The sequence below is a fragment of the Photobacterium sp. DNB22_13_2 genome, assembly GCF_052873915.1.
This window is the reverse complement of the sequence record NZ_JBNNXU010000024.1, coordinates 1-57671: the sequence shown is the minus strand read 5'-3', so window position 1 is coordinate 57671 and position 57671 is coordinate 1. Positions and strand designations below refer to the sequence as shown.

Sequence of the window (57671 nt, the reverse complement as noted above, 5' to 3'; positions counted from 1 at the left end):
CTTAATGTAATGCAACTTTTTGGCACACGGAATTATCCCGACATATATAGTCAGGAGAAGTCATTGAAAATATGAGATGCAAAGCTTGGTTCAGGATTTGAACCGAAAAGAAAGGTTACAATAGGTATTTAATGTCTCCGCCCCATCCTAGGGCGAAGACAGAGAACAAATACGGATTCCCGACGTATTTGCTCATTCCGGTGGTGACGTCAATCCCAACATCCCAACCGGATTCATGTCTCTTCTTGCTACAGAGCAGACCAAGACAGGAAAGTCTGCCTTCTAATAATAGTCATTGAGGCGACTTGGTAATAGAGGTAAAAGCGTTATGCAGCGATGCAAAAATGGTATGAAGTTAGATGACCTGCGCACCCTGATTGCGATTGCCCAACATGGAAGTTTCAGAGCAGCCGCCAGAGCATTAGATATTCCACCCACCACCCTTAGCCGGAGGCTGCAGCGGTTGGAAGATACCCTCGGTAGCCAGCTGGTGATCCGGGATAGCCGTAATGTTTCCCTGACTCCGCTAGGTAGGAACTATTTCGAACGTTGTCAGCCATTGCTGACCCAACTGGAAACAGCAACCGCTGAGCTACACGACAGCAGCCACAGCGAACCACGGGGAGCATTGCGAATTTCTGCCCCGGTTGGCCTACTGACTTACCGGTTAATGCCGTTGTTTAATCAGTTTCTAGCGCTATACCCAGAGATCAGCCTGTCGTTGACTCACCTGTCCAACCAGCACCATGACTACAGCCCCGAGCAGTATGACGTGGTCTTTCGTGTTGGCCAGCAGCCTGACTCCAGCTTTGCCGCTGCCAATATCGGTGCATCTCAGCGGGTATTGGTTGCTAGTCCTGACTACCTCACAGGCCATGGCTCGCCCATTCATCCCGACGAAATCAACGAACATGCCCGCCTGGCCAGTGTTCCTGAATTTGAGTGGGCACTAACTAACAAAATGGATAGCCAAGAGACTATCTGGATTAACTCACCGGTAAAAATGGCCATTGCTGATCTCAATAGCATCAAGCAGGCCGCCATCGAAGGATTGGGGATCGCCTGTCTGCCGAATTATGTGGTGGCTGATGCTCTTGCCACCGGTCAGCTCTCGGCCATGATGGACTGCTGGTACTCACCGCCACGACCAATATATATGCTCTACCAACGTTTAGGGTACGTGCCTGCCCATATCCAGATCTTCACTGATTTCATGCGTAATGCGCTCGACAATGGCAACCAAACAATAAAAGCTAAGTGAAACCAAACACTGATTAACTCGGTCTGACAGAGTATAGTTATACCAATTGCACTAAATATTTAATGTAATTGGTATTAGTCAATGGCGCACGGTTTTGCTGCGCCATACTTGCTGTCCTTTCCCTGCCAACCTGTTCTGGCGGGGCAACTCATAGACGAGCCAGATTCATGACATTATTAAAACGCATTCAGTGCGCAGCAGGACAAAGACTTTCCCTGTTCGCCATACTCAGCCTGCTGGTGATCAGCCTTCCCGCCTCCGCTTTGAAGCTACCGGGATTTGATAGCTCTCCCAACAGCTTCGTAGCGGTCGATGAAGCTTTCAGTTTTAACTTCACCCAGCAGGACGATCAGGTCTACCTCGACTGGCAGATCAAGCCCGGCTATTACCTCTACCAACACCAACTCTCGGTCAGTTCGGAATCTGCGACCCTAGGCAAGGTAGACATTCCTGTCGGTAAACCCTACCAAGACGAGTTCTTCGGTCAGGTCAATATCTATACCGAACCACTAACCCTAAGCGTTCCCATACACCAAGCCAGCAACAGCGACATGCTGACAGTACGCTACCAGGGCTGCGCCGAGGCCGGTTTCTGCTACCCACCGGAAATCCGTCAAGTCCCACTCAGTGTGGTTATGGCTGCCGCCAATGCCGCGCCATCTGCGACAGACAGCCAACCACTGCAGCCAATAGAGGATAAAAGCAATGTGAGTGCACACTCACAATCCATACCGGCACCCAATGTTCCTGCCTCTAAACAAGACAAACTGGCGAGTGAGCTGGCCGATCAGTGGTGGACCCCACTGGTCTTCCTCGTGCTGGGGATCGGCCTCGCCTTCACCCCTTGTGTGCTACCGATGTATCCTATCCTGAGCGGTATTGTGCTGGGCAACGGTCAACTCAGCCATGGCCGCGCTTTCCGTCTTGCCTTTATCTATGTACAGGGAATGGCCCTGACCTATACCCTACTCGGTTTAGTCGTCGCTTCCGCCGGGATGCAGTTCCAGGCAGCCCTTCAGCACCCTTATATTCTCATCGGCCTGAGTGTCCTATTTATCGCGTTGGCATTGTCGATGTTCGGGGCCTATACCCTGCAATTGCCAAGTGGCTTCCAGACCTGGCTCAGTGGCCTGAGTAACAAACAACAGGGCGGGAGCAGTGGTGGGGTGTTTGCCATGGGGGCGATATCCGGGCTGGTTTGCTCACCGTGTACCACAGCCCCCTTGTCCGGAGCGCTGATCTATGTCGCCCAAAGCGGTGACTTACTGACCGGTGCCGTAGCACTCTACGCGTTGGCAATCGGAATGGGGATCCCGCTGATTTTAGCGGCTATGTTCGGCAATAAACTGCTACCCAAAGCGGGAAACTGGATGAACCACGTCAAAGCTATGTTCGGCTTCGTCCTGTTGGCCGTGCCGCTGTTCTTGCTTGAGCGCATCTTGCCTGTATATCTGATGCCTTACCTGTGGTCACTGCTCGGTATTGCTGCCTTTGGTTGGCTTTACCATGTCAAAAATACCCTTACGGTGTCATGGCGTAGCAGTACCTTGGCCGTGGTGGCAATTGTCGGACTGTTTATCTCGGTTCAACCACTCTATCCGCTGTTGACCGGCTCCACCGCCCAACACGCTACCGAGCAAGCAATCAGTGTCGAGTTCAAGCGCGTCAGAAGTATCGATGATCTGACTCTAGCTCTAGAGGAAGCCAAGGCACTGCAATTGCCAGTGATGCTGGATTTCTACGCCGACTGGTGCGTGGCCTGCAAGGAGTTCGAAAAATATACCTTCCACGATCCAGCTGTCGCCAAGCAACTCGGCAACTTCGTTCTGTTGCAGGCTGATGTTACCCAAAGTTCACCGGCCGATATCGAGCTCTTACAGTCAATGGACGTACTCGGCCTACCAACTTTGGATTTCTGGGATCGTAGTGGCAACCGGATGGAAGGAGCCCGCCTGACCGGCTTTATGAAAGCCGAGCCATTCCTTGCCCATTTGGCTAACCACCAACTGACCCGCTAAGCATTCTCTGAATGCAGCTCTGCGCGCGACCAAACCTGGTTCGCGCGCTATGCCTCCTTCCTTGCTGGCCTTTTACTTCGCTATTTCTCACTGTTTTGATACTTTTTGATCGCGCTATTACGCAGCAGATCGCACAATAGAAACACACAGGTCTGATCCAGTTCAGATCTTGAGTGTTAACAAATTGATCTAGTATTAAGGCAGTGATAGCGTTATTAAAAACAACAATATGTGATTGCCATGGACGCTCAGTACACAATAGTGATTGCCGATGACCACCCGCTGTTCCGTAATGCACTGTTTCAATCCGTGCATATGGCAATCAGCGGAGCGAATTTGCTTGAAGCCGATTCGCTAGATAGCCTACTCACCCTGCTCGACAAAGAAGACGATGTCGATCTACTCCTGCTCGATCTGAAAATGCCTGGGGCCAACGGCATGTCCGGGTTAATTCAGCTCCGCAGGCAATACCCCGATCTACCGATCGTCGTCATTTCCGCCAGCGAAGAAGACAGCGTGATCCGCCAAGTACGCAGCCACGGGGCGTTTGGTTTTATTCCCAAGTCCAGCGATATGCGGGCGCTGATCAGCTCGCTCAACCAGGTACTTGACGGCGAGCCGGTGTACCCGGAAGGGTTGGGGGAAGGCAGTGATGAGATCACAGAGTTAACCGATAAGATTGCCGCTCTCACCCCCCAGCAATACAAGGTCTTGGGTATGCTGTCAGACGGCCTGCTCAACAAGCAGATTGCCTACGAGCTCAATGTCTCAGAGGCAACTATCAAGGCGCATATGACCGCTATTTTCCGCAAGCTGGAGGTCAAGAACCGTACCCAGGCGGTCATCCTGCTCCAGCAGATGGATATCAACCCGTAATTTTTTATTTTCCCGTTAGACTTTCGGCTAACGTAACATTTTCACAACATCCTCAATTTCCACCCGACTTCACAAAATCGCTGCTAAGCCAGCGATTTTGTCGATTATTCCTCGACTAAAGTTGCACTGTTTCCTTAACCATTCATTGCTATTGTCATTGCGTAACATTTTATTAACGCGATTTATGACAACGTGAAAGGAGATAACAATGGCGTTTGAATCCAAGGAAATGGCGCAAGCCTACTGGAAAGAGAACCTCGCAACGATGGGTTCCTTATTAGCCATCTGGTTTGCGGTGTCTTATGGCGCAGGCATCCTATTTGTAGAAGCACTAAATACGTTTCAGTTAGGTGGCTTTAAGCTAGGGTTTTGGTTCGCTCAACAAGGGTCGATATACACCTTTGTCGCCTTAATCTTTGTTTACGTTGCGCGCATGAATGCGCTCGACAAAAAATATAACGTACAGGAAGACTAGAGGTTTAGAGCATGGAAATTCAAACGTGGACGTTTATTCTCGTCGGTATCACATTCGCACTGTATATCGGCATCGCTATCTGGGCTCGAGCTGGGTCAACCAGTGAATTCTATGTCGCCGGTGGTGGTGTTCACCCGGTCGCCAATGGTATGGCGACAGCCGCAGACTGGATGTCAGCTGCATCATTTATCTCTATGGCAGGTATCATCTCATTCGTGGGTTATGACGGTGCGGTTTACCTGATGGGGTGGACCGGGGGCTATGTATTACTTGCGCTCTGTCTAGCACCTTACCTACGTAAGTTCGGTCAGTTTACCGTGCCTGATTTTATCGGTGAGCGTTACTATTCCAAAACCGCACGTATGGTCGCGGTATTCTGTGCCATCTTCGTCTCATTCACCTATGTTGCCGGTCAGATGCGTGGGGTAGGCGTCGTTTTCTCACGTTTCTTGGAAGTCGATATTAATCTCGGTATCATCATTGGTATGGGTATTGTGTTCTTCTACGCAGTGCTTGGTGGCATGAAAGGCATCACTTATACGCAGGTTGCTCAGTTCTGTGTCCTCATCTTCGCCTTCCTTGTTCCAGCGATCTTCACTTCTATCATGATGACAGGTAACCCGCTGCCACAAATTGGTATGGGTTCGACTATCTCAGGCACTGACGTTTACCTGTTAGATAAATTGGACGGGTTAACCGAAGAGCTCGGGTTTACCGCCTATACCGAAGGTAACAAGAGCATGGTGGATGTCTTCTTCATCTGTGCAGCTCTAATGGTCGGTACTGCGGGCCTGCCACACGTCATCATTCGTTTCTTCACGGTACCAAAAGTACGTGATGCGCGTATCTCCGCCGGTTGGGCACTACTGTTCATCTCATTGCTATACACAACAGCACCAGGCGTTGCAGCATTCGCTCGTGTAAACATGATCGAAACGATTAACGGCCCAGACATGCAAGGTGTCGCAGCAGCTGACGCCCCAAGCTGGTACAAAAACTGGGAAAGCACAGGTCTTGTCGGTTGGGAAGATAAGAATGGTGATGGCAAAATGTTCTACTCGGGCGATGAGCGCAACGAGATGAAGATTAACCGTGACATCATTGTACTGGCGTCTCCTGAGCTTGCAAAACTACCAAACTGGGTGGTAGCACTACTGGCCGCTGGTGGCCTCGCAGCCGCACTATCAACAGCCGCTGGTCTACTATTGGTAATCTCAACGTCGATCTCACATGACTTGTTGAAGAAAGGCTTCAGACCAAACATGACTGACAAGCAGGAGCTATTGGCCGCTCGTCTGGCAGCCATGGTCGCGATTGTTGGTGCTGGTTACTTAGGTATTAACCCACCGGGCTTCGTAGCACAGGTCGTCGCGTTTGCCTTCGGCCTAGCCGCAGCATCCTTCTTCCCAGCGATTATCCTAGGTATTTTCTACAAAAAGATGAACAAGGAAGGCGCGATTGCAGGTATGTTGACAGGTATTGCCTTTACAGCAACTTACATCATCTACTTCAAGTTCATTAACCCAGCAGCAAGCACACCTGAAAACTGGTGGTTTGGTATCAGCCCAGAAGGCATAGGTACACTCGGTATGTGTCTAAACTTCGTGGTATCGATTGTCGTAAACAAGTTCACGGCTGAAGTACCAAAAGATGTACAAGACATGGTTGAATCCATCCGTTATCCGAAAGGTGCGGGTGAAGCCCACGACCACTAACAGAGCCTCATCACTAAACTAAGAAACGGAGCCTATCAGGCTCCGTTTCTATTGGGCTAACCGCCCTTTACTCTAGGATCTCATTTACTCAGCTGCTCGCGATCACCTTCTGATGCTGGTTGAGCAACGCCCTCAGCTTAAGTGGCTTGACCGGCTTGCTGATAAAACTGAAGCCATGCCCTTCAATCATCTTCTTGGTCTCTTCCGTTCTGTCGGCACTGATCACCGCACCACGAAAGCACTTGCCGAGTTTCAGGGTGCATTGTTGCAACACCTGCAACCCAGTTTCACCATTGGTAAGGTGGTAATCACTCAAGATAAAATCAGGCTGCCAGCCATCGTCGAGCTGCTTCATCGCTGCGGTGACCGTTTCAGCTAACCGAGTTTCACACCCCCAGCGAGTCAGCAAGGTCTCCATTCCCAGCAAGATATCGGGCTCGTTATCGACACACAGCACTTTCAGATTAGCCAGTGGAGCTGGCGGCTTGTCAGCAGACGCCGGTTTCTCAGCCGTCTCCAGTAAAATGCCCCGCCGCACTCCAAAGGCAAATACCGTACCTTTGCCCGGCCAGGAGCGTAGTGACAGGGAATGATCCAGTACTCTACTGATCCCCCGTGCAATCGCCAGTCCCAAACCGAGACCATGATCGACACCGCTGCGTTCAATACGAGTGAACTCGTCGAAAATATGGGCCTGCTTCTCCTCGGGGATCCCGGGGCCGTTATCCCACACCTCAATCTGTAACTCACTGCCACGACGACGCACACCCAGTACCACCTTGCCCTGTGGGTTGTAGCGAAAGGCATTGGTCAGGAAGTTTTGTAATGCCCGGCGCAACAATTTGGGATCAGACTTTATCACCGCTTGGCAAGGTACCACTTCAAAGGTAATACCCTGCTGTCGGGCCAAGGCACCGAACTCGGCACCTAAGGTATCGAGTACCTCGCTGATCCGGAATGCATGGACATTGATCTGCAGCTTGCCAGATTCAAGCCGTGATACATCCAATAAATCACCGATCAAATCTTCCGCTGCCCCCAACGCACTTTCTATATGACGGGCCAATTTGGCGGTTTCGGCCTCTTTGGCCTCTTTGGCCACTTCTGCCAGCGATGACGAAAACAGCCGCGCAGCATTGAGCGGCTGCATCAAGTCATGGCTGACAGCCGCCAAGAAACGCCCTTTTGAATGAGCCTGTAATTCGGCTTGCTGGGTGGCAGTGACCAACTGGCGGTTGAGGCGCTCCAGCTCGCTGGTCCGTTGCCGGACCCGCTCTTCCAAGGTTTCATTCGCTTCTTTCAGTGCCTGTTCGGCATTACGAAATTCGGTGATATCGGTAAAACTCATCACAAACCCACCGCCAGGCATCGGGTTGCCCTGCACTTCTATCACCTGGCCGTCAGGACGGATCCGCGAGGAGGTATGTGCCGTCCCCCGCTGTAGATGCTCAACTCGCTTGGCGACATGACTCTCAGGATCACCCGGGCCACATAGCCCCAGCTCGGCGTTATGACGGATCACATCGGCAATCGGCCTGCCGACCTGGATCAGGCCGGGCGGAAAGATGAACATTTCGGTGTAGCGCTGGTTCCAGGCCACCAGCCGCAATTGTTTATCGACCACCGCAATGCCCTGACTGATATGCTCGATCGCTCCCTGCAACAAGCCGCGGCTGAAATCAAACAACTCCGACGCCTCATCGACAATCGTGGCCACTTCTTCCAGCTGCATCTTGCGTCCTTGCAAGGCTGACGTCAGTACCAGACGAGCAGAAGACGCCCCGAATACCCCGGCTAGCACCCGCTCGGTATGACGGATCAGCGTAGAGGGAGCCTGTTGCTGAGGTAGTAGGGATTCATGCCGCTGCTCGCCAAACTGACGGAAAGCATGGCGGATCCGCTTGCGGCCAACAAACCGTGCCGCCAGCATTTCCAGCTCGGCCACTGTCACCCTCGTCTGATACAAACTGCTATCTCCACTTTCCGGTAACGGGGCACCAACAAATGACGCAGCCTGAAGGCGCTCTGTTAGGGTGGAACGTGTCAGTAAGGACACACTGGCATAAAGACCAATGTTGACCAATAAACTCAGTAACATCCCCCAGTCGACACTGGATAGCTTGCTAAGCAGCGGCCAGTTAGGCGGGGTAAGCAACCACAGCAACACATTGGTCTGAGCCGTACCTGCCAGCATATTGGTTTGTCCCATCATGGTGACACCCCACACCGCGATCCCGCCCAGCAAACCAGCATAGACACCATTGCGGTTGCCTTCCCGCCAGTAGATCCCGCCTAATAAGGCGGGGGCAAACTGGGCAATTGCCGCGAATGACAACAAGCCGATCGCAGAGAGCGATGGGATTTCACCAAGTGCTTGATAGAACCCCCACGATGCCAGCAACAGAAGTAAAATCAAACCACGGCGTATATTCAGCAACATCCCCGAAAAAGCATGATAGTTACGACCTGAAATACGCAAACGCCGCAGCAACATCGGTAACACCAAATCATTAGAGACCATGATGGCCAGCGCAATGGTCGACACAATCACCATCCCGCTTGCCGCCGAGGTACCGCCAAGGAAAGCCAACAGAGCAATACCTTCCGCACCATGCAAAAGCGGCAAATTAATCACGTAGGTATCGGCGGTAATATGGGGAAGCCACACCTGACCGGCCAGCGCCAGCGGGATAACAAATATCCCCATCAACACCAGATAGCCCGGGAACACCCAGCGGGCCCGATGCAGATCTTGCGCCCGTTCATTTTCAACCACCGTAGTATGGAATTGGCGCGGCAGACAGATGATCGCCGCCATGGTAAACAGGGTATGGATCAGCAGGCTGCCAATATGTGGAGTGGCGGGTTGGAGCAATTCGCGACTGGCCGCTTGCAAGTCAGGAACATCGAACAGCATGGCCACAGCGAACACACCAACCACCAAAAACGCCACCAGCTTGATGATCGACTCGAATGCCACTGCCATCATCATACCGCGATGATGCTCAGTACTGTCGATATGGCGGGTACCGAACAACACGGTAAAGATAGCCAGCGCCAACGTCACTACCCAGGCGGTATCGGTGGAACTCTTCCCGCCGAGACTCGCCATATCTTGGCCCAACCCCGGCGCGACCAGCTCCAGCCCCATGGTGATCCCACGTAGTTGAAGGGCGATATACGGCAAAATCCCGACCACAGCAATCAAGGTAACCAATACCGCTAGTCCCTGTGATTTGCCATAACGGGCAGCAATAAAGTCAGCAATAGAAGTGATGTGTTCGCGTTTAGCGATCAAAATCAGTCTGGCCAGTACCCGCCAGCAAAACGTAAACACCAAGATCGGGGCAATATAGATAGGAAGAAAGGACCAGATATTCTGGCTGGCTTGACCCACAGTGCCGTAGAAGGTCCAAGAGGTGCAGTACACGGCAATCGACAGGCAATATATCCATGGCCGCCAGCGTGCCATCCACTGTTTTTTTCGGTCTCCATACCAGGCTATCCAGAATAACAGCCCTAGGTAGGCCAATGTGACCGGCACGACAATCCATCCCTGTGCCATGTGTTATCTCCAACTGACTGATTATACCCAAATGATTTGAATATATTGTGAGCACCAGTGTAACCAAACCACTGGCACTCACCAATCAGCAGGATCACAGTTCTTCGCTGTAGCGTGCTACAACCAAGACCGTGGTCATGTTATTTGTTATCAGCTACCTCTTCCTGTTGAGCAAACTGACGGCGGGCCTTTGGCTCAACCTTCATCAGCAGCGCCGGGATCCCCATCGCCGCCATCAACCAAAATATATTGGCGCCCCACAGACCATACAGCCAACCGCTCAAGGCGGTCATAAGAGCCATGAAAGCCCCCATTGGCAAGGCATTATAAAGTGCCTGCAAAGCGACCATCTGGTTGCTCTGGGCCTTTTGGATATAACGGATGGTCGCTAGGTGGCAAGCCGCGAACGTCACACCATGCAAGGCTTGGGAAGCAACCAGCAAAGGTAGCTCGGTCATGCTGGCGGTGATCCCCCAGCGGATCATGACACCGACCGCAGCCAGACGGAACATCCCCATCACTGACCACCCAGCAAACAGGCGCTTACTCAGGGCGAACACCGCCACTTCCGCCACCACCGAGAAGCTCCACAGGTAACCAATCACATCTTCGCTGTAGCCGACGTCCTTCCAGTAAATCGCACTGAAACTGTAATAAGCTGCATGGCTCCCCTGTAGCAGGGCGATAATAGTCAAAAAGCGGACCACTTCCGAATCGCGCATTAACTGCATAAGCGCTGGGCGAGGCTGATCATAGCTGCCCGGCTCGGATACCGGCAAAATGGTTGGCTGACGCATCGCCAGCAACAGTGCACCGACCAAACCAGCCGCCGCCACCCAGGGGATCACATCCGGGCTATATCTGGCCGCCAGCAAACCCACCACCGTCGAACCGGCAATAAAAGCAATCGAGCCCCACAGGCGAGTTCGACCATAATCGAGAAGCCCTTCCTTGGCATAGTGGTTAGCCACCGCATCGGACAACGGCACAATCGGCCCAACCATCATATTATAAATTACCGTCATGATAGTTAGTGCCCACAAACTTCCACCGCAATAGATATAGGCGATACAGCTAATCAACGCCGCTAAAGCGAAACCACGCAGGGCTGGGATGAGATGCTCAACTTTGTGAATGCGGGGGGTGATAAACAAATTGGCCAGACAACGGACACCAAAACCTAAGCCCAGCAACAAGCCGATATTGGAAGCACTGACACCCAAATGCGCTAACCACAACGCCCAGAACGGAAGATAAACACCATAATTAAAGAAAAAACCCAGCAGGTACTGCGAGGTCCAACCGTAAGGGCTACTACGAAACATGCCTTGTCCTATCGTACTGAAAAAACCAGGCGCTATTATGCCCCCAATGGAACATAGCCCCAATGAAATTATCGGCCCTTTTTCCTTCCCCTATTTCCCATCCCATCCGACCAACATTCCCTCCCCCCTTAAGCAGAGTCACGGATCAACGATTGTAGACTAAAGTCGTCTGGAGCTTTTGCGCCATCAGGCAGACACTGCATACAGTGCCAATCGATCCGGAGAGCCGCTATGTCCAACAGCTTTGATACCTCCCTTCCCCCCTTTGACCGCCTCAGTGGCGAGCAACAGCGACGTTTGGTCGACTCTCTGGATGTCGCCTATTACCGCCATGGGGATGTCCTGATCGAAGCCGGCAAGTCTTGCGAGCAACTGCACATCATTATCAAAGGCAGTGTCGAGGAAAGTGCCGCCAATAGCAGTGAGATCTATGCCTATTACACCAGCGACGATCTGTTCGATGTCAGATCACAGCTCGAACCTACCTGCCGGCACTGCTACACCGCGCTGGAAGACACCCTGTGCTACCTGGTTCCCAAGCCGCTTTTTCTTGACCTCTACCATAGCAATAGCCAGTTTGCGGCTTACTTCGACTCCAGCCTGGCTCGCCGTCAGCAGTTGTTGGAAGAAGCCCAGCGCCAGCAGAACCTCGCAGAGTTCATTCTCACCCGGGTCGATGACAGCAATATCCAACCCTGCCAAATCCTGCCCCGGAGCTGTGATTTGCACGCGGCTACCGTGAAATTGCAGCAGCAAGGCATGGATGCGGCCTTGGTCGAGGCCAGTGACAACCAGCCCTATGGCATTATTACCCGTACCAACCTGCTCCATGCGGTGATGCTCGATAACCTGCCCGCTTCAACGCCAGTCGGCGAGGTCGCCACCAGTCCGGTGATCAGCGTCAGCAAGGGGGACTACCTGTTCAATGCCATGTTGTCGATGACCCGTCACAAGGTCAAACGGGTGTCGGTCACCGACGGTACGCAGCTAGTCGGAATGCTGGATCTTACCCAAGTGCTGAGCCTATTCTCCACCCATTCCCATGTGCTGACCCTGCGTATTGCCCGCGCCACCACGGTTGAAGAATTATCACTGGCCGCCAGCAGCCAATCCCGGCTAGTGGCGACGCTGTTCAACAACGGTATCCACACCCGCTTCGTGATGGAACTCATCGCAGCAGTCAATGAACAAATTATCGAGAAAGCCTTCCGCTTGATTGTCCCCCAAGCGATGCAGAACCACTGCTGCTTCGTGGTGATGGGATCGGAGGGCCGCGGCGAACAAATTCTCAAGACCGATCAGGACAACGCCCTGATCATTGAAGACGGTGTCGACTGGCCGGGACTGAGCGAGACCATGGAAGCCCTAACTCACACCCTGCACCAGCTGGGTTATCCACTGTGCCCGGGTAAAGTTATGGTTAATAACCCTAAATGGGTCAAGCACCAAAGTGAGTGGTTACATACCCTGAAAGACTTCGCTCGCAAGGGGACAGAAAATGAAATGATGGATCTGGCGATCCTCACCGACAGTCATGCGGTAGCAGGAAACCCCGAACTGCTCGCCCCTATCAAACAACAGCTCCACCAACAAATGGCCGAGCAGGAATTATTATTAACTACCTTTACCCGGCCAGCCCTGCGCTTTAGCGTTCCCTTGTCATTGTTCGGAAAATTGAAAGCTGGCAAGGACGGTCTTGATATCAAGCGCGGAGGAGTATTCCCCATCGTTCATGGTGTACGGGCACTGGCTCTGGAACACGGGATCGAGGACAACAACACCTTTACCCGCCTAGAACAATTGGCCCTGCGCAAAGTACTGGAATCCGATACCGCGTCCAACCTCAGCGAAGCGCTGAAACTGTTCATTAAATTGCGGCTGCGCCAACAGTTGGATCTCCCGGCCGGCGGTTTGCAGCAACACCTCAATGTCGAACGGCTCAGCCGCACCGACCGCGATCTGCTGCGCCACAGTTTACACGTGGTGAAAAAATTCAAGGAATGGCTCGGGTATCACTACCAGATCCGTGATTAAGGCCAGCCAAGGAGCAACCCGATGATCAATACCCTAAAACGCTGGTGGTACCGCCATAAATTCAGGGACAGCGAGTTTCACGACTTGTTCTCCCGCTACCGAGGTACGGAGCTAGTATCGCTCGACTGCGAGACCACCAGTCTAGATCCGCACAGTGCCGAGCTGGTCACCATTGCCGCTACCCGTATCCAGGACAACCGCATCCTGACCAGCCAATCGATCCACCTGACATTGCGCGCACCAGCCAGTCTCGATGCCGGCTCGGTCGCTATCCACCGTATCCGTCACCAAGATCTCAACCAAGGGTTGGAGGAAATTCAGGCGCTGGAAAAACTACTGGCCTTCATCGGTAACCGACCATTGGTCGGTTACCACATCCGCTATGACAAAACGATCCTCGATCGTTATTTTCGTCGCCACTACGGCTTTCCGCTGCCGAACCAAACTGTTGAGGTCAGCCATCTCTACCACGAGCAGCTTGAACGCCAGCTGCCCAATGCCTATTTCGATCTCAGCCTCGAAGCGATCAGCCGCCACCTCGATCTTCCAGTACCACCGCGCCATGATGCCCTGCAAGATGCCATTGCCGCAGCGATGATCTACGTTCGGCTAAAGCATGGCGATCTGCCTCACCCGGTTGCTCGCTAGATACCAAAAAAAACAGAAGAAAATAGATTATTCAAAACCTTACACCCTTTCACGATTGCGTTTTATTAACGATAAAGCGCAAATTTTTGACTGTAACAGCACTGCAAAACCGGCTATTTGCCCGCATATCCCCCACTCTCATCCTAAAGTCTAATTGAGACCAGCTGCGATCTGTCGGAAGTTAGTACTACGCAAGCAAAATAAACCTGCATACAGAATAGTCCGGTCCAGTAAGGACAAAAACGGAACATCAAGGAGAATAGGATGAGCGAAGTTCACGTGTATCCAGTAAATCAGGACATTGCCGCTAACGCACACATTACTGATGAGCAATACCGCGAGATGTATCAGCAATCAGTCATTAATCCTGAGGGATTCTGGCGTGAGCACGGCCAGATTGTCGATTGGATCACCCCTTTTTCCAAAGTAAAGAGCACATCTTTCGATACTGGCCATGTCAGCATTAACTGGTTTGAAGACGGTGAACTTAATGTCTCAGCAAACTGCCTTGACCGTCACCTTGCAACACGAGGCGATCAACCTGCGATTATTTGGGAAGGCGACGACCCAACTGACGATGCCACACTGACCTACAACGAGCTTCATGAAGAGGTCTGTAAATTTGCCAATGCACTAAAGAGCCAAGGGATACGTAAAGGTGATGTTGTTTGCCTGTACATGCCAATGGTTGCTGAAGCTGCAGTCGCCATGCTGGCCTGTACCCGCATCGGTGCCGTTCACACCATCGTCTTCGGTGGCTTCTCTCCGGAGGCACTGGCAGGTCGTATTATTGACTCTAACGCCAAAGTGGTTGTCACCGCGGACGAAGGCGTGCGTGCTGGTCGCTCAGTACCTTTGAAAAAGAACGTGGATGATGCCCTTGCAAACCCTGCCGTCACCTGCGTTGAAAAGGTTCTGGTACTAAAACGTACCGGTGGCAATGTTGAATGGGACAGTGAACGTGATGTCTGGTGGCACGATGCGACCGCTGTTGCTTCAAGCCGTTGTGAACCAGAAGCGATGAATGCAGAAGATCCTCTGTTTATCCTCTATACCTCAGGCTCAACAGGAAAACCTAAAGGTGTGCTGCATACTACAGGTGGTTATTTAGTCTATGCGACCATGACATTCAAACATGTTTTTGACTACCAAGAAGGTGAGGTGTACTGGTGTACCGCCGATGTTGGCTGGATCACAGGCCACAGCTACTTAGTTTATGGACCACTAGCAAACGGTGCCACTACCCTGTTATTTGAAGGTGTACCAAATTACCCATCAACCAGCCGCATGAGCGAAGTAGTTGATAAGCACCAAGTTAACATCCTTTACACCGCGCCAACCGCCATCCGCGCTTTAATGGCGAAAGGTGATGAGGCAGTAGCTGGTACAAGCCGTAGCTCATTGCGCGTCATGGGCTCAGTCGGTGAGCCAATTAACCCAGAAGCATGGGAATGGTATCACCGCACCATTGGCGACAGCCGCTGTCCAATCGTGGATACTTGGTGGCAAACAGAAACTGGCGGTATTTTAATCACCCCACTTCCTGGCGCGACAGCCTTGAAACCCGGCTCTGCCACTCGTCCATTCTTTGGCGTACAACCAGCTATCGTTGATAACATGGGGAATATTCTAGACGGCGCAACAGAAGGCAACTTGGTGATGGTCGACTCCTGGCCGGGGCAGATGCGTACCCTATGGGGCGATCACGAGCGCTTCGAGCAAACTTATTTCTCCACCTTCAAAGGCATGTACTTTACCGGTGACGGCGCCCGCCGCGATGAAGATGGCTATTACTGGATCACTGGCCGTGTCGATGACGTACTGAACATTTCCGGCCACCGTATGGGGACAGCCGAGATTGAATCCGCTCTCGTCGCATTCGATAAAATTGCTGAAGCCGCTATCGTAGGTGTACCTCACGATATTAAAGGTCAGGCTATCTATGCGTATATCACGCTCAATGACGGCGAGATCCCAAGTGCCGAACTGCACAAAGAAGTAAAAAATTGGGTACGTAAAGAAATCGGCCCGATTGCGACACCAGACTTCTTGCACTGGACAGAGGCTCTACCGAAAACCCGCTCAGGCAAAATCATGCGCCGTATCCTACGTAAGATAGCCACCGGTGATACTGCAACACTGGGTGATACCTCAACCCTCGCCGATCCAAGTGTGGTTGAGAAGCTGATCGCAGAAAAACAAAAAGTACTATAAGCCCTCATGGGTCGATAACAAGCCGCCAAGCCTTGCTTGCGCGGCTTTTTTGATCCAATGCTAAAAGTTACAATTTCACCGCCACAGACTATTGTCTCTAGCTGGCAGGTCACGCATAGTGCTAGCTAGCAAATCTTCCATTCTCAACTCCCGATCGCCAAACAGCGCACACGTGTACCAAGAAAGTGTGGTGATTAGACCAGTATTTTGCTGCGATTTGCTGCGAATTCTCTATAATTGCACATCAAGCATGTTTTGGCAGACAACAACGGAACACAGGGAAGCAACTTTTTAGCTTTTTTCACGTTGCTAGAGTAAAACCTCAAATACAAGTGATATAACGTCAAGATGTCGACCGTTCAACGAATTTTACTGATCAATGGCCCGAACCTGAACCTACTGGGTTTACGCGAGCCGGGACATTATGGCCAGCAGTCTCTGGCCCAGATAGTGACGCACTTAACTGCCAAAGCGACCGAGTTAGGCGTGACGCTAGACCATATCCAATCGAACGCGGAATACGAGATTATCGATGCGATCCACCAAGCCCACGGCACGGTCGATTTCATCTTGATCAATCCTGCTGCTTTTACCCACACCAGTGTCGCTATCCGTGATGCACTCTTGGGGGTCAGCATCCCATTCATTGAAATACATCTGTCTAATGTTCATGCCCGGGAACCATTCCGCCATCACTCCTACCTGTCAGACAAAGCTGTCGGGGTGATCTGTGGCTTGGGCCCAGATGGTTATGAATTCGCCCTGCAAGCTGCGGTACGCCGTCTGCAAGCAGACGCCAACTGAACAAATAAGAGAAAGATAAATGGATATTCGTAAAATCAAGAAACTGATTGAGCTAGTTGAAGAGTCAGGTATTGCTGAGCTGGAAATTTCTGAAGGTGAAGAGTCAGTACGCATCAGTCGTGCCGTTGCACCTATCGCAGCACCAGCACAAATTGTAGCAGCACCAGTAGCAGCACCAGTAGCCGCTCCGGCAGCAGCACCAGTAGCCGAGGCCCCAGCAGCACCAGCAACACCTGCTGGCCATCAGGTTCTGTCGCCAATGGTAGGTAGCTTCTACCGTGCGCCGAGTCCTGATGCGAAACCATTTGTTGAAATCGGCCAGACTGTCAATGCCGGTGATACCCTGTGTATCGTCGAAGCAATGAAGATGATGAACCAGATCGAATCTGATAAAGCCGGTACTGTAGTAGCTATCCTGGCAGAAGACGGCGACGCCGTTGAATTTGACCAGCCGCTAGTTATCATCGAGTAACCGGGGTCTTTTATGCTAGATAAAATTGTTATTGCCAACCGAGGCGAGATTGCGCTGCGTATCCTGCGCGCATGTAAAGAGCTCGGCATCAAGACGGTTGCAGTGCACTCCACTGCCGACCGCGATCTTAAGCACGTATTGCTGGCTGACGAAGCGATCTGTATTGGTCCAGCCAAAAGTACAGAGAGCTACCTGAACATCCCTCGCATCATCAGTGCAGCGGAAATTACCGGCTCGGTGGCTATCCACCCTGGCTACGGTTTTCTGTCTGAAAATGCTGATTTTGCCGAGCAGGTAGAGCGTTCAGGCTTCATTTTCGTTGGACCAAAAGCAGACACCATCCGCCTGATGGGCGACAAAGTGTCAGCGATCACCTCGATGAAAAAAGCCGGTGTTCCTTGTGTTCCTGGCTCTGACGGCCCACTCGATGACGAGGAAGCTAAGAACAAAGCCTTTGCCAAGCGCATCGGCTATCCGGTGATCATCAAGGCATCGGGCGGCGGCGGTGGCCGTGGTATGCGTGTCGTTCGCAGTGAAGCGGATCTGATCGAAGCGATCGCGATGACCCGTGCCGAAGCGAAAGCAGCCTTCAACAACGATATGGTTTACATGGAGAAATTCTTGGAAAACCCACGCCATATCGAAGTACAGGTACTGGCTGACGGTCAGGGTGGTGCTATCCACCTCGGCGAACGTGACTGTTCTATGCAGCGTCGTCACCAGAAAGTGGTTGAAGAAGCACCAGCACCAGGTATCACCGAGGAAATGCGTAAGTACATCGGTGAACGCTGTACCCGTGCTTGTATCGAAATCGGCTATCGCGGTGCAGGTACGTTCGAATTCCTGTACGAGAATGGCGAGTTCTATTTCATCGAAATGAACACCCGTATCCAGGTTGAGCACCCAGTGACTGAAATGGTAACCGGCATCGACCTGATCAAAGAGCAGCTACGCATTGCCGCAGGCCAGCCACTGTCCTTCACCCAGGACGATATCAAGATCAAAGGCCATGCGGTTGAGTGCCGTATCAACGCCGAAGATCCTGTGCGTTTCCTACCTTGCCCAGGTAAGATCGACCGCTTCCATGCACCGGGTGGCATGGGTGTACGTTGGGAGTCGCACATCTACACTGGCTACAGCGTACCGCCTTACTACGATTCAATGATCGGTAAGCTGATCACCTTCGGTGAAAACCGCGACGTGGCCATTGCCCGCATGAAAAATGCCCTGGGCGAGATGATCATCGACGGTATCAAGACCAATGTTCCGCTACAGCAGGAAATCATGGCTGACGAGAACTTCCAGCACGGTGGCGCTAATATCCACTACCTCGAGAAGAAACTCGGTCTCCAGTAAGGTTGACACCTTCAAGTAAAAAGCTGCTTCGGCAGCTTTTTTTATCTCTATCTTATGCAATTTCACTCCCTTCCTAGCGCTCCCTGCTAACTTTTGCCACAATACCCCCCTTAAATTTGTATGAAGAATGAGCGTAACGCCCGCCGTCTATCGCTTCTTTCCCGCACCTCAACCGGAAACAACACCATGAAAACGCTGTCTGCGCGCTATCGCCAGGCCCACAAAGAAGCCAAATGGGCCGTCGGCCTGGCCTTGGCCTACTTCGGCTGGTGGTATTTCTCGGCCTATGCCTTCGCCCCGACCGGCATAGACGAAGCACTGCCGACCCTATACTGGGGATTCCCCCTTTGGTTTTTACTGGCCTGCATTATCGGCCCCATTCTGTTCACCGTGCTTTGTGGCCTGATGGTGAAATATATCTATCGCGACATGTCGCTCGAGATCGAACCGGAGGCCAATGATGAATAGCCAACTGTTGATCCCGCTCGTGCTGTATCTGATGGCCGTATTTGGCCTAGCGATATATACCCGGCGTCATCGTGGTAATGGCAGCGGCTTCCTCAATGAATACCTGGTCGGCAACCGCAGCATGGGCGGATTCGTGCTAGCCATGACCCTGGCTGCCACCTATGCTAGCGCCAGCTCGTTTATCGGCGGACCGGGCGCGGCCTATAAGATGGGTCTCGGCTGGGTATTGCTGGCCATGATCCAGCTACCGGCGGCTTGGCTGACCCTTGGGGTTCTGGGCAAAAAATTTGCCATTGAAGCACGTCGCCACAACGCCCTAACGCTGAACGATATTCTCTACGCCCGCTATAAACATCGCGGCGTCGTTATTTTTGCCTCGTTAGCACTGCTACTGGCCTTCTTCGGTACTATGGTGGTGCAGTTTGTTGGCGGCGCGCGCCTGCTGCAAACCGTGACCGGGCTGTCTTACCAGCACGGATTGATCCTCTTTGCCACCACGGTCGGCCTCTACACAACAATAGGTGGTTTCCGCGCCGTGGTCATGACCGATACCGTCCAGGGGATCATGATGATCATAGGTACAATTGCCCTGTTGATCGGTATTGTCCATGCTGGCGGCAGCATTGGCGAAATGATGGGCGAACTACACCGTATCGACCCAGCACTGGTCACCCCATTCGGCCCGGATAACTTCCTCAGCCAGCCTTTTATGCTCAGTTTCTGGGTGCTAGTGTGTTTCGGGGTCATTGGCCTGCCCCATGCTGCAGTACGCTGCATGTCCTATAAATCCACAGGCTCATTGCACAGAGGCATGGTGATCAGCACAGCCATGGTGGCCTTCCTGATGCTCGGCATGCACTTGGCCGGCGCTCTTGGCCGGGCCATCGTGCCAGATATTGCCAGCCCTGATCAGATCATGCCAACCCTGATGATGACGGTGCTTCCACCAGTGGTCGCAGGCGTATTTCTTGCCGGCCCCATGGCGGCAATTATGTCGACCATCGACTCCCAGCTGATCCAAGCCTCCGCTACACTGCTAAAGGACCTGTACCTCAACTACATCAACCCGAAAGCCGCCCAGGGGCCGGAGGCCGAAAGCCGCCTGCCGAAGCTGTCGCTATGGGTGACAGGTATTTTCTCGCTACTGGTCTTTGTCGCTGCCACCAACCCGCCGGATATGATCATCTGGCTCAACCTGCTGGCCTTTGGCGGCATGCAGGCGGTGTTCCTGTGGCCACTGGTACTTGGTCTGTACTGGAAAAAGGCCTCGGCCACCGGTGCCTTTGCCTCGATGGTCAGCGGACTGGCCTGTTATATCGCCCTGTCGCTACTTAAGCCCGATTTAGGGGGTATCCATGCCATCGTACCAACCTTGGTCATTGGTCTTGTCACCTTCGTCTTGGGGAGCCTTGCTCGGCCGGTTCCACAGCAGACCCTCCAACAGGTTTAAGACCGCCTTCAGATAGCACCTTCGGGTGCTATCTTTTTTTAAACTGTCTAAAAATCATGCTAGACTCCGCATCCTTGAATTTAGCTAACCAAAAAGCGAATTAACCATGCCTTGGATTCAAATCAAACTGAACGCGACGGCTGAGAATGCTGAAGCTATCGGCGACATGCTGATGGAAGAGACGGGCGCTGTCTCGGTTACCTTCCTTGATGCCCAGGACACTCCGGTATTCGAACCCTTGCCGGGTGAAACCCGTCTGTGGGGTGATACGGATGTGATCGGCCTGTACGATGCAGAGACGGACATGAAATTTGTCCTGGAAATGCTGAAAAACAGCCCGCTGATTGCCGATGATTTTGCCCACAAAATCGAGCAGTTGGAAGACAAGGACTGGGAACGTGAATGGATGGATAACTTCCACCCAATGCGCTTTGGCCGCCGCCTGTGGATTTGCCCAAGCTGGCGAGAAGTGCCTGAGCCAGACGCGGTAAACGTGATGCTGGATCCAGGTCTGGCATTCGGTACCGGTACCCACCCAACCACCTCGCTTTGTCTTGAGTGGCTAGACGGTCAGGATCTGGCTGGCAAAACCATCATCGACTTCGGTTGTGGCTCGGGCATCTTGGCAATTGCCGCCCTGAAACTGGGTGCCAAGAAGGTAATCGGTATTGATATCGATCCACAGGCTATCCAAGCTTCCCGTGACAATGCAGAGCGTAATGGCGTGTCCGAAAACCTTGAACTATATCTGCCGCAAGACCAACCGGAAGGTATCTTGGCTGATGTCGTGGTTGCCAACATTTTGGCCGGCCCACTGCGCGAGCTATCGCCAGTTATCAAAAGCCTGGTCAAAGACGGTGGCCTGCTAGCAATTTCAGGTGTACTTGAAAGCCAAGCGGAAGACGTCGCGACCTACTACGGCGACGAGCTTGAACTTGACCCAATTGCGGCCCGAGAAGAGTGGTGTCGCATCTCTGGGCACAAAGCGTAATCGACTTTTTCCTCTTCTAAACTGCGTCAATTGATTGAAAAGCGTACAGTTTTGAAAATCAAAACCTAAATGCTCAATTATTGGCCTTTTCAGAAGGGGAAAAAATGCGTAAAATGCGCGCCCTTACTGGCATAGTCAGGAATAGACGTTTGAAGATCGGTCCTTATCAACTTAACAACCAGCTGATAGTCGCGCCAATGGCAGGTGTGACCGATCGGCCTTTTCGCGAATTGTGCCTGCGCTACGGGGCAGGAATGGCCGTGAGCGAAATGATGTCGTCTAACCCAGACCTGTGGAAAACGTCCAAGTCCCAGAACCGCATGGTACATGAAGGCGAATCAGGGATCCGCTCGGTGCAAATCGCCGGCGCTGATCCTAAATTGATGGCCGAGGCGGCTCAGTTCAGCGTTGAAAACGGTGCGCAAATCATCGATATCAACATGGGCTGCCCAGCCAAAAAGGTCAACAAGCGCCTGGCAGGCTCTGCCCTGCTGCAGTACCCCGAACTGATCGAAGATATTCTTCGGACAGTAGTCGACGCGGTTGATGTTCCGGTTACGCTGAAAACGCGTACCGGCTGGGATCTTGAAAACCGAAACTGTGTCGATATTGCCAAACGTGCCGAACAATGTGGCATTCAGGCCCTGGCCCTACACGGCCGGACTAAAACCTGTATGTACAAAGGCGAGGCAGAATACGATTACATCAAGACAGTGAAAGAAGCGATCTCGATTCCGGTGATTGCGAACGGTGATATCGACTCACCGGAAAAGGCACGCTTTGTACTGGATTACACCGGTGCCGATGGCTTGATGATAGGTCGCCCTGCACAGGGTCGACCGTGGATTTTCCAGGAAATCCACCATTACTTAACAACTGGCGAACACCTGCCGGCTCCATCATTCGATGAAGTTGGTAGCATCATGCTAGGTCACATCCAGGAACTCCACCGTTTTTACGGCGAGTACCTGGGTTTGCGTATCGCACGCAAGCATGTGGGCTGGTATTTGAAAGAGCATGCCCCAGCAGGTGATTTCCGCCGGACCTTCAACGCACTCGAGGATGCCCAACAGCAACTCGATGCGCTGCAAGGCTACTTCGACAACGTTGCATAAATACGAGAAGAGCTTACAGAATATGTTCGAACAAAATCTGACTTCCGAAGCATTGACAGTAACTACTGTTACTTCACAGGACCAAATCACACAGAAGCCACTTCGTGACTCTGTTAAGGCGTCGCTGAAAAACTACCTGGCTCAACTAAACGGTCAGGAAGTCGATGATCTGTACGAGCTAGTGCTTGCTGAAGTTGAGCAGCCACTACTAGACACTATCATGCAGTACACCCGTGGTAACCAAACCCGCGCGGCAACAATGATGGGTATCAACCGCGGTACTCTTCGTAAGAAGCTGAAAAAATACGGCATGAACTAAGCCATTCTCAGTTAATACTGATTATTGAAAGCCCAAACCAGGCAACTGGTTTGGGCTTTTTGTTTATCAATACACGGTATTTTGCTGATAACTCTTATCTAGTCTCGCCATTCCCTCTCTCAGGGGAGAGCTTCGCCCTTGCCTGCTTAAAAGGCTTCCATTCGGAGCTGATATTCATAGGTCGTTATACCGATCAGCTCAGTACCGTTTTACTCGACTCCATAACGCCCGAACACTACTGGATCGCATCATGCTAAGGGAAATAAAAAGGGAACAGGGAAACTAAAGACACTTAGCTTTGTTATCTCAAAAATAAGACCGACCACTATGTAGGGTGAACCATACTGCTTGTTTGTACGTTACATGCTTGAATATAACCACAACGAGGCTGCAGCAATGAATCACATACTCCGTACATTCAATCACTCTTTGGTCATTATAGCGTTGTTCTTTTCCGGTCTTGCACTGGCAAGCCACCATGAAAAAAGCGAAATGGAAAAGAATCTCGTCCAGGTCGCTGCCAACAATGATGATTTCCAAACACTGGTGATGGCCATCAAGGCTGCTGATTTGGTCGAGACACTGGAAGGGAAAGGACCGTTTACCGTACTGGCACCCACGGATGACGCGTTTGCCAAGCTTCCCGAAGGCGCACTCGCCGAGTTGCTGAAACCGGAGAACAAAGAAAAATTACAAGCGATACTGACTTACCACGTCTTACCGGGAGCGCTTTCTTCAGAGGAAGTCATGAAACTTAAGCTGCCAGAAACGGTACAGGGCGGCACGGTTGCAATTGAAACCGATGACGATGGCAAAGTAACCATCAACGGTGCAAACGTCATTTTGGCAGATGTGCCAGCCAGCAATGGGGTGATCCATGTCATCGACACGGTGCTGATCCCAAAAGAGAAAGAAAAAGAATAATTAACGGCTAACAGTGCCGGCTGAAAAGCACAGCGCTTCACCACCGGTGAAGCGCTGTCAGTTAAAGGTAGTCACACAGATAAGCGGTCGGCTCAGAAACCTTCACCTCAAATGAGGAGTCACCAGGGACTTCAAAGTCGTCACCTGCATAATAGGTTTCCCATTCGATATGACCTGGCAACTTAACCGTCAGGGCTCCCTTGACCACACTCATCTTCTCTGGCGCAGCCGTACCAAAGGTATATTCACCTGGCGCCATGACCCCTACGCTGGCACGCTCGCCAGAGGTCTCAAAACCCAGAGACTTAACCTGGCCATCAAAATACTCATTTACTTTCAACATGACTTTCCCTATCAATAACAAGGTGATGCTTCGACGCTACCATAACTTGACGGCCTGCCCAATATAATTGATCGATTCACTGATGATTTTAGACTATCGCTCAGTACAAGCATCACGCCCGCTGCAACAGCGCCCTTCACTTGATTCCGCATCTTCAATATCCTCATCCCCCAACGCTTCAAGGATCGAACAGTGGCTGGCATCATCATCCACATGGCCACAGCAAGCATCATTGATTTTCTTGAGGGCATTACGGATCCTCGCCAACTCAGCCATCTTGCGATCGACGTCATCCAACTTGGCCAGAGTGATAGCTTTCACTTCAGCACAACTATGTTGGCTGGCTTCCAGCCGGATATCCAGCAGCTCCCTAATTTCATCCAAGCTTAGCCCGATAGCCTTGGCACGAAGAATAAAGTGGATCCGTGACAAGTCACCTTCGCTATAAAGTCGGTAACCACTTTCGCTACGCCCGGCAGGTACCAGCAAGCCATTTTTCTCGTAAAACCGCAACGTGTCATTGCTGACACCACAATGCTTAGCCAGCTGGCCAATCAAGTACATACCGCCCTACCCTTCAGTGATCCACAAACAACAAAAAGCAAACGTTTGCGTAGTGGTGGAATTAATGTAAAATATGCCACGTTGATCACAACACCCCAACGACAGCACAGTTTGTATCTTCGATTCTAGCCGAGGGTATTTACCAAAATCCAGCCCACTGGCTTTTGGCAAATAGTCCTCCGTGTTTATAAAGAGATGGTAGCAATGGAAAACGCTCGTCCTATCCGCCGTGCGCTAATTAGCGTGTCAGACAAAACTGGTATTGTTGAGTTCGCCCAGGCGCTTGCCGATCGTGGCGTCGATATCCTCTCCACAGGTGGCACTGCCCGCCTTCTTGCCGAGCAGGGTATCAAGGTCACTGAAGTGTCCGATCACACAGGCTTCCCTGAAATGATGGACGGTCGCGTTAAGACCTTACACCCAAAAATCCATGGTGGTGTACTGGGCCGTCGCGGCACTGATGATGCTGTGATGAACGACCATGGCATTGCCCCTATCGATATGGTGGTGGTAAACCTATACCCATTCGCAGCAACAGTTGCTAACCCTGACTGCACATTGGAAGATGCTGTTGAGAACATCGATATCGGTGGCCCGACAATGGTGCGCTCTGCCGCGAAGAACCACAAAGATGTGACCATTATCGTTAATGCCCACGACTACGACCGCGTGCTGACCGAAATGGCGACCAACGACGGTTCACTTAACCACGCCACCCGCTTTGATCTGGCTATTGCAGCCTTCGAGCACACAGCAGCCTACGACGGCATGATCGCCAACTACTTCGGTACCATGGTGGCTTCCTACGGCGACAACAAAGAAGGCGACGAGGAGTCTAAATTCCCACGTACCTTCAACCAGCAGTTCGAGAAAAAGCAGGATATGCGCTACGGTGAGAACAGCCATCAAGCTGCCGCTTTCTACGTTGAATCAAACCCTGAAGAAGCATCAGTTTCTACTGCTCGCCAAATCCAAGGTAAAGCACTTTCTTACAACAACATTGCTGATACAGACGCAGCACTTGAGTGTGTGAAAGAGTTCGACGAGCCTGCATGTGTGATCGTTAAGCACGCTAACCCATGTGGTGTTGCACTAGGTGAAGACATCCTAGAAGCCTACGACCGTGCTTTCAAAACAGACCCAACGTCTGCCTTCGGTGGCATCATCGCATTCAACCGTGAACTAGACGCAGCAACAGCAACGGCGATTACTGAGCGTCAATTCGTTGAAGTTATCATTGCACCTTCTGTTTCTGCTGAAGCGGTAGAAATTGTCGCGGCTAAGAAAAACCTTCGCCTGCTTGAGTGTGGCGAGTGGACGACGAAGACAACTGGCTTTGACGTGAAACGTGTTAACGGCGGCCTGCTGGTTCAAGACCGCGATCAAGGCATGGTTTCTGAAGAAGACCTGAAAGTAGTTTCTAAACGCCAGCCAACAGAGGAAGAGCTAAAAGATGCACTTTTCTGCTGGAAAGTCGCTAAATACGTGAAGTCGAACGCCATTGTTTACTCTAAGGGTGACATGACTATCGGCGTGGGCGCCGGCCAAATGAGCCGCGTTTACTCAGCGAAAATTGCCGGTATCAAAGCCGCTGACGAAGGCCTTCAGGTAGAAGGTTGTGTCATGGCATCGGATGCCTTCTTCCCGTTCCGCGATGGCATTGATGCAGCCGCTGAAGCCGGTATTAAATGTGTTATCCAGCCAGGCGGCTCGATGCGCGACCAGGAAGTGATTGATGCGGCCGACGAGCACGGCATGGCAATGATCTTTACCGGTATGCGCCACTTCCGCCACTAATCAAGCACAGGCTCAGGGGCAACCCGGAGCCTTATTCGATTTAAAGAACATGTCATGTTGCAGCATCGCAGCTGTAACTCATAAAAAAGAATTTTAATTTTAGAGCTAAGCCAGATGGCCTAATTCAAGGAACGTACGCGGAGCTTATGGACATAAGTGAGCATGCGTGACACAGAAGTTGGCCATGTGGCAACGCTATCAAAGGTAAAATTATGAATGTATTGATTATTGGTGCTGGCGGCCGTGAACACGCACTTGGCTGGAAAGCGGCACAAAACCCAAACGTTGAAACCGTTTTCGTCGCTCCGGGTAACGCCGGTACCGCACTTGAGCCTAAACTTGAGAACGTAAGCATCGGCGTTGAAGACATCGCTGGCTTAGTGGCGTTTGCTCAAGAGAAAAAAATCGAGCTAACCATCGTTGGTCCTGAAGCACCATTGGTTATTGGTGTGGTTGACGCATTCCGTGAAGTGGGTCTTCCTATCTTTGGTCCAACTCAAGCAGCGGCACAGCTTGAAGGGTCTAAAGCATTCACTAAAGACTTCTTGGCTCGCCACCAGATCCCAACAGGCTCTTACGCTAACTTCACAGACATCGAGCCAGCACTGGCTTACGTACGTGAACAAGGCGCGCCAATTGTCGTTAAGGCTGACGGCCTAGCTGCCGGTAAAGGCGTTATCGTTGCGATGACCCTTGAAGAAGCCGAAGACGCTATCAAAGACATGCTAGCGGGCAACGCATTTGGCGAAGCTGGCAGCCGCGTGGTTATTGAAGAGTTCCTTGAAGGCGAAGAAGCAAGCTTCATCGTGATGGTTGACGGTTCTAGCGTACTTCCTATGGCCACCAGCCAAGACCACAAACGTGTTGGCGATAAGGATACCGGTCCGAATACCGGTGGCATGGGCGCCTACTCGCCAGCGCCGGTTGTGACTCCAGAGATCCACAACCGTATCCTTGAAGAAGTGATCTATCCAACAGTACGTGGTATGGATGCAGAAGGCGCACCGTACACAGGTTTCCTATACGCTGGCCTAATGATTGATGCAGACGGCACGCCGAAGGTTATCGAATACAACTGCCGCTTTGGCGATCCAGAAACGCAACCTATCATGATGCGTATGGAATCCGACCTTGTTGAGCTTTGCCTGATGGCTATCGACGAGAAACTAGACGAAGCAGAATCGAAGTGGGATCCACGCGCTTCTATCGGCGTTGTTCTGGCTGCCGGTGGTTATCCAGCTGACTACGCTAAAGGTGATGTTATTTCGCTACCAACGAGCGAAGTTGAAGGCCAAAAGGTTTTCCATGCAGGCACCACAAATAACGAAGCTGGCGACGTTGTGACAAACGGCGGTCGTGTACTGTGTGCGACTGCACTTGGTAACACGGTTTCTGAGGCTCAGGAACGCGCCTACGCGTTAACTAAGCAAGTTAGCTGGAACGGCATGTTCCACCGCAATGACATCGGCTACCGTGCCATTGAGCGCGAGCAGCAAGACGCCTAACCCTTGCTGGCCCATCAAAAACGCGCCTCCTGGCGCGTTTTTTATTTCTGGTGTGCCTTAATTGGTAAGCAGCACCGGTGCCGTCAGGCAAGCGGGCTGAGGTTCAGTGAGCATCAATAAAGCCTTGGCGGTCAGGGCATCACGACGAACTTGGCCAATCACCGCCATATAACCGGCTTGCTGACGCTCCAGCAACTGCTGCTGCACATATCCGGGTAGTTCGGGGGTGAAGGTCACCTTCAGCTTGCGTTCGTCTCCACAGCGATAAAACTGCCCCTGTTGCCAGAACCCTTGTACCAAGGATTGATCATTCTTGCGCTGCTGCTTGACCACATCAGTACCATGTTTAGCTTCTTGGACCAATTGCTGCAGTTGTGCTTCGCCCAGCGGGATCAACTCATCGCCGAGGGTATAACGCTGAAAAACCGCATTGCCCAAGGTATCGTAGCGAACGTGCAGGGAGAAAGATTTGATTTGCTGCTCATCGAGCTGGGTCCCTTCGCGTTTGATTTCACGAAGTTTGCCATCCCGCCAGCGGTAGTCGGTCCGGTATTCACCATAGTCACCTGACATTACCCGCTCGGCAAGGCTAACAGGTCGGTTTTGCTGCGAGGTAAACCAATATATTGACGTGCTATCACCGAGGTTCTGACCACCGGCATGGGTCAACACTGGCGTAATATTATTTTCAGGGACTGTTGGGTTGGAGGCACATCCCGCCAATAGCGAGAGGGTAAGAAAAGTCAGTAGTCGCTTCATGGAAAAACTCCGCCAGATAGATACCTGGCGGAGTATAGATTATTTCACTGAGTCTTTCAGTGCTTTACCTGCAACGAAAGCAGGTACGTTTGCTGCAGCGATCTGGATTTCCTGACCCGTTTGTGGGTTACGGCCAGTACGCGCGGCACGGTGGTTCACTTTAAAAGTACCAAAGCCGATTAGTTGAACCTGGTCACCTTCTTTAAGCGCGTCAGTAATACCGTCTAGAGTTGATTCTAGGGCAACTTTAGCTTGAGCTTTAGAAAGATCTGCTTTTTCAGCGATCAGGTCAATCAGTTGGGTCTTGTTCATTAGGTTTCCCTTCTAAGGTTTTTTCTTAAGACGCATCAACTCTAATTCAAAAGAAGCCCGTGTGGCAAAGGTTTGTCAGCCTTCATGTGGTTAGGTGCGGGCTCTTTAACCACAAACTGAGCGCAAGTTCACAAAATGTTACTAATATGCTGGCTGAAATAGTTGTATTTATTCGCTTCAACACCGATTAATATAGGCGTTATCCCGTTAATTGTTACTAAGGTAAGCATGATACTCCTTACGATTTACATCGCTATTGCGATTGGTGTTTCGTTTATTTGTTCAGTACTGGAAGCTGTTCTCCTCAGCATCTCCCCTAGTTATATTGGTACCCTGCGCCAGCAAGGTCACCCAGCGGCCGATCGCCTCGCGGCCCTAAAAGACAATATCGACCGACCACTGGCTTCGATCCTGACCCTCAATACCATCGCTCACACCATCGGTGCGGCAACGGCCGGTGCTCAGGCAGCCGTGGTATTCGGTAGCCAATGGCTGGGAGTATTCTCCGGCGTGCTGACAATTGGTATTTTGCTATTCTCCGAAATCATTCCGAAAACGATCGGTGCAACCTACTGGCGCCAGCTAGCCCCTGCATCGGCATCGACCCTACGCTGGATGGTCTGGGCCCTGACGCCGTTTGTTTGGGTCTCAGAGCAAATCACTCGACGCCTATCCCATGGCCATCAAGCACCGAAGCTTCGTGACGAGCTATCGGCCATGGCCATGCTGGCAATAGAGTCCGGCGAGTTGGCTGAAGGCGAGTCAAAAATCATGACGAACCTACTCCAGTTCCGCGATGTCAGCGTCACCAAGATAATGACGCCACGTCCGGTGTTGTTCCGGATTGATGCCGAACAACCAATCAACGAGTTCCTGTCCCAGCATAAAGACAGTCCGTTCTCGCGTCCGCTGGTCTACAGCGAACAGAAGGACAACATCCTCGGCTTTGTCCACCGCCTTGAGCTTTTTGCCGAAAGTCAGGCTGGTCGAGGCCAGAAAGAGCTAGGAACCTTGATGCGCCCACTGCCGGTCATCATGAACAATTCCAGCGTGCCAAAAGCCTTTGAGCAGCTGATGAAAGAACGCTCCCAGCTGGTCTTGGTCGTGGATGAATACGGCACCGTCCAAGGTCTGGTGACCATGGAAGATATCTTCGAGCACCTTGTCGGTGAAGAGATTGTCGATGAAGCCGACAAGAATACCGACATGCAGCAGTTGGCCTACCAGCGCTGGGAGAAGTGGAAGAAAACCCATGGGGTTATCGAAAGCAAAGACGACGAGTAATCACGTTGTCGACAAAAAAAGGGGCCTGATGGCCCCTTTTTTATTTCATTACCTCACCAGAAGATAAGCCCGTTACATTACGGCTGCAATACGACGTTTGCGCCTGTTCGGGTTACTCGGCTCACTACCAAGCCCAAGGCAATAACCGTCACGCTAGGGAGCACCCACCCGGCATAGTCACTATACAGAGGTAAGTACTGCGCTAACCAAGCATCCGCTCCTGTTGGCATTCGGCCAAGGATATGCACGGCATCGACGCCGCCAAAGCCTAACGCTGTGACCACAGCCGCCATCACGGCTCCGGTCGTCAATTGGCGGCGTACAGGCGCAATCAGCAGTAGGGCAATGGCGACCGGGTGAAGCGCGACCACAACCGGCAAGGTGATTGCCAATAGCTGCTCCAAACCAAGGTTGGCCACCAGCCCTGCCACCACCATCGTCATCCAAACACTGCGCTTATAGGTGACTGACGTGAAAGTCCGACTGTAAAACTCACTGCCTGCAGTCGTCACCCCAATCGCGGTTGTCAAACAAGCCAATATCATCACGGCGCCAAGCAAAACACTTCCTAGGGTACCGAAATGAACCAAGGTAAAGGCGGTGAGGATCTCGCCGCCATTGCTGAACGAGGTGCCCAGATTGGCACTGGTCGAGCCAATATAAGCCAATGACAGATATACCAAGGCCATAGCCACAGCGTACATCAGTGCCGCTATCAAAGTGTATTTCGCCGTGGCTTTTGGGCAGTCCACTCCCATCTCACGGATAGCGCGAAAAATGATCCAACCAAAACCAATCGAGCCCAATGCATCCATGGTCATGTAACCCTGGGTCAGTCCCTCGGCAAACGCTTTGTCCTGATAGGGACCCGAAGCGGCCAGTACCTCACCGCCTGGCGAGATGAAAGCCGTCACAGCCAGTACCGACAAGATCACCACCAGCATCGGGGTCAACCACTTACCCAATGTATCCACCAACTTGCCGGGATACAGGGCAAACAAGATCGCAGCAAGACAGAAAAAAGCGGTGAATGGCAACAGCGCGGCGCCACCAACGAACGGGGCGAAGCTAAACTGATAGGCCACCGTTATCGCTCTTGGGATCACGAACGCCGGGCCGATCACGATAAAGACCATAACCCAAAAACTTGTTGCTACGGGCTTAGGCAGTGCTGCAGTCAGATTGTCTGAGCCATTGACCAAAGCCACCATCACCAATGCCAGCGCAGGCAGGCCAACACCGGTCAACAAGAACCCGGCCATGCCAGCCGTGAAATGTTCACCAGCCTGCTGGCCAAGATACGGGGGAAAGATCAGGTTACCGGCACCAAGATACATGGCGAAAGTCATAAAACCCAGGGCGGCGATATTGCGTGCACTTAACATAGTTGTCCTCTTCAGCATCGGCTTGAAGGAAACTAAGGATAATTCGGGAGGGAATATTGACCTGTCAGCTTCGCTTCAAGCTGACAGAAAAATTAGGTACGGCCTGTCAGCCCCGGATAAGACCCAGAGAGAGCAGGAGGAGCAGGCTAGCCGCAACGGCGTTGAAACCATTGCAGTGAACAGCAGTATTGATAGCTGATACAGGCATAACTCGTCCTAATGACAGGTAAAAAGATAGAAAACCAAGGTGTTTTCCGCGACACCTTTGTTATAAACGGCAGTAGTCAGACAACACAAGCAGAAAAATAAAATAAGTTTTATGGATTGAGCTTTATCCAAAAACCAGAATAAAGGACTGACTTTTGACTGTAAAGTTAGAACTTAAAACTTAACAGACCTGTTACATCCACAAACCGCCTCCCCTTTTCTGACTGGCACATACTCACTCCCCCCTAAACATCAGATACAAAAAAGGCCCCGACGGGGCCCTTTATATAAAAACTATACAGTTAGCTTACAGTTCGATACCAATGTTGCTAACCGGCTCGTCACGCAGCTCTTGGCGCAAATCTTTAATCAATTCGATGTCACGACGCTCTGCTTCTTTCAGCGCGCGGAAGATCGCCCACTGCATATCCCACTCGGCACACACCGCTTCATTTTCTTTCTGGTTCTCGTCAGTGATTTCGATACCCGTTTGGGCAAACTCAAGATCAGCAACGGTTTCAGCTGACAGCGAACTCAGTTTAGCCAGTGTTTCAAGCATCAAATCACGATCAAGCATGGCATGAAGCAGATCAGCCAGCGCTGCACAGGCATCAATCGCAGGGTTTACAGCATACAGATCAAAATCTTCAGCGTTTGGTACCAATTCTTCAAGCTTCTCAAGTTGCTTTTCGAAGTTAATCTTGGCTGTTTTTACCGTCAAAATTTCCCAGATGCTGTCCAGAATCGAACGGTATTTCTGCTCATCCGCGAACTCCGTTTGCTGACAGAAGAACGCATAGTTGGGGTACATTCGTTCACACAGTGACACCATAAAGGTAATGTGTTGCCATGGTTCTAATTTTTCTAAACGGAGCTGAACTGGATTCTTTAGCATGGGATAATCCGCAATTGTGATTTGACCCGAATCTTACTTGTATCCCCCTACTACTGCAATACATGGACTGCGGATAACACTGTGCTACCAGAAAGGAGCTGACATGCATAAACTGATGATTGTTTCCCGCCAAAAACAAGCCTATGAAGACATGCTGACCGAACGGCCGCTGCCGGGGGTCACTTTTGCCCAGCAACCGGACGAGGCAACGATCTTGCTAGCCGATCCTCCCAAGGTGGCCCCGCTGCTGCGCCAGTTCCCGGCCCTTGAGTGGATCCAATCAACCTTTGCCGGTATCGATGCCCTGACACAACCCCATTTGCGTCAAGATTACACGCTTACCAATATCCGAGGCTGTTTCGGCCAGCTGATCAGTGAATACGTACTGGGGTTGGTCATGGCCCACCAGCGCCATTTCACGACCTATCAAGCCCAGCAGCAAACGCAAAACTGGCACCCTCATCCCTATCATACCCTGGCAGGCAAAACGATGGTGATACTGGGCACCGGCAGTATCGGCAGCCATCTAGCCCGATCGGCCAAGGTACTGGGGTTCCACGTTATCGGGGTCAACCGCTCCGGCTTGGCCGAAGAGCGGGCTTTCAACGCTATTTTTCCATTAGCCAAGCTACACGACGCACTCACGCAAGCTGATATATTGGTCTCAACTTTGCCAGCCACAGCCGGCACCGATGATTTGCTTAATGCCAGCAGCTTAAGCTCTTGCCGTCATGCCCTACTTTTTAATGTCGGGCGCGGTAACGCAATTTGCGAATCCGGTTTACTCCATGCACTTGAGTCGGGGGCTATCGAACACGCCTTCCTTGATGTATTCAAACAAGAACCACTGCCGAATGGCCATCCATTCTGGCCGCACCCGAAGATCACTGTCACCCCGCATATTGCCGCTGAAAGTTTTCCCCATCAGGTCATGGCTATCTTTCGTGATAATGTCCAGCGCTGGCTCAAACGCCAACCACTGCGCTATGCCATCAACTTTCAACGTGGCTATTAATTCAATTAAGGAAGTCAGGGAGACAATATGAGCCCAAAATCCGATCAGCAACATCTTGATAACCTGCTCGATCAGATCAGCCAGTGCAAGATCTGCCAGGATCATCTCCCGCTCGGGCCACGACCTGTGGTTCAAGCTGCCAGCAGTGCCCGCTTGATGATTATCGGCCAAGCGCCGGGTACCAAGGTGCATGAAACCGGGATCCCATGGAACGATCCGAGTGGTGATCGCCTCCGACGTTGGTTAGAACTTGATCGTGATACCTTTTACAACCCAGAGCACATAGCCATCATGCCGATGGGGCTGTGCTACCCCGGCCGTGGCAAGTCGGGCGATCTACCGCCCTGCCCTGAATGTGCGCCACAGTGGCACCCGCAGGTATGGCCGTTGCTACCCAATATTGGAATGACCCTGTTGGTCGGCCAATACGCCCAGCAACGCTACCTCAAGAACAAACCGAAGACGTTGACCGAAACGGTGAAATCATGGCGTAATTGGGCACCGGAGTTTATCCCGATGCCGCACCCATCTCCCCGTAACACCCTATGGCTGAAGAAGAACCCATGGTTTGAAGAAGAGGTGGTGCCGTATATCCGTGACTACGTCCACCTGCATCTCGCAAAGCGAGATCCGAGTACCTAGATCCTCATTGCTGGAGGGCTCTAGGTTCTACGGGTAGAAATTGCCAGATCCGTTGCGGCATAAAGCTCTTACTCTGCTTTAATGCTCTTCCCTGCTAATAGGGTCTGCTTTTCTTAGGAGCAAATAAAAAGCCCACACAGCTAGCTGTATGGGCTTAACAAGCTTTCCCTAGGAACTCGTACCCCAGGATCTCGCACCTGCGTTATTTATGATACGGCTTCGATAGCTCATGCACCGCTTCAACAAACACACCAGCGTTTTCTGGCGGCACATCCAGGTGGATGCCGTGGCCAAGGTTGAACACGTGGCCAGTACCGCCGTCGCCGAAGCCTTCTAGGATAGTCGCGACTTCCTGACGAATGCGCTCTGGCTGGGCATATAGCATCGATGGGTCCATGTTGCCCTGCAGTGCCACTTTGTCGCCAATACGTTTCTTGGCATCAGCAATGTTGATGGTCCAGTCCAGACCGACCGCATCACAGCCCGTTGCTGCGATTTGCTCAAGCCACATACCACCGTTTTTGGTAAACAGGGTAACCGGTACACGGCGACCTTCGTTTTCACGGATCAATCCATCAACAATCTTGTGCATGTAACGCAGTGAGAACTCGTTGTAGTCACGAGGAGTCAATACACCGCCCCATGTATCGAATACCATGACCGACTGAGCACCCGCCTTGATTTGCGCGTTCAAGTACTCAATCACGCTGTCAGCCAGTTTATCGAGCAACAGGTGCAGTGTTTGCGGCTCTGCATACATCATCTTTTTGATTTTGGTGAACGCTTTTGAGCTACCACCTTCAACCATGTAGGTCGCCAGTGTCCATGGGCTACCAGAGAAACCGATTAGCGGAACTTCACCTTGCAGATCTTTGCGGATCTGGCGTACAGCATTCATGACGTACTGCAGTTCACCTTCCGGGTCCGGCAGGCCGATCTTGTCGACATCAGCTTTACAGGTAATTGGACGTTCGAACTTCGGCCCTTCACCCGCTTCAAAATACAGTCCCAATCCCATCGCATCAGGGATCGTCAGAATATCTGAGAACAGGATCGCCGCATCAAGCGGGAAACGGCGCAGAGGCTGTAGTGTCACCTCACTAGCCAGCTCAGCATTTTTACATAGCGACATGAAGTCACCGGCTACGCTTCGAGTTGCACGATATTCTGGTAGGTAGCGCCCTGCCTGACGCATCATCCATACTGGGGTGCAATCGACTGGCTGCTTCAATAAAGCGCGAAGGTAGCGGTCATTCTTTAGTTCGCTCATTTGGGACTCCATGGTTTTATTATGCGGGCATTGTACCACTCCCGGCGGTCAACAAAAGAGGCCATTTGTTAACCGGATCAAGTTTATAGTAACAATCTGGTCACCAGATTTGCGACTCTGTAGCCTCTCATGGTACAAAATCTGCGCGCTAGCAATAATAACAATGACTTTGCTCGTAGAAGGCAAAATAACTGCACCTTACCCCTCCTCACGGAGGGTTTTTTTATTCTATTTTTGGCAGCTCTTGGCCATCAATATCAACGTCTCGTCTATCAGTGTTCTGGCTATCGTACCCGGAGGGGCCAATTCCGGCAGTTCGTTTTGTGATGCCCAGATTGCATCGCTCAACTCAGCGTAATCAGGCTTCAGCTCCCCGCTTTGGTGATCGGCCAGAAAACCCATCATCAGATTAGACGGAAACGCCCAAGGCTGACTGCCAAAATAACGGATATTCGTCACCTTGATACCAGTTTCTTCCAACACTTCTCTTGCCACACACTGCTCTAGTGTCTCGCCGGCTTCGACAAAGCCCGCAATCACGGTATACATCCCAGTTTTATGCCTAGGGTGCTGCGCCAACAATATTTTATCTTGTTTTCGAACTGCTACGATGACACAAGGCGATAGCCTTGGGTAATGGTGGCTGTGACAGCCCTGACAGGCCATAGCAAGCTCATCTTTAATTAATTGGCACGTCATACCACACTGCGGGCAAAAACGCTGAGAGTGCAGCATATGTGATAATTGGATAGCTCGGCTGGCGAGGTTAAATAGCTCACTCTCAATGACCAATAGGGCCCGTAAGCTATCGAATCCCGATTCATCTAAATGATCAGGCGCTTCCAACCAGTAAACGGGAATGCCTTGGTATCGGCCAACTTCCACGACACTTTCCAGATCAAACCCTACTTCACCCGGCTCTTTGAGGGGAAGTTGTTGATCTTCTAGGTAGAGCTGGCGATTTTTGACTATGCACCAATAGCCTTTTTCTTGTTTTTTTAACATCAACGTCACATCCATCCTTGCAGGGTATCGTTTTTACTGGCAATCTAAAGTTAATACGGAAAAGGATCCGTAATTCAAGGTTCTCTTTTTTAAGAGATTAACAGGTATTGTTTCCAGTACCCTGTCTCGGTACTGTAGATCATGAGGGCATGGTCATGTTAAGTAAATTCGAGCAAGTACAAAAACAATGGGGTGGCACGAGTGACGTCATCGATCACTGGCTGATGTCTCGGCAACAGCTGCTAATCGATTACTGTAAGCTAGCCGGCCTCCCACCGTTCGAGAGTAACAACCGTCAGCTTCCGACTGCTTCCCAACTCCAACTTTTCAGCCAGCAGCTGGTCGACTATATCTCCGAAGGACACTTCAAAATCTACGATATGGTCATGGCGCGTTGGAACTCGACCGGGTATTCACCCACCGAAGAAATTTCTCAGCTATACGCACAAATCACCCAGACAACGGATCCATTGCTGAACTTCAGCGATAAATATACCGATATGGATGAAGGTGACGAGCTGCCTGGTTTCGACACCGATCTGTCAACCACTGGCGAGCTGATAGAAATCCGCTTTGCCCTTGAGGATAAGCTGATCGAATTGATCAGTGAGAGCCTGGCCTGCCCACCGGGCGCCTAGGCAACTCACACCTGTCCTCACCTGCCACCGGCCTGATAACCTCATCGGGCTGGTCCTACTTTTATACGCTTTTATCCCCTCTCCTGCAAAGGCAGTACCGAGCTGAGACCCTGCTTTTTGTCGCGTTAGTCATACCTTTAATCGGTTGCTGAACTGTCGTTTCAAAGTGTTTTACCTGAAAATAGGCAATAAAAAAGGGCACCCGAAGGTACCCTTTTATTTAATGCGTTAGCTAACGATTAGTCGTCGCTTAGACCGGCATTCAGTAGTGCAGCAAGATCTTGCGATGCCTGCTCAGCATCTACCTGAGGTGCAACTGGCTCTAGCTCTGCATCACGCTGACGTTGACGGTTCTGGTGGTACGCAAAACCGGTACCAGCAGGGATCAGACGACCAACGATTACGTTCTCTTTCAGGCCACGTAGCTCATCACGCTTACCAGAAACCGCAGCTTCTGTTAGTACGCGAGTCGTTTCCTGGAACGATGCAGCTGAGATGAACGACTCAGTTGCAAGCGATGCTTTGGTGATACCCAGTAGGTCACGCTCAAACGTTGCGATTAGCTTACCTTCAGCTTCAAGCTTACGGTTAGTAATCGTTACGCGAGAGAACTCAACCTGCTCACCAGGTAGGAACTCAGAGTCACCTGAAGACACGATAGTAACTTTACGCAGCATCTGACGAATGATTGTCTCGATGTGCTTATCGTTAATCTTAACGCCCTGTAGTCGGTAAACTTCCTGAACCTCGTTAACGATGTATTCTGCAACTGCGTGTACACCACGTAGACGTAGAATATCGTGCGGAGCCTCTGGACCATCGGCGATTACATCACCCTTCTCAACCTTCTCACCTTCGAATACGTTCAGCTGGCGCCACTTAGGTACCATTTCTTCGTATGCGTTGCCTTCCGAAGGTGTGATGATTAGGCGACGTTTGCCTTTAGTTTCTTTACCGAACGAAACCATACCCGTGATTTCAGCAAGAATTGCTGGCTCTTTCGGCTTACGTGCTTCGAACAGGTCAGCAACTCGTGGTAGACCACCGGTGATATCTTTCGTACCGCCAGATGCCTGTGGGATACGTGCTAGCGTATCACCGATACCAACCATTGCGCCGTCTTCTAGCTGGATGATTGCTTTACCCGGCAGGAAGTATTGAGCTGGTACTTCAGTACCGGCGATCATTACATCATGGCCGTTTTCATCAACTAGCTTAACCGTTGGACGCATGTCTTTACCTGCACCGGTACGCTCTGCAGCGTCAAGTACAGTGATCATAGACAGACCCGTTAGCTCATCAGTTTGACGAGAAACAGTTACACCATCAATCAAGTCAACAAACTGGATACGACCTGCCACTTCAGTGATGATTGGCATTGTGTGCGGGTCCCAGTTAGCGATAACTTCGCCAGCTTTAACTTCCGCAGCATCACCTTTAGTTAGGTGTGAACCGTATGGCAGTTTGTAGTTCTCTTTGGTACGACCAAACTCATCGATAACGCTCATTTCTGACGCACGAGAAGTGATAACTAGCTTGCCTTCGTTGTTAGTAACAAACTTGGCATTATGCAGTTTCATCGAACCGTTGTTCTTAACCTGGATGCTGTTTTCAGCAGCGGCTGCAGATGCTGCACCACCGATGTGGAACGTACGCATCGTAAGCTGTGTACCTGGCTCACCGATTGACTGAGCAGCAACAACACCTACTGCTTCACCAGTGTTTACCAAGTGACCACGTGCTAGATCACGACCGTAACAGAACTTACAACAACCGAAGTCATTCTCACAGGTTACAACAGAGCGCACTTTAACCTGGTCAACAGAGTTCTCTTCCAGAATGTCACACCACTTCTCATCAAGAAGCGTGTTACGTGGAGCAAGAACTTCTTCTGTACCCGGCTTGATAACGTCTTCAGCAACAACACGACCAAGAACTCGGTCACCAAGTTGCTCTTTAACATCACCACCTTCGACTAGAGGCATCATAGTGATACCTGCATGCGTACCACAGTCATCAGCTGTGATTACAACATCCTGCGCAACGTCAACAAGACGACGCGTTAGGTAACCTGAGTTAGCTGTCTTAAGTGCGGTATCGGCAAGACCCTTACGAGCACCGTGAGTAGAGATGAAGTACTGAAGTACGTTCAGACCTTCACGGAAGTTCGCTGTGATCGGCGTTTCGATGATTGAGCCATCTGGCTTAGCCATCAGACCACGCATACCCGCCAACTGACGAATCTGTGCGGCAGAACCACGAGCACCTGAGTCGGCCATCATGTAAACGCTGTTGAACGATTTCTGCTGTTCTTCTTCACCGTCACGGTTAATAACAGTATCGAAAGACAGGTTATCCATCATCGCTTTAGCAACTTGCTCATTCGCTGTTGCCCAGATATCGATAACTTTGTTGTAACGTTCGCCGGCGGTTACAAGACCAGATTGGAACTGCTCTTGGATTTCAGCAACTTCTGCTTCTGCTTCTGCGATCTTGGTGTATTTCGCTTCTGGTACAACCATATCGTCGATACCAACAGACACACCAGAAAGTGCAGCGTAAGCAAAACCTGTGTACATGATCTGGTCAGCAAAGATAACAGTATCTTTCATGCCCAACTCACGGTAACAAGTGTTAAGCAGTTTAGAGATCTGCTTCTTACCCAAAGCTTCAGTATTCACTAAGGTGAATGGCAGACCTTTCGGTACGATAGTCCATAGCATTGCACGACCAACAGTCGTATCAATCAATTGAGTATCTTCAACCAAGCCACCCTGTTCGCCTTTCACGAACTGAGTAATACGAACTTTAACGCGAGCGTGCAGCTCAGCATTACCTGTACGGTATGCTTTTTCAGCTTCAGCAGGACCTGCAAGGTACATGCCTTCGCCTTTAGCGTTAATCTTCTCACGAGTCATGTAGTAAAGACCCAATACAACGTCCTGAGAAGGTACGATGATCGGATCACCAGATGCTGGCGAAAGGATGTTGTTTGTTGACATCATCAGCGCACGAGCTTCAAGCTGTGCTTCCAGAGTTAGAGGTACGTGTACCGCCATCTGGTCACCATCGAAGTCGGCGTTATAGGCCGCACACACTAGTGGGTGAAGCTGGATAGCTTTACCTTCGATTAGTACTGGTTCAAATGCCTGAATACCCAAACGGTGCAGTGTTGGTGCACGGTTAAGCATTACTGGGTGTTCGCGGATCACTTCGTCTAGGATATCCCAAACAACCGCTTCTTCGCGCTCAACCATCTTCTTAGCAGCTTTGATCGTTGTCGCAAGACCACGAGTCTCTAGCTTGCCGTAGATAAATGGCTTAAATAGCTCCAATGCCATCTTCTTAGGAAGACCACACTGATGCAGGCGTAGGTAAGGACCTACGGTGATAACAGAACGACCAGAGTAGTCTACACGCTTACCAAGTAGGTTCTGACGGAAACGACCCTGCTTACCTTTGATCATGTCAGCCAAAGATTTCAGAGGACGCTTGTTCGAACCAGTGATAGCGCGGCCACGGCGACCGTTATCTAGCAATGCATCAACAGACTCCTGAAGCATACGTTTTTCGTTACGTACGATAATGTCAGGGGCTGCTAGGTCCAGTAGACGCTTAAGACGGTTGTTACGGTTGATTACGCGACGGTACAGATCGTTCAGATCAGACGTTGCGAAACGGCCACCATCTAGCGGTACCAACGGACGCAAATCCGGCGGTAGTACTGGCAGTACAGACAGGATCATCCACTCTGGGTTGTTACCTGACTGTAGGAATGCTTCTACCAGCTTAAGACGCTTTGTTAGCTTCTTACGCTTGGTTTCAGAGTTGGTTTCTTCCAGCTCTTCGCGCATCAGCTCGATTTCAGCATTCAGGTCCATATTGGCCAGAAGTGCCTGAACGGCTTCAGCACCCATCTTCGCGTCGAACTCGTCGCCCCACTCTTCAAGTGCATCCAGGTACTGTTCTTCTGACAGCAGCTGGCTACGCTCAAGGTTGGTCATACCTGGTTCGATTACCACGTAAGATTCAAAGTAAAGTACACGCTCAATGTCACGTAGCGGCATGTCCATTAACAGACCGATACGAGATGGCAGTGACTTAAGGAACCAGATGTGGGCAACAGGAGAAGCTAGCTCAATGTGACCCATGCGCTCACGACGCACTTTAGTCTGAGTTACTTCTACGCCACATTTTTCACAGATAACACCACGGTGCTTCAGGCGCTTGTACTTGCCACAAAGACACTCGTAGTCTTTTACTGGGCCAAAAATACGTGCACAGAAAAGACCGTCACGTTCAGGCTTAAAAGTACGGTAGTTGATGGTTTCTGGTTTTTTCACTTCACCGAAAGACCATGAACGGATCATGTCTGGTGAAGCAAGACCGATTTTGATCGCGTCAAATTCTTCAGTCTTGTGTTGTGCTTTCAGAAACTTAAGTAAGTCTTTCACATTCGGCTCCTGTGAGGAGTTGACCCATAAAGGCGCCAGTCTGCTGGCGCCTTCATATTTATACCGGAGTAACTAATAAGGTTGGCAATGCCGTGCTTATTCGTCTTCCAGCTCGATGTTGATACCCAACGAGCGGATTTCTTTCAACAATACGTTGAACGATTCCGGCATACCAGGTTCCATACGATGGTCGCCATCGACGATGTTCTTATACATCTTCGTACGGCCGTTAACGTCATCCGACTTAACAGTTAGCATTTCCTGTAGGGTGTATGCTGCGCCATATGCTTCTAGCGCCCACACTTCCATCTCACCGAAACGCTGACCACCGAACTGAGCTTTACCACCCAGCGGCTGCTGAGTAACTAGGCTGTAAGAACCGGTAGAACGGGCATGCATCTTGTCATCAACCAAGTGGTTCAGTTTCAGCATGTACATGTAACCAACAGTTACAGGACGCTCAAACATGTCACCGGTACGACCGTCAAACAATTTCAGCTGACCAGATTCTGGCAAGTCACCCAATTTCAGAAGCTCTTTAATAGAACTTTCTGGCGCACCGTCGAAGACAGGTGTCGCGATAGGTAGACCATTACGCAGGTTCTTGATCAACGTATGTACTTCGTCGTCGCTTAGGGCGGCAATGTCTACATCCTGGCGCGTGTCGCCAAGATCGTACACTTTCTGCAGGAAGTTACGGAACTGGTGTAGTTCCTGCTGCTGCTTAAGCATCTCGTTCAGTTTGTCACCGATACCTTTCGCTGCAAGACCCAAGTGAGTCTCCAGGATCTGACCGATGTTCATACGAGACGGTACACCCAGCGGGTTCAGTACGATATCAACTGTCTGACCTTTTTCATCGTACGGCATATCTTCAACAGGACAAATCTTAGAGATTACACCCTTGTTACCGTGACGACCCGCCATCTTATCACCAGGCTGGATACGACGCTTAACAGCTAGGTATACCTTAACAATCTTAAGGACACCTGGCGCTAGGTCATCACCCTGAGTGATCTTACGGCGCTTGGTTTCAAATTTCTTATCGAATTCTGATTTCAGCTCGTCGTACTGCTCGGCTAGCTGCTCAAGTTGGTTCTGCTGTGATTCATCATCAAGAGTCTGACCAAACAGCTTCTCGCGGTCCATTGTAGACAATTTGTCTTCGCTGTAACCGGCTGCAAGAAGAAGAGTACGAACACGTGCAAGAAGACCACCCTCAAGGATCTGGAATTCTTCAGTGATGTCTTTCTTAGCTTCTTTCAGCTGCATCTCTTCGATTTCTAGCGCACGCTTGTCTTTCTCAACGCCGTCACGGGTAAATACCTGAACGTCGATGATAGTACCAGACACTGAATTCGGTACACGTAGAGAAGAGTCTTTCACGTCAGACGCTTTCTCACCAAAGATAGCACGTAGTAGCTTCTCTTCAGGAGTCAGCTGAGTTTCACCCTTAGGTGTCACCTTACCAACTAGGATGTCGCCACCCTTAACTTCAGCACCGATGTAAACGATGCCTGACTCATCCAGCTTAGATAGCGCTGCTTCACCCACGTTAGGGATATCGGCAGTAATTTCTTCCGCACCCAGCTTAGTATCACGCGCCACACAAGAGAGTTCTTGAATGTGGATAGTTGTCAGGCGATCTTCCTGTACAACACGCTCAGATACAAGGATGGAATCCTCGAAGTTGTAACCGTTCCAAGGCATGAACGCGATACGCATGTTCTGGCCAAGGGCTAGTTCACCAAGGTCGGTAGATGGACCATCGGCAAGCACGTCACCACGAGCCACAGGCTCACCCGGCATCACAGTTGGACGCTGGTTGATACATGTGTTCTGGTTAGAACGGGTGTATTTGGTCAAGTTATAGATGTCGATACCGGCTTCGCCTGGTACCAACTCGTCTTCGTTAACTTTAATAACGATACGAGAAGCATCTACTGACTGAACCATACCGCCACGTTTAGCTACGGCTGTTACACCGGAGTCAACGGCTACGTTACGTTCGATACCTGTACCTACTAGCGGCTTATCAGCACGTAGAGTAGGAACAGCCTGACGCTGCATGTTCGCACCCATAAGGGCACGGTTTGCATCATCGTGCTCTAGGAATGGGATCAGAGATGCCGCCACCGATACAACCTGGTTGGTTGCAACGTCCATGTACTGAACATGGTCACGTGGGTGCAGACCTGATTCACCTTTCTGGCGAGCAGTGATCAATTCGTCAGTGAATGAGCCGTCTTCGTTAAGCGCGGCGTTCGCCTGAGCGATAACGTAATGACCTTCTTCGATAGCAGATAGGTAATCGATTTCTTCGGTTACCTTGCCATCGATAACTTTACGGTATGGAGTTTCCAAGAAACCGTAAGGGTTACACTGTGCAAAAGCAGACAGTGAGTTGATCAGACCGATGTTTGGACCTTCCGGCGTTTCGATCGGACATAGACGACCGTAGTGGGTCGCGTGAACATCTCGAACCTCAAAGCCAGCACGCTCACGAGTCAGACCACCTGGACCAAGCGCCGAGATACGACGTTTGTGAGTAACTTCTGACAGTGGGTTGTTCTGGTCCATAAACTGAGACAGCTGAGAAGAGCCGAAGAACTCTTTAACTGCCGCAGAAATAGGCTTGGCATTGATAAGGTCTTGAGGCATGACTGCATCAAGGTCACCAAGGCTCAGGCGCTCTTTAACTGCACGTTCAACACGTACCAAACCAACACGGAATTGGTTTTCAGCCATCTCACCTACAGAACGGATACGGCGGTTGCCAAGGTGGTCGATATCATCAACTTCACCTTTACCGTTACGGATATCGATTAGACGACGCATTACATCGATGATGTCAGCGTGATCTAAGGTACCCGGACCTGTAGTTTCTTCACGAACTAGCGAGCTGTTGAACTTCATACGACCAACAGCAGATAGATCGTAACGCTCTTCGCTGAAGAACAAACTTTCGAATAGCTGCTCGGCGGCTTCGCGCGTTGGTGGCTCACCAGGGCGCATCATGCGGTAGATTTCTACCAGTGCGCTTAGGCGATCGGTCGTGCTGTCGACACGGATGGTGTCAGACATGTACGGACCGAAGTCCAGATCGTTCGTAAATAGAACTTCTAGAGACTTGTAGCCTGATTGAGATAGCAGTGCTAGCGTTTCCAGGCTAAGTTCCTGGTTAGCTGCAGCAATCAATTCGCCGGTTTCCTCGTTCACGTAATCACGTGACGCGATTTTACCCACGATGTATTCAACAGGTACTTCGATGTGGTCAACACCGTCTTTACCAAGCTGGCGGATATGGCGAGCGGTAATGCGACGGCCTTGTTCTACGTAAAGTTTACCATTCGCTTCAATGTTGAAACTTGCGGTTTCGCCACGTAGACGTTCAGGTACTAGCTCCATAACCAGAGACTTGCCCTGTACTTCGAAGTTTACTTTGTCGAAGAACATGTCAAGGATCTGCTCGGTTGTGTAGCCTAGAGCACGAAGAATAATAGAAGCTGGAAGCTTACGACGACGGTCGATACGTACGAATACGTTATCCTTAGGATCAAATTCGAAATCCAACCATGAACCACGGTATGGGATTACGCGTGCGTTATAAAGCACTTTACCTGAGGAGTGGGTCTTACCCTTATCGCTGTCGAAGAAAACACCCGGGCTACGGTGTAGCTGGGATACGATAACCCTCTCGGTACCGTTAATAACGAAAGTACCGTTATCTGTCATGAGCGGAATTTCGCCCATGTAAACTTCTTGTTCTTTAATGTCTTTGACTGTGCCAGCTGGCGCGTCTTTGTCGTACATGACAAGACGAAGCTTCACACGAAGTGGGGCAGAATATGTTACGCCACGAATCTGACATTCTTTAACATCGAAGACCGGCTCACCGAGACGATAGCTAACGTATTGCAGCTCGGAATTGCCGTTATAGCTCTGAATTGGAAAAACAGAACGAAAGGCAGCTTCTAGACCGTAATGCCCTTCTGGATCCTGCTCGATGAACTTTTTAAAAGACTCAAGCTGGATCGACAGCAAGTATGGTATGTCCAACACTTGTGGACGCTTACCAAAATCCTTACGGATACGCTTTTTCTCGGTATAAGAGTAAACCATAGGTTCCTCAGATCGCTGATAAGTGATCCAAACTGCTCAAAACGAGGAGCAGTGACTAATGACACTGTTTATTGTTGGAACAGATCTGGAAAACAGAACTGCTTTTTGCATGAATAGTGATTGCAAAACAATGTGAAAACACCACTACCCTACAGCGCAAAAAGGCCGGTGGCATTGTAGCCACCAGCCATTAGCCAATAAAGGCTATGAAGCTAAGTAATTATTACTTAATTTCAACAGAAGCACCAGCTTCTTCTAGCTGAGCTTTAAGAGCGTCAGCTTCTGCTTTGTCAACGCCTTCTTTAAGTGCAGAAGGAGCGCCGTCAACTAGAGCTTTAGCTTCTTTAAGACCTAGGCCAGTTGCGCCACGTACAGCTTTGATAACCTGTACTTTCTGTGCGCCAGCAGCTGTTAGGATTACGTCAAATTCAGTTTGCTCTTCAGCTGCTTCTGCAGCTGCGCCGCCCGCTACTACTGCTGCTGCAGCTGTAACGCCGAATTTTTCTTCCATAGCTTCGATTAGCTCAACAACTTGCATTACAGACATTTCTGCAACTGCGTCTAGGATTTGCTCGTTAGTGATAGACATAACAATTCTCTTTGAAATCAACAATTAGTTTAATATAGCGTTCAGATAAAGCAAAGGCGATTACGCCGCTGCTTCTTCTTTCTGATCGCGTACAGCTGCGATAGTACGTACCAGCTTGCCAGCTGAAGCTTCTTTCATGCACATCATTAGGCGTGCAATCGCTTCGTCGTAAGTTGGTAGTGTCGCAAGAATTTCTGCGTCAGCAACAGCGCCTTCGAATGCGGCTGCTTTGATCTCGAAATCTTTATTCTCTTTAGCGAAGTCTTTGAAAAGACGCGCTGCAGCACCTGGGTGCTCATTAGAGAAACCGATTAGTGAAGGACCAACGAAAACGTCTTTTAGACATTCGAAATCAGTACCTTCAACTGCACGACGTGCTAGTGTGTTACGAACAACTTTCAGGTAAACGCCGTTTTCACGAGCTTGTTTACGTAGAGAAGTCATCGCACCAACTGCAACGCCACGCGAGTCAGCAACAACTGCAGACAGGGCACCATTGGCAGCTTCGTTGACTTCAGCAACAATTGCTTTTTTGTCTTGAAGATTTAATGCCATTGGATATAGCTCCTGGATTTTGCTGGGTTACCCCAGTCATTACACCACTCACTGCCACTATGACAGGAGAGTCTTACGGCGCAGATCCAAGATAGATTTACATCAATCATGTTCTGGCACCGTCTACGTAGGTAATATTAAGCTTGCTCTGAAGAGCAAAACGCCTACGGTCTTTGACGGAGGTCAATTGCTAAGCAATCAACCTCAGCCATGAATTTGTGAACGCCGAATTATACACTAATTCAGCGTTACTGCAAATTACTGAGCGTTAGTTTCCAGAGTATTCTGGTCTAGCGCTACACCTGCACCCATAGTGGTGGAGATGCTTACTTTCTTGATAAAGTTACCTTTAGCTGAAGAAGGCTTCGCTTTCTTCAGTGCAACTAGAAGAGACTCTAGGTTCTCTTTTAGTTGTTCAGCATCGAAGTCCACTTTACCGATAGTAGTGTGGATGATACCGTTCTTGTCGTTACGGTAACGAACCTGACCTGCTTTAGCGTTCTTAACCGCTTGAGCAACGTTAGGAGTTACAGTACCAACTTTAGGGTTTGGCATTAGACCGCGTGGACCAAGAATAGTACCAAGCTGACCTACAACGCGCATTGCATCTGGAGATGCGATAACTACGTCAAAGTTCATCTCGCCTTTCTTAACCTGTGCAGCAAGCTCTTCCATACCTACTAGGTCAGCGCCAGCTTCTTTAGCAGCTTCAGCGTTTGCACCCTGAGTGAATACCGCAACGCGGATTTCACGGCCAGTACCGTGTGGTAGCACAGTTGCGCCACGAACGTTCTGGTCAGATTTACGTGCATCGATGCCAAGGTTAACAGCAACGTCAACGCTTTCAGTAAATTTAGCAGTAGCTAGTTCTTTAAGAAGAGCAACAGCTTCGTTGATGTCGTACTCACGTGCAACGTCAACTTTTTCGCGGATTACGCGCATACGCTTAGTTAGTTTTGCCATTGTCTTAACCCTCTACCACTAGACCCATTGAACGAGCAGTACCAGCAATCGAACGCTTCATAGCTTCGATGTCAGCACCAGTCATGTCCGCAGCTTTAGTTTCTGCGATCTCTTGGATCTGAGCGTCAGTTACAGTACCAACTTTCTCAGTGTTCGGGCGGCCAGAACCAGACTTAACGCCAGCAGCTTTCTTAAGAAGAACAGCAGCAGGTGGAGTCTTAGTGATGAACGTGAACGAACGGTCGTTGTATACTGTGATAACAACTGGAGTCGGTAGACCTTTCTCAATTGAGTCAGTCTTAGCGTTAAACGCTTTACAGAATTCCATGATGTTTACACCATGTTGACCAAGAGCTGGACCAACCGGTGGACTTGGGTTTGCTGCACCAGCTGCAACTTGCAGCTTGATGTAAGCTTCTACTTTTTTAGCCATTGCTATTTACCTTAATTTGGGTTCGAACGTCTATTTTCGAGAAATAGACTCCCCGTCTAACGAAAGGGCGCGAAATTATAGTCCAATTTCACGCCCCTGACAACTAAAACTGATTACTTAATGATCAGCTTTTTTCCACCTGACCAAACTCCAGTTCTACAGGAGTCGCACGGCCGAAGATGGATACAGATACCTTCACACGGCTCTTGTCGTAGTCAACTTCTTCTACAACACCGTTAAAGTCTGCGAACGGGCCATCCGTAACACGGACAACTTCACCCGGTTCAAAGACCGTCTTGTGAACAGGCGATTCACTCGCTTTCTCAAGACGGTTAAGAATAGCATCTGCCTCTTTATCAGAGATCGGAGCCGGACGGTCAGATGTACCGCCGATGAACCCCATTACACGAGGGATACTACGTACCAGATGCCATGTCTCATCGTTCATCACCATCTGTACAAGCACATAGCCAGGGAAGAACTTTCGTTCGCTCTTACGGCGCTGGCCCGCACGGACTTCCACAACTTCTTCAGTTGGGACAAGTACTTCTTCGAAGTGCTCTTCCATGCCGTGCATTTTGATATGCTCACGTAGTGATTGTGCTACACGACCTTCAAAACCAGAGAAGGCCTGTACTACATACCATCGTTTTTTTGGAGCTTCGCTCATGAACTCTTACCTCACACACCGGTAACTAGGCGGACTAGACGGACCATGATGCCGTCGATGCCCCACAAGGCTAACGCCATAATGACAGTGACAGCTAAAACGATAAAGGTTGTCTGCGTAGCTTCCTGACGAGTAGGCCATACTACCTTGCGGACTTCCATGCGCGATTCGCGGGCAAACGAGATCGCGGTTTTACCTTTTGCTGTAAGTGCGGCAATACCACCAGCTGCGGCCACAAGGACAACAACAGCAGCAGCACGTAGCACTACAGAAACATCACTGTACAGGTAATTACCAACCACAGCGGCAGCTAGCAAGGCAAATACAGCGACCCACTTAAGGCCATCCATACCACCAGAGCTGCTTTGGTTTTCGGCATTCGCTTTCATACAACCAACCTGTAACTAGTCTCAATATAGACGAAAATAACCCCGCATAAGCGAGGCGCAATGAAGGAAAGCTCTAAAGCCTTAATTACAAACAAAAAACTTCATCATAGTAAAATTTTTTTCCTGCACGCTTGAGCAAAAAATATGCAAAACCAAGCAACAGCGCAGAAAAAGGGCATCAAATGATGCCCTTTTTAGTACCGTGTCGTCAAATATTATTCAACGATAGTTGCAACAACACCAGCACCAACTGTACGGCCACCTTCACGGATAGCAAAACGTAGACCTTCGTCCATCGCGATAGGTGCGATTAGAGTAACAGTCATAGAGATGTTATCACCAGGCATTACCATTTCTACGCCTTCAGGTAGCTCGATAGTACCTGTTACGTCAGTTGTACGGAAGTAGAACTGTGGACGGTAACCTTTGAAGAAAGGAGTGTGACGACCGCCTTCATCTTTAGAAAGAACATAGATTTCTGAAGTGAAAGTAGTGTGTGGAGTGATTGAACCTGGCTTAGCAAGAACCTGGCCACGCTCAACTTCGTCACGCTTAGTACCACGTAGAAGAACACCAACGTTCTCACCAGCACGGCCTTCGTCAAGAAGCTTACGGAACATCTCAACACCAGTACAAGTAGTAGTGGTAGTTTCTTTGATGCCGATGATTTCTACTTCGTCACCTACAGTGATGATACCTTGCTCAACACGACCAGTAACAACAGTACCACGGCCCTGGATTGAGAATACATCTTCGATAGGAAGGATGAATGGTAGATCGATTGCACGCTCTGGCTCTGGGATGTAGTTATCTAGAGCTTCAGCTAGTTCAACAATCTTGTCTTCCCACTCTTTCTCGCCGTTTAGAGCGCCAAGAGCAGAACCCATGATTACTGGGCAGTCATCACCTGGGAATTCGTACTCAGAAAGAAGTTCACGAACTTCCATCTCAACTAGCTCTAGAAGCTCTTCGTCATCAACCATGTCACACTTGTTCATGAACACGATGATGTAAGGGATACCAACCTGACGCCCTAGTAGGATGTGCTCACGAGTCTGAGGCATAGGGCCATCAGTTGCAGCAACAACTAGAATACCACCGTCCATCTGCGCAGCACCAGTGATCATGTTTTTAACGTAATCGGCGTGTCCTGGGCAGTCTACGTGTGCGTAGTGACGAGATGGAGTATCGTACTCTACGTGAGAAGTAGAGATTGTGATACCACGCTCGCGCTCTTCTGGAGCGTTATCGATAGATGCGAAGTCTTTAGCTTGGCCACCGTACACTTTTGCAAGCGTAGTACAGATAGCAGCAGTTAGAGTTGTTTTACCGTGGTCAACGTGGCCGATAGTACCAACGTTAACGTGCGGTTTTACGCGTTCAAATTTTTCTTTAGACATGGATAGTCCCTCTAGGCACGGTATTTGGTGGCATTACGACCACACAACCAATCATGGGTTTGTAGAGTATATATCAAAAGGATTGAACTGACTTAAGGAGAGAGTGGTGCTAATAGGCGGAGTCGAACCGCCGACCTCACCCTTACCAAGGGTGCGCTCTACCAACTGAGCTATATCAGCACACAAGAAATGTGGAGCGGGCAGCGGGAATCGAACCCGCATCATCAGCTTGGAAGGCTGAGGTAATAGCCATTATACGATGCCCGCAAAAATCGTCACTCGATAAGCTATTCTTTCTATTGAAACTGGTGGAGGGAGATGGATTCGAACCATCGAAGGCAGAGCCGTCAGATTTACAGTCTGATCCCTTTGGCCACTCGGGAACCCCTCCAAATTTTTAGCACTTTCACTCATTTAGGAGAAAGTGGTGCCGACTACCGGAATCGAACTGGTGACCTACTGATTACAAGTCAGTTGCTCTACCTACTGAGCTAAGTCGGCGTAAGTGCTGCGCATTCTAGAGAACTATCTCTAGCCTTGCAATACCTTTTTAGTGATTTTTTCAGATTTCGAACTCTGCCGGACAAATTTTAGCCGTTAGCGACATTTCGCATACAAAGCAAGGCCTTCCAATACTAAATCTGAACGGTGATAGTAGTCCTTCCCCCACAGCTGAGGCAAATGTCGAACACCTCCACCACATAGGATCACTTTGGGTTCAGTTTTTAAACGCTCTTTAGCTTGTGACAGACCATATTCAATTAGCCCGACCAAGGCGGCTCGGCATCCGTTTTTCAGCCCATCAGCGGTGTTATCGGCAAAGGTCAAGGTATCGCTATGTTCTCTGTCGGAGAAGACCTTGGTGGTATTCTCGAGCACCGACTTCATCATTAGCTGGTAACCGGGAGCTATCCAGCCGCCAAGATGTTTCCCGTCTTCGGACATGACATCAAAGGTGAGTGCGGTGCCGATATCCACGATAACTGTCGGCGCTTTGAATTCCTGGCGAATAGCCACCAGCGTCAACCAGCGATCTACCCCCAAGTATTGGTATTCGCTGTAAGCGTTCTTGACACCAAAGTCTTTCTTTAGTGTCTTCACCTGCATCACCGGGATGTTGGCCAACTGCGAGATACGTTGAATCGAATTATCAACTTCTACCGGGCCAACACTAGCGAACACTATCCTGGTGACTCCATTCTCCAGCAAGGGCTCCAAGACCATCTCCAGTTTACGGCTTGGGTAACGACCCAATAGCGTAAAATGGCCATCTTCAAATAGTTGGGCAACTTTTACATAGCTGTTGCCCGCTTCAATCAAAATTTGCATCAACAACCTCTAAGGCTGATTTCACCACCGAGATAAGGTGTGACCCCCTCCTCGGTTTCCAGTAATAACGCTCCCTGGCTATTGATCCCGCGAGCAATCCCTTCCACTACACGGTTACCCATCAATAACTTCACAGGGCGATCCAAAAAGTTATCCAGTCTATTCCAGCGCGTTGCAAAACCATCCATCCCGCTTTCTTCATAATCATTCAAAGCATCATAGAGGCGATTGATCAACGTTGCGGCAAGTGTATTGCGGTCAGGCAGAGTGTCGCAAGCCTCGGTAAGATTGGTCCAAGACTGTTCAATCGCCTCGCCTTCTGACTCCGGCATTGCAATGTTAAGACCCATACCAATCACTAAATGTGCCGCTTCGCCAGTCTGTCCTGACATTTCCACAAGAATGCCAGCCAACTTGCGGTCTTGGTAATAAAGATCATTGGGCCATTTAACCCTGATCCCATCGGCACCGAGGGACTCAAGCGCTTCAGCAATCGCAACACCGACCACTAAGCTCAATCCCATCGCAGCTGCGATACCGGCATCCAGTCGCCAATACATCGAGAGGTAGAGGTTGCTACCAAACGGTGATAGCCACTGCCTCCCTCGCCTACCTCGGCCAGCTTGCTGGTATTCAGCAAAGCAACTTGCTCCTTTGGGCATGCTACCGACACGGTCCAATAAGTATTGGTTGGTAGAGTCAATCACTGGAATAACCTCTAAGCTCGGGCACTTTACCTGAGCCAAGATCTTATCGCAATCAAGGAGCTCCAGTTTTGCAGGTAGGCTGTAACCTTTGCCTGGTAAGCGGAAAATATCAATTCCCCACGTTCGCAATACCTTGATATGTTTACTCACTGCAGCACGGGAGATTCCTAGAGCCTCCCCCAGCGCTTCTCCTGAATGGAACTGTCCATCCGCCAATTTGGCAATCAGAGCCAGGCGTGTGGAATGCTCTTTCATTGATTAACCTCTGCCAATGTCGTTTCTCTTGTCGCTGCCATAAAACGAACTTCATGCTCCAGTTTGATACCAAACTTCTCTATCACGCAGTCCACAACATACTGAGCAAGTTGTACTACATCTTTAACTTCGGCATGCTGGTAATTTATCAACACCAACGCCTGCTGATCATGCACCCGAGCTCCACCTATCTGATGGCCCTTAAGCTGGCACTGTTCAATAAGCCATCCGGCAGCAAGCTTTTCCAAGTTATCAGGCTGAGGATAATGCGGCATTGCAGGATGTTGTGCAAGTAGATGCTTAACAACATCCGGTTCAACTAGGGGGTTTTTGAAGAAGCTACCGGCGTTTCCAAGCACCTTCGGATCCGGCAGCTTTGCTTGTCGAATATCACACACAGCTAAAAGAATCTCTCTCGCCGTCACAGTAGTAGGATCAAACTGTGCCAGCGGGCCATAGGAGATTACGGGCTTCCATACTTTTGGCAACCTTAGACCAACAGCGATAATGGCATGGCTGTCTTTTAGGTCATGCTTAAAAATAGAGTCTCGGTAGCCAAACTGGCATTCTGCGGCAGACAGCCGGCTTTGCTTGCCGGTTTCTAGCTCAACGATATCGACATATTCGCAGATATCTTTTAGCTCAACCCCATAAGCACCGATGTTCTGAATTGGCGAAGAACCAACACAGCCGGGTATCAAGGCTAGGTTTTCCAATCCTGGCATACCCTGCTCAACTGTTTGGGTTACTAGTTGATGCCAATCTTCACCGGCCCCAACATGGAGCATAAAAGCCTGAGCCGTTTCTTGAACATCAACACCAGCGATACGGTTGAGAATAACGACACCGGAGAAGTCGCCACAAAATAGAATATTGCTCCCTTGGCCCAGGATCAACTTAGGCAGATCCCGATACCTTTCATCTTGCCAGATAGACACCAACTCTTGTGCTGTCTCGGCAACAACAATATCTTTAGCCTTCACATTCAGACCAAATGTATGAAATGGTGCTAGTGACCTATCTTGCAAAACTTTCATGCGACTTCTGATCCATACCTTTATACTAGGGGCTGTATTTTAACTGATTCATCCACTCTTGGCAGTGTTTTCACTATGAGCAAGCTTAGATTTCACCCTCTTGAGCCTCTTCGGTTCCCGTTAATTAACCGCTTTTATAAGTCTTACTACCCTGCAGGAAAGGCAAAAAAAGATGAAGTTATCTGGATCGGCGAGGATAACAAAGGCATACAAGCCTGTGTCAGGTTCAAGCAATTTGGCGAATACCAACTGCTCACCGGTATGCTTGTGCACCCAGAGCTCCGCTCTCAAGGCTATGCCATTGCCCTTCTCGAGGCCAGCAAAGAACAAATAACCACATCCCAATGTTACTGCTTTGCCTTCAGCCACTTGGAAGAATTATACCAAGGTTCTGGATTTACAATCATTGAGGATAATGCGTTGCCCGAACAGCTCAAGTCAAGAATAAACCGCTATAGGCAAAGCGGTAAAACACTCACTCCCATGATCTATGCTCAAAGGAGTAAGCTTGAATTAAGCCAAGCGTGATATAAGCCAACTTAGCAATACGTTGACTATGATATTTTTCTGATATAATCGCGCCCTTAACTAACCGATTCATCCTTATTAAGGTCGCGTAAACGAGGCGATAATGGATTCAGCTATTGCTAACAAGCAACGCATTGAGCAACTGCCGTGTATTGCACACAAGCCAGATGATTTAGAGACCCTTCTCGATGCAGGATCGTTCCGTGAACGTCTCCACCAAGAAATCTCCAATGCCAAAGCGCGTATTTATCTAGTCGCGCTCTACCTTCAAGATGACGATGGCGGACGTGGGATCCTCACTGCGCTTTACGAAGCCAAGCAGGCTAACCCAGCACTTGATATAAAAGTACTGGTTGACTGGCACCGGGCTCAGCGTGGGCTTATCGGGGCAGATAAGTCAGATGGTAATGCCGCCCTATACCGCGAGTTCTCGGAGAAATACGAGCATCAGATTAATATTCTCGGTGTACCGGTCCGTAACCGTGAAGTATTTGGTGTGCTACACCTGAAAGGCTTTGTCGTCGATGACAAGATCATCTACAGCGGTGCCAGCTTAAACGATGTATATCTGGCTCAACACCAACGTTATCGCTATGACCGCTATCACGTGATCAAAAATGGCCACCTTGCCGATAGCATGGCCAATTTCATTGTCGACACCTTAGTGAACAGCGATGCTGTGAATTGCCTCAGTCAGGTCAACCGTCCAGAGACCCGTAACCTGAAAGGGCCAATAAAAGAATTGCGCCACCAACTACAAAAAGCCAGTTATCAATTCAACCCAGAGCAGATCTCTGATGACGAAGTCGGCCTGACCCCACTCGTTGGCCTGGGTAAACGGAAAAACCGTCTAAACCAACATATCTGTACCCTTATAGCGAGTGCACAGAAAGAATTGACGATTTGCACCCCTTATTTCAACTTTCCTCGTAGCATTAGTAGAGAAGTAAAAAGAGCACTGCGTCGCGGCGTGAAAGTGACAATCATCGTGGGTGACAAAACAGCAAATGACTTCTATATCCCGCCTAGCGAGCCGTTTAAAACCATCGCAGGGCTACCTTACCTTTATGAAGTCAATCTGCGTCACTTTGCCAAACAAAATGAAGCAGCGATAGCAAGACGTCAACTTGCTATCCACCTGTGGAAACACAATGACAATAGTTTCCACCTCAAGGGAATCTGGGTTGATCGTAGCTATATGCTGATCACGGGTAACAACCTAAACCCTAGGGCTTGGAAGTTGGATTTGGAAAATGCCATTCTGGTCCATGATAAGCAACAACTATTAGCAGACCAGAAACAGCGTGAGCTTGACCGTATATTGATGCACACTCAGCTTGTTGGCAGCTATAAGTTCATCGACAAAGTTGATGCTTACCCAGCCCCTGTGCGAAAACTAATCAAACGCATAAGACGAGTTAAGGCTGATCACATCCTTAATCAGATCCTGTAGAAGAGACCGTCATGACGATTGCAGCTATTGATGTTGATCCACAAAAAACGTTCACTCCTCTGTGCCCTAACGAATTGCCCGTAGCTGAAGGTGACACTATAGGTCAGGAGCTAAACCACCAGGCAGGTTTCGCTGATTTACGCGTTCTGACCAAGGATGCGCACCCAAGTAATGCAGTGTGGGTGGTAGATACGCATGACAAGATGCTTTCCCCCTTAGAACACCCCAATGCCGATCTGACTTGGGTCAGCCATGCCGTGCCAGGCACGCCTGGTTTTGAAACCATTCCAGATCTTCCGCCTGTCACTGAGTATGATCATGTTATTTGGAAGGGGATCGAGCCAGATCTTCATCCTTATGGCGCCTGCTATCATGATCTTGAGGAAAAACTGAGTACTGGTCTTATAGAGTGGCTGGCAACCCAAAAGGTCGATACCATCTTGGTTGGAGGCTTAGCAACTGACTATTGTGTGAAGACAACAGCCATACAGCTTCAAGCTACTGGGCAATTTAAGGTGCTCGTCAACCTCGCGGCCTGTCGTGGTATTGCGCCTGAAACAGTTGCCCAAGCTTGCACAGAGATGAGGCTGGCTGGCATTATCGTCTGCAACGACAGTAAAGCCGTTAAAGCGCAACTCTCATAGCCTCTAACATGCAATCGTCATAATACGCTTCAAACCCAGCCAACAGCTGGGTTTTCTTTATCTCTTCCCTTTTGCCCCAGCCCGTTCTCCAGAAGTCATAGAGTCTTCATCAACTTAAACATATCTCTTCCTGATATTTCCGACCTAAGGGCGAAAAACCACAGCATGATATAGCGACCTCACCAATAAATAGAGAAGACACAGCCTCATGAGAGCCACTTTACTAAAACCACAAATAGCAAAAAGCCTCATACCTCACTAGCACCGCGGGGAATACGTCCACCTCAGATCCCATTCGATCTTCAGACGTTAAAAAGCCCAGCTAAAAGGCTGGGCTTCTTAATAAGTGGCGGAGCGGCCGGGCTGGCGCTCCAGCGGGACTCATTCGCCTGCAAGGCGAACATATCTGACAGATGTAAAAAAGCCCAAGCATTTCTGCTTGGGCTTAGTATAAGTGGCGGAGCGGACGGGACTCGAACCCGCGACCCCCGG

The 57671-nt window shown here is 50.3% G+C and carries 48 protein-coding genes and 4 tRNA genes; 26 read left to right on the top strand and 26 right to left on the bottom strand.

The window, feature by feature from the left end; translation table 11 throughout:
* Positions 1-328: 328 nt before the first annotated feature.
* The 5 genes from ACVA58_RS24160 to ACVA58_RS24140 all read left to right on the top strand — a co-directional run bounded on the left by ACVA58_RS24160 (position 329) and on the right by ACVA58_RS24140 (position 6345).
* On the top strand, positions 329-1261 hold the full coding sequence (locus ACVA58_RS24160) for a LysR family transcriptional regulator (protein ID WP_446512830.1): 933 nt from the start codon (positions 329-331) through the stop codon (positions 1259-1261).
* Between the two features lie 167 nt (positions 1262-1428).
* Entirely contained in the window at positions 1429-3279 is a 1851-nt protein-coding gene (locus ACVA58_RS24155; RefSeq protein WP_446512829.1) for a protein-disulfide reductase DsbD, read from the top strand.
* Positions 3280-3519: 240 nt separating this feature from the next.
* A complete protein-coding gene (locus ACVA58_RS24150) occupies positions 3520-4155 on the top strand; it encodes a response regulator transcription factor (RefSeq protein ID WP_446512828.1) in 636 nt (211 codons plus the stop codon).
* A 208-nt stretch (positions 4156-4363) separates the two neighbouring features.
* Entirely contained in the window at positions 4364-4630 is a 267-nt protein-coding gene (locus ACVA58_RS24145) for a DUF4212 domain-containing protein (protein ID WP_428655628.1), read from the top strand.
* A gap of 11 nt (positions 4631-4641) precedes the next feature.
* On the top strand, positions 4642-6345 hold the full coding sequence (locus ACVA58_RS24140; protein ID WP_446512827.1) for a sodium:solute symporter family protein: 1704 nt from the start codon (positions 4642-4644) through the stop codon (positions 6343-6345).
* A gap of 88 nt (positions 6346-6433) precedes the next feature.
* Here the strand turns inward: ACVA58_RS24140 and ACVA58_RS24135 are convergent, their stop codons facing one another.
* Together ACVA58_RS24135 and ACVA58_RS24130 are read right to left on the bottom strand one after the other, a co-directional pair.
* Positions 6434-9910 (bottom strand): PAS domain-containing hybrid sensor histidine kinase/response regulator, encoded by a 3477-nt coding sequence (locus ACVA58_RS24135; RefSeq protein ID WP_446512826.1) that lies wholly within the window; start codon positions 9908-9910, stop codon positions 6434-6436.
* A gap of 140 nt (positions 9911-10050) precedes the next feature.
* Complete coding sequence (locus ACVA58_RS24130; RefSeq protein WP_446512825.1) at positions 10051-11235, bottom strand: 3-phenylpropionate MFS transporter; 1185 nt, start codon at positions 11233-11235, stop codon at positions 10051-10053.
* Positions 11236-11466: 231 nt separating this feature from the next.
* Here ACVA58_RS24130 and ACVA58_RS24125 point away from each other — a divergent pair, with 231 nt between their 5' ends.
* The 12 genes from ACVA58_RS24125 (at position 11467) to ACVA58_RS24070 (ending at position 24030) form a co-directional block, all read left to right on the top strand.
* Positions 11467-13269 carry a DUF294 nucleotidyltransferase-like domain-containing protein gene (locus ACVA58_RS24125; RefSeq protein ID WP_446512824.1) on the top strand — a complete coding sequence of 601 codons (1803 nt, stop codon included), beginning with the start codon at positions 11467-11469 and terminating at the stop codon, positions 13267-13269.
* 24 nt (positions 13270-13293) lie between these two features.
* Entirely contained in the window at positions 13294-13917 is a 624-nt protein-coding gene (locus tag ACVA58_RS24120) for a 3'-5' exonuclease (RefSeq protein ID WP_446512849.1), read from the top strand.
* 264 nt (positions 13918-14181) lie between these two features.
* Positions 14182-16131, top strand: coding sequence for an acetate--CoA ligase (gene acs, locus ACVA58_RS24115; RefSeq protein WP_446512823.1), 1950 nt, complete (start codon positions 14182-14184; stop codon positions 16129-16131).
* Between the two features lie 348 nt (positions 16132-16479).
* The gene (gene aroQ, locus ACVA58_RS24110) at positions 16480-16935 is read left to right on the top strand and encodes a type II 3-dehydroquinate dehydratase (protein ID WP_107350990.1); all 456 of its coding nucleotides are present in this window, start codon (positions 16480-16482) and stop codon (positions 16933-16935) included.
* 19 nt (positions 16936-16954) lie between these two features.
* A complete protein-coding gene (gene accB / locus ACVA58_RS24105) occupies positions 16955-17407 on the top strand; it encodes an acetyl-CoA carboxylase biotin carboxyl carrier protein (RefSeq protein WP_446512822.1) in 453 nt (150 codons plus the stop codon).
* 12 nt (positions 17408-17419) lie between these two features.
* Positions 17420-18763, top strand: a complete 1344-nt coding sequence (gene accC / locus ACVA58_RS24100) for an acetyl-CoA carboxylase biotin carboxylase subunit (protein ID WP_446512821.1) — start codon at positions 17420-17422, stop codon at positions 18761-18763.
* A gap of 186 nt (positions 18764-18949) precedes the next feature.
* A complete protein-coding gene (locus ACVA58_RS24095) occupies positions 18950-19231 on the top strand; it encodes a YhdT family protein (protein ID WP_446512820.1) in 282 nt (93 codons plus the stop codon).
* Positions 19224-20681, top strand: a complete 1458-nt coding sequence (panF, locus tag ACVA58_RS24090; RefSeq protein ID WP_446512848.1) for a sodium/pantothenate symporter — start codon at positions 19224-19226, stop codon at positions 20679-20681. Before ACVA58_RS24095 ends, panF begins: the two co-directional genes overlap by 8 nt.
* Before the next feature lie 106 nt (positions 20682-20787).
* The gene (prmA, locus tag ACVA58_RS24085) at positions 20788-21672 is read left to right on the top strand and encodes a 50S ribosomal protein L11 methyltransferase (RefSeq protein ID WP_446512819.1); all 885 of its coding nucleotides are present in this window, start codon (positions 20788-20790) and stop codon (positions 21670-21672) included.
* Between the two features lie 149 nt (positions 21673-21821).
* Positions 21822-22787 (top strand): tRNA dihydrouridine synthase DusB, encoded by a 966-nt coding sequence (gene dusB, locus ACVA58_RS24080; protein WP_428655702.1) that lies wholly within the window; start codon positions 21822-21824, stop codon positions 22785-22787.
* 22 nt (positions 22788-22809) lie between these two features.
* A complete protein-coding gene (fis, locus tag ACVA58_RS24075; RefSeq protein ID WP_005372656.1) occupies positions 22810-23106 on the top strand; it encodes a DNA-binding transcriptional regulator Fis in 297 nt (98 codons plus the stop codon).
* Positions 23107-23502: 396 nt separating this feature from the next.
* On the top strand, positions 23503-24030 hold the full coding sequence (locus tag ACVA58_RS24070; RefSeq protein ID WP_446512818.1) for a fasciclin domain-containing protein: 528 nt from the start codon (positions 23503-23505) through the stop codon (positions 24028-24030).
* A gap of 61 nt (positions 24031-24091) precedes the next feature.
* Here ACVA58_RS24070 and ppnP read toward each other — a convergent pair whose 3' ends face one another.
* Positions 24092-24373, bottom strand: coding sequence for a pyrimidine/purine nucleoside phosphorylase (gene ppnP, locus ACVA58_RS24065; RefSeq protein WP_446512817.1), 282 nt, complete (start codon positions 24371-24373; stop codon positions 24092-24094).
* A 93-nt stretch (positions 24374-24466) separates the two neighbouring features.
* The gene (zntR, locus tag ACVA58_RS24060; protein WP_446512816.1) at positions 24467-24937 is read right to left on the bottom strand and encodes a Zn(2+)-responsive transcriptional regulator; all 471 of its coding nucleotides are present in this window, start codon (positions 24935-24937) and stop codon (positions 24467-24469) included.
* 204 nt (positions 24938-25141) lie between these two features.
* Here zntR and purH point away from each other — a divergent pair, with 204 nt between their 5' ends.
* Together purH and purD are read left to right on the top strand one after the other, a co-directional pair.
* Complete coding sequence (gene purH / locus ACVA58_RS24055) at positions 25142-26734, top strand: bifunctional phosphoribosylaminoimidazolecarboxamide formyltransferase/IMP cyclohydrolase (RefSeq protein ID WP_446512815.1); 1593 nt, start codon at positions 25142-25144, stop codon at positions 26732-26734.
* Between the two features lie 212 nt (positions 26735-26946).
* The gene (purD, locus tag ACVA58_RS24050) at positions 26947-28239 is read left to right on the top strand and encodes a phosphoribosylamine--glycine ligase (RefSeq protein WP_446512814.1); all 1293 of its coding nucleotides are present in this window, start codon (positions 26947-26949) and stop codon (positions 28237-28239) included.
* Positions 28240-28296: 57 nt separating this feature from the next.
* Here the strand turns inward: purD and ACVA58_RS24045 are convergent, their stop codons facing one another.
* The gene (locus ACVA58_RS24045) at positions 28297-28998 is read right to left on the bottom strand and encodes a DUF1481 domain-containing protein (protein WP_446512813.1); all 702 of its coding nucleotides are present in this window, start codon (positions 28996-28998) and stop codon (positions 28297-28299) included.
* A gap of 39 nt (positions 28999-29037) precedes the next feature.
* Entirely contained in the window at positions 29038-29310 is a 273-nt protein-coding gene (hupA, locus tag ACVA58_RS24040) for a nucleoid-associated protein HU-alpha (protein ID WP_039458747.1), read from the bottom strand.
* A 228-nt stretch (positions 29311-29538) separates the two neighbouring features.
* On the opposite strand from hupA, the gene ACVA58_RS24035 reads away from it, so the two are divergent.
* Complete coding sequence (locus ACVA58_RS24035; protein ID WP_446512812.1) at positions 29539-30594, top strand: CNNM domain-containing protein; 1056 nt, start codon at positions 29539-29541, stop codon at positions 30592-30594.
* A gap of 77 nt (positions 30595-30671) precedes the next feature.
* Here the strand turns inward: ACVA58_RS24035 and brnQ are convergent, their stop codons facing one another.
* Both brnQ and ACVA58_RS24025 read right to left on the bottom strand, forming a co-directional pair.
* On the bottom strand, positions 30672-31979 hold the full coding sequence (brnQ, locus tag ACVA58_RS24030) for a branched-chain amino acid transport system II carrier protein (RefSeq protein WP_446512811.1): 1308 nt from the start codon (positions 31977-31979) through the stop codon (positions 30672-30674).
* 514 nt (positions 31980-32493) lie between these two features.
* Entirely contained in the window at positions 32494-33081 is a 588-nt protein-coding gene (locus tag ACVA58_RS24025; RefSeq protein ID WP_446512810.1) for a YjaG family protein, read from the bottom strand.
* Positions 33082-33184: 103 nt separating this feature from the next.
* Here ACVA58_RS24025 and ACVA58_RS24020 point away from each other — a divergent pair, with 103 nt between their 5' ends.
* Both ACVA58_RS24020 and ACVA58_RS24015 read left to right on the top strand, forming a co-directional pair.
* Positions 33185-34096 (top strand): D-2-hydroxyacid dehydrogenase, encoded by a 912-nt coding sequence (locus ACVA58_RS24020; protein ID WP_446512809.1) that lies wholly within the window; start codon positions 33185-33187, stop codon positions 34094-34096.
* Positions 34097-34123: 27 nt separating this feature from the next.
* Positions 34124-34738, top strand: a complete 615-nt coding sequence (locus ACVA58_RS24015; protein ID WP_446512808.1) for a uracil-DNA glycosylase family protein — start codon at positions 34124-34126, stop codon at positions 34736-34738.
* A gap of 202 nt (positions 34739-34940) precedes the next feature.
* On the opposite strand, the gene hemE is transcribed toward ACVA58_RS24015, so the two are convergent.
* Together hemE and nudC are read right to left on the bottom strand one after the other, a co-directional pair.
* Entirely contained in the window at positions 34941-36008 is a 1068-nt protein-coding gene (hemE, locus tag ACVA58_RS24010) for a uroporphyrinogen decarboxylase (protein ID WP_107350972.1), read from the bottom strand.
* A gap of 228 nt (positions 36009-36236) precedes the next feature.
* Complete coding sequence (gene nudC, locus ACVA58_RS24005) at positions 36237-37013, bottom strand: NAD(+) diphosphatase (protein WP_446512807.1); 777 nt, start codon at positions 37011-37013, stop codon at positions 36237-36239.
* A 155-nt stretch (positions 37014-37168) separates the two neighbouring features.
* On the opposite strand from nudC, the gene rsd reads away from it, so the two are divergent.
* Entirely contained in the window at positions 37169-37651 is a 483-nt protein-coding gene (rsd, locus tag ACVA58_RS24000) for a sigma D regulator (RefSeq protein ID WP_446512806.1), read from the top strand.
* 239 nt (positions 37652-37890) lie between these two features.
* Here the strand turns inward: rsd and rpoC are convergent, their stop codons facing one another.
* The 16 genes from rpoC to murB all read right to left on the bottom strand — a co-directional run bounded on the left by rpoC (position 37891) and on the right by murB (position 54554).
* Positions 37891-42105, bottom strand: a complete 4215-nt coding sequence (rpoC, locus tag ACVA58_RS23995) for a DNA-directed RNA polymerase subunit beta' (protein ID WP_446512805.1) — start codon at positions 42103-42105, stop codon at positions 37891-37893.
* 96 nt (positions 42106-42201) lie between these two features.
* A complete protein-coding gene (rpoB, locus tag ACVA58_RS23990) occupies positions 42202-46227 on the bottom strand; it encodes a DNA-directed RNA polymerase subunit beta (protein ID WP_446512804.1) in 4026 nt (1341 codons plus the stop codon).
* Between the two features lie 223 nt (positions 46228-46450).
* Positions 46451-46816: a 50S ribosomal protein L7/L12 gene (gene rplL / locus ACVA58_RS23985; RefSeq protein ID WP_107350967.1), complete on the bottom strand. Its 366-nt coding sequence runs from the start codon at positions 46814-46816 to the stop codon at positions 46451-46453.
* Positions 46817-46876: 60 nt separating this feature from the next.
* Entirely contained in the window at positions 46877-47371 is a 495-nt protein-coding gene (gene rplJ, locus ACVA58_RS23980) for a 50S ribosomal protein L10 (RefSeq protein WP_048899796.1), read from the bottom strand.
* A gap of 258 nt (positions 47372-47629) precedes the next feature.
* The gene (gene rplA / locus ACVA58_RS23975) at positions 47630-48334 is read right to left on the bottom strand and encodes a 50S ribosomal protein L1 (RefSeq protein ID WP_446512803.1); all 705 of its coding nucleotides are present in this window, start codon (positions 48332-48334) and stop codon (positions 47630-47632) included.
* A gap of 4 nt (positions 48335-48338) precedes the next feature.
* Entirely contained in the window at positions 48339-48767 is a 429-nt protein-coding gene (gene rplK, locus ACVA58_RS23970) for a 50S ribosomal protein L11 (protein ID WP_107350964.1), read from the bottom strand.
* Between the two features lie 124 nt (positions 48768-48891).
* On the bottom strand, positions 48892-49437 hold the full coding sequence (gene nusG / locus ACVA58_RS23965; RefSeq protein ID WP_047874630.1) for a transcription termination/antitermination protein NusG: 546 nt from the start codon (positions 49435-49437) through the stop codon (positions 48892-48894).
* 11 nt (positions 49438-49448) lie between these two features.
* Positions 49449-49826, bottom strand: coding sequence for a preprotein translocase subunit SecE (gene secE / locus ACVA58_RS23960; RefSeq protein ID WP_107350963.1), 378 nt, complete (start codon positions 49824-49826; stop codon positions 49449-49451).
* A gap of 215 nt (positions 49827-50041) precedes the next feature.
* A complete protein-coding gene (tuf, locus tag ACVA58_RS23955; RefSeq protein WP_107350962.1) occupies positions 50042-51226 on the bottom strand; it encodes an elongation factor Tu in 1185 nt (394 codons plus the stop codon).
* A gap of 104 nt (positions 51227-51330) precedes the next feature.
* A tRNA-Thr gene (locus tag ACVA58_RS23950) sits at positions 51331-51406 on the bottom strand.
* 12 nt (positions 51407-51418) lie between these two features.
* A tRNA-Gly gene (locus tag ACVA58_RS23945) sits at positions 51419-51493 on the bottom strand.
* A gap of 39 nt (positions 51494-51532) precedes the next feature.
* A tRNA-Tyr gene (locus ACVA58_RS23940) sits at positions 51533-51617 on the bottom strand.
* 34 nt (positions 51618-51651) lie between these two features.
* Positions 51652-51727, bottom strand: a tRNA-Thr gene (locus ACVA58_RS23935).
* Between the two features lie 96 nt (positions 51728-51823).
* Positions 51824-52555, bottom strand: a complete 732-nt coding sequence (locus ACVA58_RS23930) for a type III pantothenate kinase (protein ID WP_446512802.1) — start codon at positions 52553-52555, stop codon at positions 51824-51826.
* Complete coding sequence (birA, locus tag ACVA58_RS23925) at positions 52555-53517, bottom strand: bifunctional biotin--[acetyl-CoA-carboxylase] ligase/biotin operon repressor BirA (RefSeq protein WP_446512801.1); 963 nt, start codon at positions 53515-53517, stop codon at positions 52555-52557. The genes ACVA58_RS23930 and birA overlap by 1 nt, the downstream gene beginning before the upstream one ends.
* Complete coding sequence (gene murB, locus ACVA58_RS23920; RefSeq protein ID WP_446512800.1) at positions 53514-54554, bottom strand: UDP-N-acetylmuramate dehydrogenase; 1041 nt, start codon at positions 54552-54554, stop codon at positions 53514-53516. The genes birA and murB overlap by 4 nt, the downstream gene beginning before the upstream one ends.
* A 75-nt stretch (positions 54555-54629) precedes the next feature.
* Here murB and ACVA58_RS23915 point away from each other — a divergent pair, with 75 nt between their 5' ends.
* From ACVA58_RS23915 to ACVA58_RS23905, 3 genes are all read left to right on the top strand, one after another.
* Positions 54630-55082 carry a GNAT family N-acetyltransferase gene (locus tag ACVA58_RS23915; RefSeq protein ID WP_446512799.1) on the top strand — a complete coding sequence of 151 codons (453 nt, stop codon included), beginning with the start codon at positions 54630-54632 and terminating at the stop codon, positions 55080-55082.
* A 103-nt stretch (positions 55083-55185) separates the two neighbouring features.
* On the top strand, positions 55186-56535 hold the full coding sequence (pssA, locus tag ACVA58_RS23910) for a CDP-diacylglycerol--serine O-phosphatidyltransferase (protein ID WP_446512798.1): 1350 nt from the start codon (positions 55186-55188) through the stop codon (positions 56533-56535).
* Between the two features lie 11 nt (positions 56536-56546).
* Positions 56547-57179, top strand: a complete 633-nt coding sequence (locus tag ACVA58_RS23905; protein ID WP_446512797.1) for a nicotinamidase — start codon at positions 56547-56549, stop codon at positions 57177-57179.
* Positions 57180-57671: the final 492 nt, after the last annotated feature.

Bases quoted from the DNA above. Each gene is read 5' to 3' on its own strand.
- ACVA58_RS24160 (WP_446512830.1), top strand. From the start codon at position 329: ATGCAGCGATGCAAAAATGGTATGAAGTTAGATGACCTGCGCACCCTG.
- ACVA58_RS24155 (WP_446512829.1), top strand. From the start codon at position 1,429: ATGACATTATTAAAACGCATTCAGTGCGCAGCAGGACAAAGACTTTCC.
- ACVA58_RS24150 (WP_446512828.1), top strand. From the start codon at position 3,520: ATGGACGCTCAGTACACAATAGTGATTGCCGATGACCACCCGCTGTTC.
- ACVA58_RS24145 (WP_428655628.1), top strand. From the start codon at position 4,364: ATGGCGTTTGAATCCAAGGAAATGGCGCAAGCCTACTGGAAAGAGAAC.
- ACVA58_RS24140 (WP_446512827.1), top strand. From the start codon at position 4,642: ATGGAAATTCAAACGTGGACGTTTATTCTCGTCGGTATCACATTCGCA.
- ACVA58_RS24135 (WP_446512826.1), bottom strand. From the start codon at position 9,910: ATGGCACAGGGATGGATTGTCGTGCCGGTCACATTGGCCTACCTAGGG.
- ACVA58_RS24130 (WP_446512825.1), bottom strand. From the start codon at position 11,235: ATGTTTCGTAGTAGCCCTTACGGTTGGACCTCGCAGTACCTGCTGGGT.
- ACVA58_RS24125 (WP_446512824.1), top strand. From the start codon at position 11,467: ATGTCCAACAGCTTTGATACCTCCCTTCCCCCCTTTGACCGCCTCAGT.
- acs (WP_446512823.1), top strand. From the start codon at position 14,182: ATGAGCGAAGTTCACGTGTATCCAGTAAATCAGGACATTGCCGCTAAC.
- aroQ (WP_107350990.1), top strand. From the start codon at position 16,480: ATGTCGACCGTTCAACGAATTTTACTGATCAATGGCCCGAACCTGAAC.
- accB (WP_446512822.1), top strand. From the start codon at position 16,955: ATGGATATTCGTAAAATCAAGAAACTGATTGAGCTAGTTGAAGAGTCA.
- accC (WP_446512821.1), top strand. From the start codon at position 17,420: ATGCTAGATAAAATTGTTATTGCCAACCGAGGCGAGATTGCGCTGCGT.
- ACVA58_RS24095 (WP_446512820.1), top strand. From the start codon at position 18,950: ATGAAAACGCTGTCTGCGCGCTATCGCCAGGCCCACAAAGAAGCCAAA.
- panF (WP_446512848.1), top strand. From the start codon at position 19,224: ATGAATAGCCAACTGTTGATCCCGCTCGTGCTGTATCTGATGGCCGTA.
- prmA (WP_446512819.1), top strand. From the start codon at position 20,788: ATGCCTTGGATTCAAATCAAACTGAACGCGACGGCTGAGAATGCTGAA.
- fis (WP_005372656.1), top strand. From the start codon at position 22,810: ATGTTCGAACAAAATCTGACTTCCGAAGCATTGACAGTAACTACTGTT.
- ACVA58_RS24070 (WP_446512818.1), top strand. From the start codon at position 23,503: ATGAATCACATACTCCGTACATTCAATCACTCTTTGGTCATTATAGCG.
- ppnP (WP_446512817.1), bottom strand. From the start codon at position 24,373: ATGTTGAAAGTAAATGAGTATTTTGATGGCCAGGTTAAGTCTCTGGGT.
- zntR (WP_446512816.1), bottom strand. From the start codon at position 24,937: ATGTACTTGATTGGCCAGCTGGCTAAGCATTGTGGTGTCAGCAATGAC.
- purH (WP_446512815.1), top strand. From the start codon at position 25,142: ATGGAAAACGCTCGTCCTATCCGCCGTGCGCTAATTAGCGTGTCAGAC.
- purD (WP_446512814.1), top strand. From the start codon at position 26,947: ATGAATGTATTGATTATTGGTGCTGGCGGCCGTGAACACGCACTTGGC.
- ACVA58_RS24045 (WP_446512813.1), bottom strand. From the start codon at position 28,998: ATGAAGCGACTACTGACTTTTCTTACCCTCTCGCTATTGGCGGGATGT.
- hupA (WP_039458747.1), bottom strand. From the start codon at position 29,310: ATGAACAAGACCCAACTGATTGACCTGATCGCTGAAAAAGCAGATCTT.
- ACVA58_RS24035 (WP_446512812.1), top strand. From the start codon at position 29,539: ATGATACTCCTTACGATTTACATCGCTATTGCGATTGGTGTTTCGTTT.
- brnQ (WP_446512811.1), bottom strand. From the start codon at position 31,979: ATGTTAAGTGCACGCAATATCGCCGCCCTGGGTTTTATGACTTTCGCC.
- ACVA58_RS24025 (WP_446512810.1), bottom strand. From the start codon at position 33,081: ATGCTAAAGAATCCAGTTCAGCTCCGTTTAGAAAAATTAGAACCATGG.
- ACVA58_RS24020 (WP_446512809.1), top strand. From the start codon at position 33,185: ATGCATAAACTGATGATTGTTTCCCGCCAAAAACAAGCCTATGAAGAC.
- ACVA58_RS24015 (WP_446512808.1), top strand. From the start codon at position 34,124: ATGAGCCCAAAATCCGATCAGCAACATCTTGATAACCTGCTCGATCAG.
- hemE (WP_107350972.1), bottom strand. From the start codon at position 36,008: ATGAGCGAACTAAAGAATGACCGCTACCTTCGCGCTTTATTGAAGCAG.
- nudC (WP_446512807.1), bottom strand. From the start codon at position 37,013: ATGTTAAAAAAACAAGAAAAAGGCTATTGGTGCATAGTCAAAAATCGC.
- rsd (WP_446512806.1), top strand. From the start codon at position 37,169: ATGTTAAGTAAATTCGAGCAAGTACAAAAACAATGGGGTGGCACGAGT.
- rpoB (WP_446512804.1), bottom strand. From the start codon at position 46,227: ATGGTTTACTCTTATACCGAGAAAAAGCGTATCCGTAAGGATTTTGGT.
- rplL (WP_107350967.1), bottom strand. From the start codon at position 46,816: ATGTCTATCACTAACGAGCAAATCCTAGACGCAGTTGCAGAAATGTCT.
- rplJ (WP_048899796.1), bottom strand. From the start codon at position 47,371: ATGGCATTAAATCTTCAAGACAAAAAAGCAATTGTTGCTGAAGTCAAC.
- rplA (WP_446512803.1), bottom strand. From the start codon at position 48,334: ATGGCAAAACTAACTAAGCGTATGCGCGTAATCCGCGAAAAAGTTGAC.
- rplK (WP_107350964.1), bottom strand. From the start codon at position 48,767: ATGGCTAAAAAAGTAGAAGCTTACATCAAGCTGCAAGTTGCAGCTGGT.
- nusG (WP_047874630.1), bottom strand. From the start codon at position 49,437: ATGAGCGAAGCTCCAAAAAAACGATGGTATGTAGTACAGGCCTTCTCT.
- secE (WP_107350963.1), bottom strand. From the start codon at position 49,826: ATGAAAGCGAATGCCGAAAACCAAAGCAGCTCTGGTGGTATGGATGGC.
- tuf (WP_107350962.1), bottom strand. From the start codon at position 51,226: ATGTCTAAAGAAAAATTTGAACGCGTAAAACCGCACGTTAACGTTGGT.
- ACVA58_RS23930 (WP_446512802.1), bottom strand. From the start codon at position 52,555: ATGCAAATTTTGATTGAAGCGGGCAACAGCTATGTAAAAGTTGCCCAA.
- birA (WP_446512801.1), bottom strand. From the start codon at position 53,517: ATGAAAGAGCATTCCACACGCCTGGCTCTGATTGCCAAATTGGCGGAT.
- murB (WP_446512800.1), bottom strand. From the start codon at position 54,554: ATGAAAGTTTTGCAAGATAGGTCACTAGCACCATTTCATACATTTGGT.
- ACVA58_RS23915 (WP_446512799.1), top strand. From the start codon at position 54,630: ATGAGCAAGCTTAGATTTCACCCTCTTGAGCCTCTTCGGTTCCCGTTA.
- pssA (WP_446512798.1), top strand. From the start codon at position 55,186: ATGGATTCAGCTATTGCTAACAAGCAACGCATTGAGCAACTGCCGTGT.
- ACVA58_RS23905 (WP_446512797.1), top strand. From the start codon at position 56,547: ATGACGATTGCAGCTATTGATGTTGATCCACAAAAAACGTTCACTCCT.